Annotated in this window: 37 protein-coding genes; 17 read left to right on the top strand and 20 right to left on the bottom strand. The window is 63.6% G+C overall.

Annotation, left to right across the window (positions count from 1 at the left end):
• Positions 1-135 precede the first annotated feature (135 nt).
• Both AC1DSJ_RS27275 and AC1DSJ_RS27270 read left to right on the top strand, forming a co-directional pair.
• Entirely contained in the window at positions 136-3,117 is a 2,982-nt protein-coding gene (locus AC1DSJ_RS27275) for an autotransporter outer membrane beta-barrel domain-containing protein (RefSeq protein WP_441372192.1), read from the top strand.
• A gap of 214 nt (positions 3,118-3,331) precedes the next feature.
• Entirely contained in the window at positions 3,332-3,694 is a 363-nt protein-coding gene (locus tag AC1DSJ_RS27270) for a DUF1294 domain-containing protein (protein WP_175168899.1), read from the top strand.
• Positions 3,695-3,701: 7 nt separating this feature from the next.
• Here AC1DSJ_RS27270 and AC1DSJ_RS27265 read toward each other — a convergent pair whose 3' ends face one another.
• The 7 genes from AC1DSJ_RS27265 to AC1DSJ_RS27235 form a co-directional block, all read right to left on the bottom strand.
• On the bottom strand, positions 3,702-4,493 hold the full coding sequence (locus AC1DSJ_RS27265) for a bestrophin-like domain (protein ID WP_175168900.1): 792 nt from the start codon (positions 4,491-4,493) through the stop codon (positions 3,702-3,704).
• A gap of 33 nt (positions 4,494-4,526) precedes the next feature.
• Positions 4,527-6,143 (bottom strand): sensor domain-containing diguanylate cyclase, encoded by a 1,617-nt coding sequence (locus AC1DSJ_RS27260; RefSeq protein ID WP_441372191.1) that lies wholly within the window; start codon positions 6,141-6,143, stop codon positions 4,527-4,529.
• Positions 6,144-6,248: 105 nt separating this feature from the next.
• Complete coding sequence (gene ligD, locus AC1DSJ_RS27255) at positions 6,249-8,774, bottom strand: DNA ligase D (protein WP_441372190.1); 2,526 nt, start codon at positions 8,772-8,774, stop codon at positions 6,249-6,251.
• Position 8,775: 1 nt separating this feature from the next.
• Complete coding sequence (ku, locus tag AC1DSJ_RS27250; RefSeq protein WP_441372189.1) at positions 8,776-9,750, bottom strand: non-homologous end joining protein Ku; 975 nt, start codon at positions 9,748-9,750, stop codon at positions 8,776-8,778.
• 98 nt (positions 9,751-9,848) lie between these two features.
• Complete coding sequence (locus AC1DSJ_RS27245) at positions 9,849-11,066, bottom strand: PepSY-associated TM helix domain-containing protein (protein WP_441372188.1); 1,218 nt, start codon at positions 11,064-11,066, stop codon at positions 9,849-9,851.
• A 34-nt stretch (positions 11,067-11,100) separates the two neighbouring features.
• Positions 11,101-13,356: a TonB-dependent receptor family protein gene (locus tag AC1DSJ_RS27240; RefSeq protein WP_441372187.1), complete on the bottom strand. Its 2,256-nt coding sequence runs from the start codon at positions 13,354-13,356 to the stop codon at positions 11,101-11,103.
• A 292-nt stretch (positions 13,357-13,648) separates the two neighbouring features.
• Positions 13,649-14,098, bottom strand: a complete 450-nt coding sequence (locus tag AC1DSJ_RS27235) for a DUF6389 family protein (RefSeq protein ID WP_054422190.1) — start codon at positions 14,096-14,098, stop codon at positions 13,649-13,651.
• Positions 14,099-14,452: 354 nt separating this feature from the next.
• Between AC1DSJ_RS27235 and AC1DSJ_RS27230 the strand changes: the two genes are divergently transcribed.
• Together AC1DSJ_RS27230 and AC1DSJ_RS27225 are read left to right on the top strand one after the other, a co-directional pair.
• A complete protein-coding gene (locus AC1DSJ_RS27230; RefSeq protein WP_441372233.1) occupies positions 14,453-15,748 on the top strand; it encodes an APC family permease in 1,296 nt (431 codons plus the stop codon).
• Positions 15,749-15,766: 18 nt separating this feature from the next.
• The gene (locus AC1DSJ_RS27225) at positions 15,767-16,681 is read left to right on the top strand and encodes an SAM-dependent methyltransferase (RefSeq protein WP_476760424.1); all 915 of its coding nucleotides are present in this window, start codon (positions 15,767-15,769) and stop codon (positions 16,679-16,681) included.
• A 146-nt stretch (positions 16,682-16,827) separates the two neighbouring features.
• Here AC1DSJ_RS27225 and arsH read toward each other — a convergent pair whose 3' ends face one another.
• Together arsH and AC1DSJ_RS27215 are read right to left on the bottom strand one after the other, a co-directional pair.
• Entirely contained in the window at positions 16,828-17,586 is a 759-nt protein-coding gene (gene arsH, locus AC1DSJ_RS27220; RefSeq protein WP_441372185.1) for an arsenical resistance protein ArsH, read from the bottom strand.
• Between the two features lie 33 nt (positions 17,587-17,619).
• Positions 17,620-17,931, bottom strand: coding sequence for an ArsR/SmtB family transcription factor (locus AC1DSJ_RS27215; RefSeq protein WP_175168906.1), 312 nt, complete (start codon positions 17,929-17,931; stop codon positions 17,620-17,622).
• A gap of 166 nt (positions 17,932-18,097) precedes the next feature.
• Between AC1DSJ_RS27215 and AC1DSJ_RS27210 the strand changes: the two genes are divergently transcribed.
• Positions 18,098-18,595, top strand: a complete 498-nt coding sequence (locus AC1DSJ_RS27210) for an Rrf2 family transcriptional regulator (RefSeq protein WP_441372184.1) — start codon at positions 18,098-18,100, stop codon at positions 18,593-18,595.
• Positions 18,596-18,676: 81 nt separating this feature from the next.
• Here AC1DSJ_RS27210 and AC1DSJ_RS27205 read toward each other — a convergent pair whose 3' ends face one another.
• The 6 genes from AC1DSJ_RS27205 to AC1DSJ_RS27180 form a co-directional block, all read right to left on the bottom strand.
• Positions 18,677-19,984, bottom strand: a complete 1,308-nt coding sequence (locus tag AC1DSJ_RS27205; RefSeq protein ID WP_175168908.1) for a type II toxin-antitoxin system HipA family toxin — start codon at positions 19,982-19,984, stop codon at positions 18,677-18,679.
• A gap of 15 nt (positions 19,985-19,999) precedes the next feature.
• The gene (locus tag AC1DSJ_RS27200) at positions 20,000-20,344 is read right to left on the bottom strand and encodes a helix-turn-helix transcriptional regulator (RefSeq protein ID WP_054422185.1); all 345 of its coding nucleotides are present in this window, start codon (positions 20,342-20,344) and stop codon (positions 20,000-20,002) included.
• Positions 20,345-20,467: 123 nt separating this feature from the next.
• Positions 20,468-21,406 carry a S66 peptidase family protein gene (locus AC1DSJ_RS27195; protein ID WP_441372232.1) on the bottom strand — a complete coding sequence of 313 codons (939 nt, stop codon included), beginning with the start codon at positions 21,404-21,406 and terminating at the stop codon, positions 20,468-20,470.
• Positions 21,407-21,598: 192 nt separating this feature from the next.
• Positions 21,599-22,324: an RNA pseudouridine synthase gene (locus tag AC1DSJ_RS27190; protein ID WP_175168909.1), complete on the bottom strand. Its 726-nt coding sequence runs from the start codon at positions 22,322-22,324 to the stop codon at positions 21,599-21,601.
• A 143-nt stretch (positions 22,325-22,467) separates the two neighbouring features.
• Positions 22,468-23,604, bottom strand: coding sequence for an AI-2E family transporter YdiK (gene ydiK, locus AC1DSJ_RS27185; RefSeq protein ID WP_245636285.1), 1,137 nt, complete (start codon positions 23,602-23,604; stop codon positions 22,468-22,470).
• Positions 23,605-24,046: 442 nt separating this feature from the next.
• A complete protein-coding gene (locus AC1DSJ_RS27180) occupies positions 24,047-25,132 on the bottom strand; it encodes a DNA-binding protein (RefSeq protein WP_441372183.1) in 1,086 nt (361 codons plus the stop codon).
• A 241-nt stretch (positions 25,133-25,373) separates the two neighbouring features.
• Here AC1DSJ_RS27180 and AC1DSJ_RS27175 point away from each other — a divergent pair, with 241 nt between their 5' ends.
• The 3 genes from AC1DSJ_RS27175 (at position 25,374) to AC1DSJ_RS27165 (ending at position 29,631) form a co-directional block, all read left to right on the top strand.
• On the top strand, positions 25,374-26,453 hold the full coding sequence (locus tag AC1DSJ_RS27175) for a site-specific integrase (RefSeq protein WP_441372182.1): 1,080 nt from the start codon (positions 25,374-25,376) through the stop codon (positions 26,451-26,453).
• A 115-nt stretch (positions 26,454-26,568) separates the two neighbouring features.
• Positions 26,569-28,119 (top strand): sensor domain-containing diguanylate cyclase, encoded by a 1,551-nt coding sequence (locus AC1DSJ_RS27170; RefSeq protein WP_054422181.1) that lies wholly within the window; start codon positions 26,569-26,571, stop codon positions 28,117-28,119.
• 477 nt (positions 28,120-28,596) lie between these two features.
• Positions 28,597-29,631, top strand: a complete 1,035-nt coding sequence (locus tag AC1DSJ_RS27165) for a porin (protein ID WP_441372181.1) — start codon at positions 28,597-28,599, stop codon at positions 29,629-29,631.
• 166 nt (positions 29,632-29,797) lie between these two features.
• Here the strand turns inward: AC1DSJ_RS27165 and AC1DSJ_RS27160 are convergent, their stop codons facing one another.
• Positions 29,798-30,430 carry a fused MFS/spermidine synthase gene (locus AC1DSJ_RS27160; RefSeq protein WP_245636284.1) on the bottom strand — a complete coding sequence of 211 codons (633 nt, stop codon included), beginning with the start codon at positions 30,428-30,430 and terminating at the stop codon, positions 29,798-29,800.
• A 331-nt stretch (positions 30,431-30,761) separates the two neighbouring features.
• A complete protein-coding gene (locus AC1DSJ_RS27155) occupies positions 30,762-30,914 on the bottom strand; it encodes a hypothetical protein (protein WP_175168915.1) in 153 nt (50 codons plus the stop codon).
• A gap of 414 nt (positions 30,915-31,328) precedes the next feature.
• Between AC1DSJ_RS27155 and AC1DSJ_RS27150 the strand changes: the two genes are divergently transcribed.
• Together AC1DSJ_RS27150 and AC1DSJ_RS27145 are read left to right on the top strand one after the other, a co-directional pair.
• A complete protein-coding gene (locus AC1DSJ_RS27150) occupies positions 31,329-31,907 on the top strand; it encodes a TetR/AcrR family transcriptional regulator (RefSeq protein ID WP_441372180.1) in 579 nt (192 codons plus the stop codon).
• 25 nt (positions 31,908-31,932) lie between these two features.
• Positions 31,933-32,412, top strand: coding sequence for a nuclear transport factor 2 family protein (locus AC1DSJ_RS27145; RefSeq protein ID WP_175168917.1), 480 nt, complete (start codon positions 31,933-31,935; stop codon positions 32,410-32,412).
• 151 nt (positions 32,413-32,563) lie between these two features.
• Here AC1DSJ_RS27145 and AC1DSJ_RS27140 read toward each other — a convergent pair whose 3' ends face one another.
• Positions 32,564-33,049 carry a MarR family winged helix-turn-helix transcriptional regulator gene (locus AC1DSJ_RS27140; protein WP_476760423.1) on the bottom strand — a complete coding sequence of 162 codons (486 nt, stop codon included), beginning with the start codon at positions 33,047-33,049 and terminating at the stop codon, positions 32,564-32,566.
• 109 nt (positions 33,050-33,158) lie between these two features.
• On the opposite strand from AC1DSJ_RS27140, the gene AC1DSJ_RS27135 reads away from it, so the two are divergent.
• The 3 genes from AC1DSJ_RS27135 to AC1DSJ_RS27125 all read left to right on the top strand — a co-directional run bounded on the left by AC1DSJ_RS27135 (position 33,159) and on the right by AC1DSJ_RS27125 (position 36,560).
• Positions 33,159-34,376, top strand: coding sequence for an MFS transporter (locus AC1DSJ_RS27135; protein ID WP_441372178.1), 1,218 nt, complete (start codon positions 33,159-33,161; stop codon positions 34,374-34,376).
• Between the two features lie 180 nt (positions 34,377-34,556).
• The gene (locus tag AC1DSJ_RS27130; protein ID WP_054422175.1) at positions 34,557-35,027 is read left to right on the top strand and encodes a tripartite tricarboxylate transporter TctB family protein; all 471 of its coding nucleotides are present in this window, start codon (positions 34,557-34,559) and stop codon (positions 35,025-35,027) included.
• A gap of 3 nt (positions 35,028-35,030) precedes the next feature.
• Positions 35,031-36,560, top strand: a complete 1,530-nt coding sequence (locus AC1DSJ_RS27125; protein ID WP_054422174.1) for a tripartite tricarboxylate transporter permease — start codon at positions 35,031-35,033, stop codon at positions 36,558-36,560.
• A gap of 123 nt (positions 36,561-36,683) precedes the next feature.
• Here the strand turns inward: AC1DSJ_RS27125 and AC1DSJ_RS27120 are convergent, their stop codons facing one another.
• Entirely contained in the window at positions 36,684-37,004 is a 321-nt protein-coding gene (locus tag AC1DSJ_RS27120) for an Rdx family protein (protein ID WP_054422173.1), read from the bottom strand.
• A 167-nt stretch (positions 37,005-37,171) separates the two neighbouring features.
• Here AC1DSJ_RS27120 and AC1DSJ_RS27115 point away from each other — a divergent pair, with 167 nt between their 5' ends.
• Together AC1DSJ_RS27115 and AC1DSJ_RS27110 are read left to right on the top strand one after the other, a co-directional pair.
• Positions 37,172-38,368 (top strand): multidrug effflux MFS transporter, encoded by a 1,197-nt coding sequence (locus tag AC1DSJ_RS27115; RefSeq protein WP_441372177.1) that lies wholly within the window; start codon positions 37,172-37,174, stop codon positions 38,366-38,368.
• Between the two features lie 58 nt (positions 38,369-38,426).
• Positions 38,427-39,221: an enoyl-CoA hydratase gene (locus AC1DSJ_RS27110; protein ID WP_441372176.1), complete on the top strand. Its 795-nt coding sequence runs from the start codon at positions 38,427-38,429 to the stop codon at positions 39,219-39,221.
• Between the two features lie 27 nt (positions 39,222-39,248).
• On the opposite strand, the gene chrA is transcribed toward AC1DSJ_RS27110, so the two are convergent.
• Positions 39,249-40,505: a chromate efflux transporter gene (gene chrA / locus AC1DSJ_RS27105; RefSeq protein ID WP_441372175.1), complete on the bottom strand. Its 1,257-nt coding sequence runs from the start codon at positions 40,503-40,505 to the stop codon at positions 39,249-39,251.
• Between the two features lie 196 nt (positions 40,506-40,701).
• Between chrA and AC1DSJ_RS27100 the strand changes: the two genes are divergently transcribed.
• Both AC1DSJ_RS27100 and AC1DSJ_RS27095 read left to right on the top strand, forming a co-directional pair.
• Positions 40,702-42,027 (top strand): ATP-binding protein, encoded by a 1,326-nt coding sequence (locus AC1DSJ_RS27100; protein WP_441372174.1) that lies wholly within the window; start codon positions 40,702-40,704, stop codon positions 42,025-42,027.
• 98 nt (positions 42,028-42,125) lie between these two features.
• On the top strand, positions 42,126-42,605 hold the full coding sequence (locus AC1DSJ_RS27095) for a carboxymuconolactone decarboxylase family protein (protein ID WP_054422170.1): 480 nt from the start codon (positions 42,126-42,128) through the stop codon (positions 42,603-42,605).
• Positions 42,606-42,651: the final 46 nt, after the last annotated feature.

Genomic DNA, 42,651 nt, shown 5'->3' with positions numbered 1-42,651 from the left:
GGTATACATTGCGTCCTTTTTTTCGACGGCGCGTTCCATTTATTAGCCTATTTTGCCGTAACGTAATTATACGTTTACAGTAATTTAGTAATGCGTGGGCGCCGGATTAATAATCAGAAGACAAGGACTCACGTTTTGATAAATGGCACGAAGAAGTGGCTGACAGCAACGCTCGCTTTGAGTAGTACGTACTGCGGTGGCGTCATGGCCGCGGACCTGACCGTTACCTCGGGCAATACGCAGGTGTTCGATGGTTCGGTGAACTATCCCGGCGGCGTCGATGTGAACGGCGGCACGCTGGTGATTGGCGGCAATGGCGGCGGCGCTGGCGTTGCCGTCACGGGTAACGTCAATGCCGCGTCGAACGGCACCGTCGCAGGCTTTGGCCGGATCAATGGCGACTTGAACGTGTCGGGCAACTCGCGCGTTGCGCCGGGTTATTCCGTCGGCACGCCGACCGGTGTGTCCAACGGCAATCTGGTCGTGAACGGCAACCTGTCGATGAACAATGCCGAATTTGCATTTGAAACCGGTTACGCCGGACTGCCGATTACGCAACCCGGCACCGGCGACAACATCACCGTTGGCGGCAATGCAGCCATCAACAACACCACGCTGAACGTCACCGTCAACACGTTGGGCGTCAACGCGGGCTACTACCGAATTCTGTCTTACGGCGGCACGTTGAGCGGCAACGGCCTGACGTTGGGCACGGTAACGGGCGACTCGCAGCCCGGCGCCACCATCCAGTCGCTGACGGGTGACAAGCAGATCAACCTGATCCTGGGTCCCAGCACGACCAACTTGTGGAACGGCAATGGTGTGGCGTCCGCGACCCGTTCGGGCGGCGGCGATGGCACCTGGACGGCGGCCAGCACGAATTGGAACAGCCCCACCAACGCCACGGGCGCCCTCCCCGATGCCGGCTATGCCATTTTCACGGGCGCGGCCGGCACGGTCACCGTCGACGGCAGCGCCGGCCCGGTGCGCGTATCGGGCCTTCAGTTCGCCACTGACCGGTATCGCCTGCAAGGCGCGCCCATCACGCTGGTTGGCAGCGGTGGCAACCCGCCGGCCATTGTCGTGGGCGACGGCACGTATGCGTCCGGCCAGTTCGTCGACATCATCGACAACCCGCTGCAAGGCACGCAGGGCTTCGTCAAGACCGGCCCCGGCTCGGTCATCCTGACCGCCGACAGCAGCGGCCTGACCGGCCCCATCTTGATCGCCGACGGCGCGCTGGAGATCGACGGCAAGCTGAACGGCCCCATTGATATCGGCCGCGAAGTGGTGCTGGCAGGCGTTGGCCAAGTGGGCACCACCACGCTCTACCCCACCGCTGTCGTGTCGCCCGGCAACGATGGCTCGCCCATCGGCACGCTGACCGTCAACGGAAACATGACCTTTGGCGAAAACACGATCTATCGCGTGCATGCCGACCCGGCCAGCAGCGCCAGCGACCGCATCCACGTCACGGGCGTCGCCTACCTGGATGGCACGGTGGCGCATGTGGGCCCCGACGGCAATTACGCGCCGCGCACCACCTACAACATCCTGACGGCGGACGGCGGCGTGCAAGGCACGTTCAAGGGCGCATCCAGCTCGTATGCGTTCCTGACGCCCACGCTCAGCTACGACGCCAAGAATGCGTTCATGACGCTGACGCGCAACGACGTGCCGATCGGAAGCATCGGCGGCTCGGACAACGCGAACAATGCGGGGAATGCGTTGGATCAGCAAGATCCGCCCGCGACCGGCAACGGATCGTCGTCGGCTGGAAACGGCTCGGCGTCTACGGGGAATGGGTCGGCCTCCACGGGTAACGGCTCGACGGGTAACGGCTCGACGTCGACGGGTAACGGCTCTGCCACGACCGGGAACGGATCGACTTCGACGGGAACGGGGACGACCACCGGGACCACTGGCACGACTACTGGCACGACCACCGGAACGACCACTGGCACGACGGCGGGGACCACCCCTGCACCCACCACCGGATCTTCCGTCGTCGCAAGCGGCAGCGCAGCGGACAAAACTTCTGGCGCCAGCCAGGTGACCGCGGCCGTCCTGACCATGACCCCGGGCGAAGCGCGCTCGGCGCTGTCGATGCTGTCCGGCGAAGCCTACGCCAGCACGACGAGCGTCTTGCAAAGCCAGGGCGACATGGTGCGCACGTTGCCGTTGTCGCATTTCCGCGGCAACCTTGACGCCCCGGTGCTTGCTGGCCGGCCGACGGCCCAATTGGGTGCGCCCTCGGCTGACGCGCTGCCGCAAAGCGGTGCCTCGCCCGTCTGGGCGCAGGCGTTCGGCAATTGGAGCAAGTTCGGCGGTGATGGCAACGCGACAAGCGTCAGCCAATCGGCGGGCGGCATTTTCATTGGCGGTGATGGCGCGGTCGGCAACGGCTGGCGCCTGGGTGGCGCGCTGGGCTACATCGGCAGCCACAACTCGATGGCCGACGTGTCGTCACGCACGAATGTCGACAGCTACACCGCGGCGTTGTTCGGCGGGCGCAACTTCGAGGCTGGCGCGGGCCATATCCGCTTCATGGCAGGCGCGGCCTACACCTGGCACGAGATCGACGCGAAGCGCGATGTGGTGGCGGGCAGCCTGAATCAGCAGCTCAAGTCGTCGTACAACGCATCGTCGACGCAGTTGTTCACCGAACTCGGCTACAACGTGCCGCTGAACGATGTCACCAGCATCGAACCCTACGCCGGCCTGGCGTGGAACCAGCTGCGCACGCGTGACTTCAAGGAGTCCGGCGGAACGGCTGCGTTGCATGGGTCGAGCAGCACTGACGACGTCACCAGCACCACGCTGGGCCTGCGCGGCGCATGGCAGTTCGGTTCCGACGTGGCGCCGGGCCGTCTGACCGCATCGTTGGGCTGGCGCCATGCCATGGGTGATGTGAAACCCAAGCAGGAACTGGCGTTTGACGGCGGCAGCACGTTCTCGGTGACGGGTGTGCCCATCGCACGCGATGCCGCCGTGGTGGGTCTGGGCGCCGAAATGGCGATCACGCGCAACACGACGGCGGGCGTTTCCTACGACGCGCAGTTCGGCGGCGGCAACCGCCAGCAATCCGGCGTGTTGAAGCTGGCCGTGCGTTTCTAAGCAGACGCCAACAGGCAAGCAGGCGTAATGTTTGCGGCGCCTGCTTGCAAGCGTCGGGTTTGCGGCGTCTGCTTGCAAGCGCCAACATCGCGGCTCGCTGCAAGCTAGCGTCATCATCGCGGCGCGCTGCAAGCACGCGTCATCATTGCGGCGCCTGCCTTGGCCAGCCCTTCGAGGATAATGGCGGCTCTTCACATCAACTCGGACTTTCCGAATGCTGATTGCGCTGTTTGTCTTCGCTTACGGGCTGGCCGCTTACTTTTGGGGCGTGCCGCTGTGGGTCGGGCTGGCTTATGTGGCGCTTAGCCTGATCACGTTCGCCGTGTACGCCTATGACAAGTCCGCGGCCAGGGCCAAGCGCTGGCGGATATCGGAACGGACGCTGCATGCGTGGGCGCTGGTCGGCGGTTGGCCGGGCGCGTTGCTGGCGCAGCAACGACTCCGGCACAAGTCCGTGAAGCCCAGCTTCCGGGCGTGGTTCTGGGTCACGGTCGGGCTGAACGTGGCGGCGTTTGCGTGCTTGGCGTCGCCCATCGGCCGCACGTTGCTCGGCCGCCTGACGCCGCTGCTGGCTTGACTGCCCCCTACTTCGAAACTCCCTCTGCCGCGCTACCCATCGCCTGCCGTTGCGATAGCAGCAAGGCGTCGCTTTGGTCGATGCGTATCGCCCCGATACGCGGAAATTCGAAGTCAACAATGATGTACAGCGCCACCGCCATCACCAGCGCGTAGATCATCTGGTGCAGCAAGGTGTCGCGCTTGGCGCCGGCCAGGTTGATGCCGATCAGGCACGCGCACACCAAGGCGAGGAAGCCCAGGAACATATACGTGACGATGGGCGGATGCACTTTCTGCGCCACGGTTTGCGCCGTGGCCGAGTCGAACATGTCATTGACCGACGCGATGTATGACGCGGCAAACGGCGGCACGGCGTGCTTGCTGGCGGCGATGGAGCTTTTCCAGATCTCGTTCTGCAGGGCGCCCACCTTCGTGGCGATGGCGTCGCGGTGCTCCAGGTCGGCCACGTGCTTGTAGTAACTGACCCGTTCGTCCACGTAGCGGCGGAATTGGTCACGCAAGAGGGGCTGGTCGTCGGCATTGAGCAAATCAATGCGCAGCCACGCCGTGCCGATCGCGTTGACTTCGACAACCAGCAGGTTGCGCCGGTCGGCCATGCGTTGGGCCGCGCCCGAGAACGTGAAGGCGATCAGCAAGCCAAGCAATGCGAACACAGAGGCCTCGATGGCCGCCGACCCCGCCGTGCCTTTGTCATCGCCGGCGTGCCGGCGCCCCAGGTATCGCCCCACGCGGATCGCGCCAAGCAACAGAAAAAAGAAGACAACCGCCGCGCCAACCAGAACAAATGAATAGTTCAAAGTGCCACCTACGTTCAGCCTTCGTTGATCGGACTACCCTTCCCACAGCGTGACCCGGTTGCGGCCTGCTTCTTTCGAGGCATACAACGCCAGGTCAGCGCATTTGACAACAGCTTCGGGCGAATTTCCATGCTGTGGCCATAACGCCACGCCCACCGACACCGTGACGTGGCCCACGCCCTCCGGCATCGGCTTGGCGGCCACGCTTGCCCGGATGCGTTCGGCCGTGTGCATGGCCACGTCGGCCGTGGGCGCGTGAACAATCACCACGAATTCTTCGCCGCCGATGCGAAACGGCCGGTCTTGCTGGCGCACGCTGCTGATCAGCGTATTCGCCAATGAAATCAGCACCTTGTCACCCACCGGGTGGCCATGGACGTCGTTGACTTGCTTGAAATGGTCCAGGTCCAGCGCAATCACCGCAAAGGGCGAACCAGCCGCCACCAGTTCGTCAAAGCGCTGATCCAGGGCGCGGCGGTTCATCAACCCCGTCATGGGATCGGTCATTGTTTCTGTATTCAGCCGCCCCACTTCGCGCCGATGCTGGGCCAAGGTGGCGACCAGCGCCTGCCGCAGTTGGTCCGCTTCGTCGTACCAGGTCGTCAGCGTGCTGGCGCGCGGGTCTTGGGCATCTACGGCTTTGGAGCTGGCCAGGGCGCGCGTCAACCGCGTCAAGGGGTGTGCGATGGCGTACGCCAATGCGCAAACCAGGATCAAGGTCAGGACAATGGCGGGGATGGCAAGCCGCAACGATTCGGCCAGCAGCGATTTCACCGGGGACAAGGCCTCGTCAAGCGGCCGTTGCATGACGACGGCCCACTTGCCTTTGGTGATGGGCGCATACCCGGCAAGCATCGTGCTGCCCGTGGCTTCTTTGATTTGCGCGGAGCCTGGGCCAGAGGTCGGCGAGATGTCGGCCTTGATCAGGCTGAGCACCGACGGGTCCGGCCCGCTGGTCTGGTGGCTGTACAACACCTGGCCATCCACGTTCACCAAATAGACGTCTGTGCCGTCGGCATAGGCGTGCTCACCGATGAGCTTGTCCAGCCGGCTGCCGCGTTCCAGGATGACGACCGCCGCAACAAAGCCCGCGATAGCGCCTGCCGGGTTGACGATGGGTTCCACCAGCATCAGCGCGGCGCGTTGGTCTTCGCGCGTGCAGCAGGGCATGACCCAATCCGCCCGCCGGCGTTCTTTCATGCCCAATTCTTGAAGTGTTTTCACGCCGGACAACACCGCCGACGCCTGGCCCGAATGCGCGATGACCACGCCGCTGGCGTCCGCAAGCATGGCGGCGGAAACGCCCTGGGTCTGGGTGGCCAGACGCGACAATTCCGTCACTGCCGCCGCCCGTGCGTCCGATGAGACTGACGCGGCCGAAGAGGTGGCAGATTGTGTGGCCGAGGACGAGATTGAGGAGGCCGATAGGCGGCCCGCGCTGGCCGTCAGCTGCCGGTGTACCGAATCGATATACAGGTTGATGAATTCGGCCAGCTTTTCCGAATAGGCCAGATTGGATTCCAGCGAATTCTTGACCACTTGCGCCTTCTGCACCTGATAGCCGGCGTAGAGCGCGTTGAAAAAGCCGATGGCCACGCTGAAGATGGCCAAGGCGATCAGTACCGTCAACAGCCCTACTTTTCTTTTCATCGGGAAGCGTCCTACCCGCTAGCTGCCAGCGTGCAGAATACAGAATCGATGAAACAGGGTCTAGGCCGGTGGAGCGGGTGACTTGGGCGGGTTCACTTGGGCCCGTCACTTGGCCGGATCGAACGCCATCGCCGCCATCGCGCGCCCCACCGCCTGCGGCGCGTAGCCGTCCCACGGGGTGTTGCCCGCATCCAGCCGCGTATGGATATTGCTGATGGTCCAGTGCGCGCTGCTCTTCAAGTCCGCGAGTTCGTCCCAGGCGACGGGCACCGACACCCCCATGCCTGGCCGGGCGCGGGCCGACCAGGCGGCTACCGTTGTGGCGCCGAAGCCGTTGCGCAGATAGTCGACGAAGATCTTTCCGACCCGGTTTTTCGGCCCGCTCTTGGCGACGAATATCTGCGGCAAGGTCGCGGCCATATGCGCCACGATACGCTGCGAGAACGCCTTGATGGTGTCCCAATCCTGTTGCCGGCGCAGCGGCACGACCACATGCAAACCCTTGCCGCCGCTGGTTTTCAACCACCCTTCCAGGCCAATCTCTTGCAGCATCGTGCGCATGAGCTGCGCCCCCTGTTGCACCGCGGGCCAGTCCACGCCTTCGCCGGGGTCCAGGTCGAACAGCATGCGGTCGGGTTTGCTGATGGCGGTTTTCACCGCATTCCAGGTGTGGAATTCCACCACGTTCATCTGCACGGCCGACATGATGGCTTCGGCCGTAGGCACTTCCAACAGCGGAGGATGATCAGGGTCGAGTTCGGCCGGCAGGGATTTGACGCCGGGCATGGCCGCTTCCAAGTGCTTCTGGAAGAAGAACGGCGCGTTCAAGCCGCCTGGCGCGCGCAGGAATGACACGGGGCGGTCTTTCAGGTGCGGCAGCAGCAAGGGCGCAACCAGTCCGTAGTAGCGGGCCAGGTCCAGCTTGGTGATTCCGGCGGACGGGTCAATCACCCTTTCGGGATGCGTGAGCTTGGCGGGCTTGGTGCGTGGGGTGGCCGGCCGTTCCCGCTTGATCTGCCGTGCCGGTTTGTCGTCGCGCAGTCCCCGGAACACCGAGTGCCGGATATGGCCGTCGCTGGTCCATTCGCCAAACGACACCTCGGCGACGCGTTCCGGCTTCACCCAGTGCACGCCCTTCGCCTGTCCGCCTGACACGGGTTTGTCGTGGGTTTCAATGCGCGCCAGGTCCTTTTGCAGCGCGATCAGCTTCGCCCGGTCAAAGCCCGTGCCGACCTTGCCCGCATAGCGCAACGCGCCATCTTCATCGTGCACCGCCAGCAGCAGCGCCCCCAGCCCTTCGCGGGACCCTTGCGGCGCGGTGTAGCCCACGATCACAAATTCCTGGCGCTTGGCGCATTTGATCTTCAGCCAGTTGTCGCTGCGCCGCGACACATAGCGCGACGACAGGCGCTTGGCGATGATGCCTTCCATGCCCATCTTGCAGGCGGACGCCACCAGACTTGCGGGCGTCGCGTTGAAGGCCTCGCTGAAGCGCAGGTGGTCGTCGTGTGATGTTTCCATCAACTGCGCCAGCAACGCCCGGCGCACGTGCAGCGGTTCGTCCCGCAAGTCGCGCTGGCCAATGAACGGCAGGTCGAAAGCGTAGAAGATGATGTTTCCGGTGCGGTCGCCATCGAAGGCGTTTTGCAAGGCCTGGAAATTCGGCACGCCGTTCTCGTCCAGCACCACCGCCTCGCCGTCCACCCAGGCGCATTTGGCGGGCAGCTTGCCGAAGGCTTCGGCAATATGCGGCAGCTTCGCCGTCCAGTCATGCCCGTTGCGGGTATACAGCTTGACGTCGTCGCCATCGATGCGGACCAGCAAGCGGTAGCCGTCGAACTTCAATTCGTACAGCCAATCGTCGGACTCGGGCGGCGCGCCGTCGATCAAGGTGGCCAGTTGGGGTTTAAGCGACGCGGGCAAGGCAGCCGCGTGGCCGGGCAGCCTGCCCTCTTCTGCGGCGGGCTTGGACTTGGACTTGGAATCGGGCACGGCGTCAGGTTTGGAGTTCGGCTTCGCCCGGGCGTTGGCCTTGCCCGTCGTTTTGCCCTTCGCCGCCTTCGCCCCTTTGTCCCCCTTTGCCCTTAATGGCACGACGCTGTCGGGCATCTCATCCACCACGCTGAAGTCAGCCTCGGCGCGCGCGAAATCGTCGCGGTCTTTGATCAGCAGCCAGGGCGGCTGCTTGTCGCTTTCCTTGCCCTTCATTCGAACCAGCGCCCATCGGCCCTGCATTTTCTTGCCCTGCAAGTCGAACTTCAGGTGGCCTTCCCGATAGCCTTTGCGGGCATCACCCACGGAGACCCACACGCCTTCGTCCCAGATAATGACCTTGCCCGCGCCGTACTGCCCTTCGGGGATCTGCCCTTCGAACTGGTTGTAGGCGATGGGGTGATCTTCTACCTGCACCGCCATGCGCTTAACCGACGGGTCGTAGCTGGGCCCTTTAGGCACCGCCCAGCTTTTCATCGCCCCATCCAGTTCCAACCGAAAATCGTAGTGCAGCCGGCTGGCCCAGTGTTTCTGAATGACGAAGGCGCGCGCGCTTTCATTGGGTTGGCCGCCTTCCGCCGGTTCAGACGTCACCTGAAAATTGCGCTTGTTCCGATAGGTCTTGAGCGAATCGGCCATGTCACGCCGCCTTGCGAGACTTCGCCGCAGTTTTCTGGGCGGGGGCTTTCTTTGCGGCTGTCTTTAGTTCAGCTGTCTTATTTGCAGCTGTCTTATTTGCAGCTGTCTTTTTTGCGGCCGTTTTGCCAGAGGCCGCCTTCTTCGCCGCCGGCGCCTTCTTGGCGGCGGGCGCCGCCTTCTTGCCACCCCTCAAGCTGCGTTGCAGCAACTCGGTCAGGTCGATGACGTTGTCCGCATAGGCCGGCGATTCTTCTTGCGGTTCCAACACCGACTCGGTCTTGCCCGCTTTCACCTTTTTCTCAACCAGCCCCATCACGGCGGCCTTGAACTCATCCTTGTATTCCGTCGGGTCCCATTTGCCGGACATATCGTCCACCAGCATCTTGGCCATCTTCAGTTCGCTGGCGCTGGGGGTCATGCCTTTGGCGCCGGACTTGGGCAGCTCCAGATCATCCATCGATTTGACGTCGTCGCCCCAGCGCATCAGGTTCAGCACCAGCGCGTCGCCCGACGGAATCAGCGCGGCCAGGTGCTGCTTGGTCTGGATCACGACCTTGGCAATACCGATCTTGCCGGTCTTGGCGAGCGTGTCGCGCAGCAAGGCATACACCTTCTGCCCTTTATTGATGGGCGCGACGTAGTACGGCCGCTCCAGATACACGAACGGCACGTCCGCCATGTCCACGAACTGTTGTATTTCAATGGTTTGCGTGGTGCGCGGGTAGGCGTCGGCAATCTCTTCCGGGGAAATGATGACGTACTGGCCGCCTTCGTATTCCACGCCCTTGACGATGTTGTCGCGGTCGATTTCCTTGCCGGTGCGCTTGTTGATGCGCTTGTAGCCCACCGGGTCCATCGAGCGCTTGTCCAGCCAGTCGAAGTCCACGCCGGACTCGGTGGTCGCCGTGTGCAGGCCGACCGGTATGTGGACCAGGCCAAACGAAATGGCCCCTTTCCAGATGGTTCTTGTTGCCATGATCAGCTCCTCTTATTAGAGAGTGATCAGCAAATAGTATTCCTGCGCGGGGTCGGTGCGGGCGGCTAGGGGTCGGTCTGCGGGCGGTCTGCGGGCGGCTAGCCGGCGGTCTGCGGGCGCCCTGCCCGCTTGATGGCCCGCCGTCGCCACCACAGCCAGGCGCCACTGATGCCCAGCCCGCCCAGCGCCAGTCCACCGATTGCCACCGCCGTTTCCAGCGCGACCCCACCTAATTCACCCGTATGCAGCGGATAGATCACCGCCGTGGCGCGGGCGCCCGGGTCCAGCTCGTTCCAGCGATGTACCGCCAACACTTGCGCCGTGCGAGGGTCGATCCAGACCGAGGTCATGCCATTGGGATGCGGATCATCGGCCAGCATCATCCGGAATCGGGTGGGCGCGTTGGCATGAGGCGGCACGACGATATAGCCGATGGGCGGCGCGTCGGGGAATTGCGCAACGGCGCGGGCCGCCAGCTGATCCAGTGTCCAGGGGGAACCGCCGGCCGGTTCGCCGGCCAGGGGCGGCAGCTTGGGCGCCTTGACGGGGGTTGCGCCGCTTAGCCAGGTGACGGCCGCGCCCAGCGGACGCCAGGCCATGTAGGCGCCGGTTGCCACCGACACCGCAATGAGCAGGCTCAATGTGGCGCCACCAACGCGATGCAGATCAAACAGCGACCGCAGCAAGCCCCGGTTCAACGCAATATTCCAGCCCTTTGCCCAATGACGCGGCCACCACAGGATCAGGCCCGTGATCAGCAGGAAGAGATAGGCCAGCGCCACCCAAGCCAGAATGGCTTTGCCCGTGCCGTCCAGGTACAGCGCGCTGTGCAGCTTGAACAGCACGTTCGCCACGCCCTCGGCGTCACCGCGCCGGCCCTGCTCGGCTCCCGTGGCGGGGTCCACGTACAGCGTGCCGCGCCACGAACCGCGTACCCGCACTTGCAGCGTTTCGCCGGGGTTGCGGGCGGGCCGGAATACCAGGTTGGCGCCGTCGCCGAATTCTTTCCGGACGCGGCCCAACACGGTATCAAGGGCTACGGGGGCTTGCGCAGGCGCGATTGCAGATCGGACGTCGGACGAGGCTTCGGGCCGGACGTGGGACTGCGCTTCGGAGCGGATGTCGGACTGCGCTTCGGACCGGACGTCGGACTGCGCTTCGGGGCGGACTTCAAAGAGCTGCGGGTTCGCCCAGCGGTCCAGCGCCGGCGTCACCACAAGCGCCGCGCCGGACAAGCCGGAGAAGATCAGCACCCAGCCGGCGCTAAGCGCCAGCCAGCGGTGCACCCGCAGCCACACGCCGCGCAGGCCCTTCATAGGAAGGCCCCGTTTTCGATTGTGCGGGCGCGGTTCAGAATGCCACCGACGCTTGCAGGTAGACGGTGCGCGGCTGGCCCACGAACTTGCCGCCGTTGTTGTCGGTGGAGCGCGTGTAGTAGCGGCGGTCAAACAGGTTCTTGATGCCCACGGCCACCTTCATGTTGTTCATTTCCTTGCCAAAGTCGTAGCCCGCGCGCACCGCCACCGTCGCAAAGCCGGGGATGTCACCCAAGCGGCCGCTGGCGTCTTCCTCGGTAACGTAGCCCGCGCCCGCATCCGGGGAACCGGGCGAATGTTGCTTGGATTGCGCGAAGACGTCGGCGTTAAACGTCCAGCGCTGCACCGCGTAGCGCGCACCAATGGAGGCGACCTGGCGCGAATACAGCGGCAGGTCGCGCCCTTCGAAAGCGCCTGCCTTGGCGATGGCTTGCGTGTAGGTGTAGGTGGCGTAGACGGACAGGCCGCGCAAGGCGTCGCTCAGGTCGCCCAGGTCGTACCGCAAGGCGGATTCCAGGCCACGATGGCGCGTGGCGCCCAGGTCGGTCCACATGCCCTCGCCCACGATGGAGCGCGTCAGCTGCAATTCCTTGTCGAAATCGATATTGAACAAGGTGAATTCGCCGCTCCAGGCCTCACCGGCAAAGTGCGTGCCGATTTCATAGGTCTTGGCCGTTTCCGGGTGCAAGCCTTCGGTGGTAGACGCCAACTGGCTGTACTGCTGCGGCCCGAACGACTTGCCGGCGTTGGCGAACAGCGACCATTTTTCATCCACGCGGTACAGCACCGACAAGGTTGGCAGCGTCACGCGCGAGTCGATTGACGGCGACAAGGCGCTGGTGACCGCGCCCGTGGCGGTATTGAAGTTGGTGACGTTGTTGTACGTGCTGATGCTTTCAAAGCGCACGCCGGGGGTGATGGTCCATTTGCCGATGTCGATACGGTCGTCGATATAGAAGGCGTGGGCGGTGGTGCCGCCGTCGCTCGTCTGGTAGGTCGGCATCTTCAGGTCGAAAGCGTCGCCGCCGGCCGCCGGGTTGTAGTACGCCGTGCGCCCCGCCACTTCCGAGCTGCTTTCCTTCAGGTAGCGGTAGCCCACGCTGATTTCCTGCACGAACGAACCCGAATCAAACAGGCGCGAATAGCGCGGTTCAAACCCGAAATAGTGGTAGCTGCGGGGGGCTGAGGTCAGGCGGAACTGGTTGGCCGTGGCGCCGGTTCCGGCTTGTTCGATGTCGCTGCCGCGATACGAGTCCACGTAATACGTCAGCACTTCGAAGTTGTTCACGCCGTCGTTATGCGTGTACTTCAGCGACCCGTCCGTGCGGCGGCCRGTGAATTGGTCATACTGGCGGGTGGATTGGAACGGGTCTTCCGAGTATTGCGCGGTGGTCAGGCCGCCCGGCATCCGGCCTTTGCCTTCGAAGTGGTGCAACGAGACGGCCACGTTGTCGGTCGACGAGAAGCGATAAGCGCCTTTCAGGATCACGTCGTCGATGTCGGTGGAATCGTTGCTGGACCGATAGCCGTCGCCGTGCGTGCCCGAATACAGCAGCGCGCCGCCCAGGCCTTGGTCAGTGGTGCCGCCCAGGAACAGGCTGGGCGTGGTCTTGACGTTGCCGCCGTGGCTATAGATTTCGCTGCCTACGTTCAGGCTGGTCGTGAAGTCCGTCGGAATCTGGCGCGTCACAAAGTTGATGATGCCGCCCACGTTCTGCGGGCCGTAGCGCACGGAGCCCGCGCCGCGCACTACGTCTACCGACTCCAGGTTGCCCAGCGACACCGGCGCCAGCGACAACTGCGGCTGGCCGTAAGGCGCATAGGCCATCGGCACGCCGTCCATCAAGATGGTGGACCGGGGCGACAGGCGCGACGTCAGGCCACGCACGCCCACGTTCAGCGACACGTCACTGCCGCCGGTGCCGTTGCTGTCTTGCACCTGCACGCCCGGAATCTGGCGCAGCACGTCACGCACATTGCTGGACCCGCTTTCCACGATCTGCTGCTGCTCGACGACCGTGCGGGCGCCGGGATGCGACAACACCTTTTCTTCGGTGGGCGTGCCAAGCCAGTCGCCCGTTACGGTGACGGCGGCCAACTCCCCTGCTTCGCTGGCGGCGGCGGCTGTGGCCGGTACGGCACTAGATGCTGTAGCAGATGCTGTAGCAGGCCCCGGGGCCGTCTGCGCCTGAGCCAAACCGGACAGACCTGCCAAGGCGGCGGCAATCGCCGCGGCGCGGCGGTTCAGCGGGAACGATGCCCGCGCTTGCTTAAGGTTGGCCTTAGCCATCTTGCTCTTCTCCAGACGCCTGCTGAGACGTCACCACAGGTAGCGGTCATCCTCAGTGCGACAGGAGGCAGCAAGAGTCAATGACACGACAGCCGGACACCCAGCGTCCGACTCCGGGCGGGAGTATAAATAGGATCTATTTGCAAGTAAATAGGCGCCAAAATGGTTGCCACGTTAAGCGAAATTGGCGCCTGGCTTGGGTTTCCGCTGAATGCAGAGGAAGCTAACGGGGCAGTTTAGGCTCCAACGTCGGAGCAACCTCGTGGCACCTTTTGGGGCAACTGCAGGCGAATTACGGCTTCAATTCGCGCGGCAAGGTCTTGCCCGCGTCGTCATCGCCATAGACCAAACCGGGCAACGGCGACCTTCCCTTTCCCGCCTGTTCCCACAGCACCTCGATCCAGTCCGCTGCCGTATCTGCAATGGCGTCATGCACGGCAAAGCCGGTGCTGTCGGGGGCGAACTGCGGCACCGCCGGGCTAAGGCCCTTGCTGGTGTGGCGGACGTCGAACAAGGTTCGGTGGGCATCCACCGCCTTGTTCAGCACATACAAGTCGGGGCCGTCCAGGCTGATGACGACCGAGAACGTGCCCTCGCCGTCCTGGTCGGGGAATATGCCAAATTGAATTTCGCGGGCTTTTTCCGGCAAGGCGGCAATCAGCGCAGCCAGTTTTTCTTGGGCGCGGCCGGTGTGCTGGTCCAGCACGCGGCGCAGTGCGATTTGGTAGTCGTGTTGATTCATCGGGAAATTTTACGGGTGGAGATGGCTAAAAAATACTTCATAAAGCACTTTAACTACATCACTTTAGGTGTAGGGAGTTTTATGCGCTAAATCAAGATGTTGCATTGTATTTGTGAAGTCATTTATAGATGCCGCGCGCAATGATCGTTCGATAGGTTTGGACTTTCCCGGGAAAACCCGCAGAAACTTTTCTGCTTTCGTTCGGGTCGCTAATGATTCAGGTTAATGTCAGGCGCCTTCTCCGGCACGCGCCGCGCCTGTGTCCCGCCGCCTATCCGAGAGCCTCCGATGACTACCTCCTCCTCGCCCGCCGCCCACACCGAGGTGGAGGACCCGCGCGCCGGTTTGTCAGTCATGGACGCGATCGTGGTCTTGGTGGGCGTGGTGATCGGCATCGGCATTTTTGGCTTCCCGCCGCTGGTGGCGCAGCATGCCGGCTCAGAAGCCATGTACATCGGCTTGTGGTGCGCCGGCGGCCTGGTGATGTTGGTAGGCGCGCTGTGCTACGCCGAATTGGGCTCGGCGTACCCCGGCGCGGGCGGCGAATATCTGTATTTGACTCGGGCCTGGGGCTCACGCGTGGGGTTGATGTTCGCCTGGGCGCGGTGCACGGTCATCCAGACTGGCGCCATCGCCGTTGTCGCCTATATCTATGGCGATTACGCCCAGCGCTTGATGCCGTTGGGGGCGCACGGCCCGGCGCTGCATGCCGCGATTTCCGTGGTCGCCCTGACGGCGCTGAACGTGATCGGCACGAAACACTCCAAGCGGCTGCAATGGGTATTTACCGTGCTGACGCTGCTGGCGCTGGGCGCCGTGTTGATCGCCAGCCTGTCCACCACCACCGACAGCACAGCCTTGGACGCCGCGCCCGCCGCGCTTACCGGCAACCCCGCGGGCTTGATGGGCATGGGCATGGTGTTTGTGTTGCTGACCTACGGCGGCTGGAACGAAGCGGCCTACCTTAGCGGCGAACTGCGCAATCCGGGGCGCAACATGAGCCGCGTGCTGCTCATCGGCACGGTCGTTGTGACGGGTGCGTATGTCCTGACCAATCTGGCGTTGCTGGAGATTTTCGGCCTGCAAGGCCTGCGTGACACGCCGGCGCTGGGCGCAGACGTCATGCAATTGGCGGCCGGCCCCTATGCCGCGGCCTTGCTCAGTTTGATGATCTGCGCGACGGCATTAAGCACCATCAACGGCACCATCATCACCGGGGCGCGGGTGTATTACGCGCTGGGGCGCGACGTGCCGCGGCTGCGGGGATTGTCTGGCTGGAGCGCACGCAATGCGACCCCGGTTGCGGCGCTGTTGGCGCAAGGCGCGATCACGCTGGCGCTTGTGGCGCTGGGCGCCTTCAGCCAGAACAGCGTGCAGACCATGGTGGCGTATACCGCGCCCGTCTTCTGGATCTTCATGCTGCTGGTCGCGGCGTCCGTCTGGCGCTTGCGCCAGATAGACCCGGATCGCGCCCGGCCGTTTCGCGTGCCGTTGTATCCGCTGCCCCCGCTGCTGCTGGCCCTGACGTGCGCCGGGCTGGTCTACTCCAGCGCCGTGTATGCGGGCGCTGGCGCGTTGATCGGGCTGGCCGTGCTGGCGGCTGGCGTCCCCATGTTGCGATTGCTCAAGCGTGCCCGGCTGCCGGGCTAACCCAAGGAACCTTCCATCATGAAACCTTCGACTCTGCCTCCCTACTCCGCCCGCCCGCCCGTTGCCGGTGTCCAGCGCGCTACGCAGACGCGCACACGCATGATGATGGTGGCCACCGCCATGGCGCTGTCGCTGGCGTTCGTGGCCGCCGCCAACGCCCAGCCGGCGGCCAAGACAGAGGCTAGGACAGTCACTACGACAGACGCCAAAGCGTCCGGCGACTACGTGCCCGACGTGGGCCAGGATGGCAAAGACGTCATCTGGGTGCCCACGCCGCAAACGCTCGTGGACAAGATGCTGGACATGGCCAAAGTCACGCCGCAAGACCGGCTGATGGACCTGGGCTCGGGCGACGGCCGCACCGTCATCACCGCCGCGCAGCGCGGGCTGACCGCGCAAGGCATTGAATACAACCCGGATTTGGTTGAGCTGTCGCGCCGCAACGCGCAACGCGCGGGCGTGGCCGACCGGGCCACCTTCGTCGCGGCCGACCTGTTCCAGACGGATTTGTCGAAGGCCGACGTGATCACCATGTTCCTGCTGTCGACCATCAACGAGAAGCTGCGCCCCACCCTGCTTCAGTTGCCGCCCGGCACCCGCGTGGTGTCAAACACGTTCCGCATGGGCGATTGGGAGCCGGATGCGGCCGAGACCGTCACTAAGGAGTGCTCCACCTATTGCACGGCGCTGCTGTGGATCGTGCCGGCCAAGGTCGACGGAAAGTGGGAGGTTGATGGCCAGACGCTGCATCTGACGCAGCACTACCAGATGCTGTCGGGCAAGCTGGGTTCGGCGGATATCTCGGACGCGCGCCTGGACGRCAAAGCGATTTCGTTCGTGGCCAACGGCGTGCGCTACACGGGCGAGGTCAATGGCAAGACCATGAGCGGCAGCGCCGCCGGCAAGGGAAGCTGGACGGCCAAGCGGATTTAGGAAATGGCGCGGCGCTCGGCCGCGGAGGACGAGATGAAAGCTGGCGGTGAACGCAGGCGGCGGCTGTGTAAGAGGTGAAAGCTGGCGCTGAACGCAGGCAGCGGCTGTGTAAGAGGTGAACACAGGCGCTGAACGCAGGCGGCGGCTTAGATTGCCGCCTGGCGCACGCGCTTGGACAGCGCTTCGGCAGACTCTTTGCGTTCGCTATAGCGATCCACCAGATACGGCGAGACATCGCGCGTCAGCAGCGTGAACTTCACCAGCTCTTCCATGACGTCGACGATCCGGTCGTAATACGCCGACGGCTTCATCCGGCCGGCGTCGTCGAATTCCTGCCATGCCTTGGCCACCGACGACTGATTCGGAATTGTCAGCATGCGCATCCAGCGGCCCAGAATGCGCATCTGATTCACCGCATTGAACGATTGCGACCCGCCGCTGACCTGCATCACCGCCAGCGTCTTGCCCTGCGTGGGCCGCACCGCGCCAAGCGTGAGCGGAATCCAGTCAATCTGCGACTTCATCAGCCCGGTCATCGCGCCGTGGCGTTCCGGCGAACACCAGACCATGCCTTCGGCCCATTGCACGGCATCCCGCAGCGCCACCACTTTCGGGTGATCTTCTGGCGCGTCGTCCACCAGCGGCAAGCCAGCGGGATCGAAGATGCGCGCTTCCGCACCAAAGCGCTGGAGCAACCGGGCGGCCTCTTCGGTGGCGTAGCGGCTGAATGAGCGCTCGCGCAGCGAGCCATACAGCAAGAGGATGCGCGGCGCGTGGGTGGACCGTGGACGGTCGAGGGCGGCGCCGATGTTGCTATCCACAAGCTCGGCAAGCAGGTTTGGCAGATCGGACGGGGAATCAGTGGGGGAATCCGCTGGAGATACGGATGGGAAGGAAGACGGCATTTGCATTGATGACAGCTTTTAATTCAGGGAAATTCAAAGGGAAACGTCGGGGCCGCAAGGTGCGCCTTGGCAGCAATGTTCGGTCAGGTACGCCAGCAGACCGTTCATCTGCGGGTACGCGGCGCGGTAGATAAGGTTGCGGCCCTGCTGCTCGGCCGTGACCAAGGCCGCATGCGACAACTCTTTCAAATGGAATGACAGCGCATTACGCGCCACGCCAAGCTGGTCGGCCAGAACACTGGGCGTCAGGCCCTCGGGGCCGGCAACGACTAGCGCGCGGAACACACGCAGGCGCTGCACATGGGCCAAGGCGGCAAGAGCGGATACGGCTTGATCTTCAGTCATGCGTGGATAATACAACGATTATTGAATCAATGAAAAGCGCTTATTTCGCTTGAGGATGAGGGGTTGCTTGGACGCTGATGGGCGATGCATTGCGGGGGGGTGCCGCTAGTGTTCGATCGCCCCTTGCGTTTGACCCTGCCCCAGATCATGCAATAGCATGCGTTGCATGAGACGAGACAGCAAACTTTCCGGTGTCCTCCACGTGTTGCTACACATGGCCGAAGCGCCCGGCCCCATGACCTCCGAAGACCTGGGCCGGGTCATGCAGACCAACCCCGTCGTTATCCGCCGCATCATGGCGGGCTTGCGCGAACAAGGCATGGTCCGATCGGAAAAAGGCCACGGCGGCGGCTGGACCATCTCGTGCGACTTCAACGACGTCACGCTGCGCGACATCTACGAAGCRTTAGGGTCGCCAGAGATCTTCGCCATGGGCAACCGCAGCGAATCGCCCGGCTGCCTGGTGGAAGCCGCCGTGAACAAGGCGCTGGACGGCGCCTTCGAAGACGCGCAGGCGTTGCTGATGGAGCGGTTTGGCGGCGTGACGCTGGCCGCCCTTAGCCGGGATTTTCACGAAGGCATGGTCACGCAAGGACGCCGCATCGACTTCAACGCCATCCATGCGAACGACGGTGAAGACGCCGCAGCGGAGGCGTCGTCTTAGGGCGGGTTCCTGATCAGGGTGCAGATCAGCGCCCAGATCAGCGCCCAGAACAGCGTGCAGACCAGGTTCCAGGCCACTTTGTTAGCCTTGCACGCGCCACGCCGCCAGCGTCGTTTCCACCAGCTCGATCTCGCGCGGCGGCATACCGGCCGCCTCGTAGTACCGCCGGCGTTGCGTGACGACGTCGCGCACCGGGTCCAGGATGGAACGCGCAGCCGCTTCCGACCGCAGGCCGAAGCGCCGGTACTCCGTCAGGCAATTCTCGAACGTGCTGTCCCGGCCCGCCGCGCCAATATGCAGGTAATGCTTGGCGGACCCTTCCTGCGTCACCACATCGAATAGCGGCGACAAGCGGTACGTGTGCGCGCCGTCATCCTTCAGAAATCCCACGTTCTTCAGGTGATCATCGGTGTTGTGCACCGCCACGTTCAGGATCATGCGGGCGTACAGCTCTTTCAGATCCTGCACGGGGTTCGACGACACGCGGCGCACCACGTCCGCCAGACGCGCATAGGAATAGGTTGCCTTGCCGCGCGCGCCGTCCAGCTCGCGCTTGCCAATCTGTACCGATGGGCTGATCAGCGACGCGCCGCTCAGGAAATGGCGCCGGGCGACAACCGGGTCGGCGCCGCTGGCGGCAGGCAGGCGCTGGCGGTCAAAGCGATGCGTCAACAGCACCGCGCCCAGATGCGTTTCGGTCAAACGCACCTCAGGCACGGTCAATCCGATCTCGCGCGCCATCTGCAAATTGGCGAATTCCACGCGCTGCCGGTCGTAGGAGTCGCCCTTGCGCGGAAACTTGGCGATCCACATTTCGCCGTGTTCGTCGCGAACAATCGTCTTTGGCCGCGCCCCGCCGATATCCCAGGAACTGCCCAGAATGTCGCGGTACAAGCCTTTGGGTTTCACACCTTGGTCGATATCTGTCAGCAGATCGGCCAGCGATTCCACCTGGCTGACTTCAGGTAGCCGGTAGGTTTTGCGCATGTTCGGCGTGAGCAAGCGCGCGCTGAAGAACAGCGCGCCCACGCCCATGCCGCGCCCGCGCAGCAGGACTTCATCTTCGGTAACGCGCGCCCCCGCTTTGTCGACGCGCATGACGTTGCGCCCCCACGCGTCCGGCGCGGCGTCGAAGATGGCGCCCAGCGTTTCGTAGCGGCTTTCGGTGCGGAAGGTGGTCTTGGCGTCGATGAGCGGCAGATTCAACGGGTCCAGCGCAAAGGCGCGGGCGTCGTTGACGTAGGACTGCACGTAGGTGAATTCGGCGAAGAAGTGGTTTTCGTCGGTGTCGTCCAGCGTCAGCACGCCGGCCAAGACCGCTTCGCCGCGTATGTCTACATAGACGAAGAGTTCGCTTTCAACCGATTTGTGCTTGCGGGAACGTGCCATGGCCGGGCCCGGGCGTTACAGCTTGGCGGGGTCGGCGCGATGCGTTGGCAACGCCCCGCCACTGCCCCGGCTGGGCCGGCGCATCGCATCCAAGCGCTTGCCCACCCCGTCTTCTTCTGGGTCGGCCAGCGCAAACACCTGATCGCGAAAGCCGTATTGCAGCAACGCTTCGACGGCAAGCGCCAGCGATACGCCGCCGTCGCCACGTTCCAGCCGCGCGATGGTGGCGCGCGACACCCCCATCCGGCTGGCCAGCGTGGTTTCGGATTCGCCCCGGCGAAGGCGAGCCGTGCGCAGGTTGGCGCCCAGGCGGACCAGCGCCTCGGCGGCATCGAAGCTGGGTTCTATCTTCTTTTTCATGGGTCAATAATAGAACCGTGCTGCGCGAATTGCACGATTAATGACGCATTTTCAACAATTAAATGCATCATTAATAGATCATTAATGTGCACTATGCGCTATTAATGAGGCATAACGCGAAGGCTACACCACCACAGCCTGATCCAGGCGCAATGCCCCGCGCGCCGTGTCCAGCGTGACGCGCGCCCCCAGCGGCAAGGTCAGATTTGGGTCGCCGTGGCCACTGGGCCAGCCGGCCAGAATAGGAATTCCGCGCGCGCGGAACTGGTCCAGGATCAACGGATACAGCAGGCCTTGCGCCTGCGCATCGTCCATTTGCACGCCAAGCCGCGTGAAGTTGCCCACGAGCAGGCCTTTGACGCCATCGAATTTGCCGGCGGCGGCCAACTGGCCCAGCAGCCTGTCCACGCGCGGAATCGCTTCGTTGACGTCTTCGATGAACAGGATTGCGTCACGCGTGTCGATGTCGTTGCGGGTGCCGATCAGCGCGCCAATCAACGCCAAATTGCCCCCAATCAAGCGGCCGCTGGCCACGCCCGGCACAAGCTCAGTCGGCAGCGAGTTCATCGGGGGCGTGATCCATGCGCCCTTGCCCATCTGCCCGGTGACCATCGCGAACAAGGCGGATTCCGTGGGTTCGCGTTTGCCGGCCAAGAGGTCTTGCGCCAGCATCGGCCCGTGAAAGGTCACAAAGCCCGCATGGCGTTGCAGCGCCAGGTGCAGCGCGGTGATGTCGCTGTAGCCGATGAAGGGCTTGGGATGCCGCCGCAAAAGTCCGAAGTCCAGCTGATCCAGCAAGCGCCACGAGCCAAAGCCGCCTTGCAGACACCACACCGCGCCTATGTCGGGATCTTCGAATGCCGCATGCAGATCGGCCAAGCGGTCGGCGTCGCTGCCGGCCAGATACTCATACGGCACATCCTGCCGCGTGCGGCTGGCAGGCATGACTTGCGCCACGAACCCGCGCGACTCCAACCATTGGGCCGCATCATCGCTAGCATTAAGCGCCGCCGAAGCCGGCGCCACAATTGCCACTTTTGCACCCGGGCGCAGGGCCGGCACCGCAGCCGCTCCCTTGCCATTGGCGGGCGCAGGCGGCGTTGGCGGGGCTTGCCCCTTCACGGGGGCGCGACCGGGGCCAGCGCAACCGGCCAACGCCAGTGCCGACAGGCACAAGACGCCCGTCTGCTTCAAAAAGCGGCGACGGCTGTGATCGGAACGTTGCGTAGGCTCGCCAGGCAAGATCATGGGCGTTTAAAACCGTTCGTAGTCCAACCGATAGCGCCATTGGCCAACCGCCAGCCCCGCCAGCGGCAAGCGGCCAATGCGGATGCGGCGCAGCGCCTGCAACTGCAGGCCCGCCGTGTCGCACACAAATTCAATGAAGCCCGGCAACGGCGTTTTCAGTGCAAAGCGCAGGTGGGTTTCGTTCTGCCAGCTGACCTTCATTGGCGTCGCGGCGCGCCCATCAAACGCCAGCCCGCGCTGCAACCGCGCAAGATCGCCTTCGCTCAATTGCCCGCTGACCTGCGCGATGTATTCCTGCTCAACCAGCTTGCCCTCTTCCACCAGCTTGCGCGACACGGCGTATTCCTGCGTGTACACGACGAGGCCGCTTGCGGCGCGCTCAAGCGGCGTCACGAGCTTCAGCCCATTGAACATGCGCTTTAGATAGCGCTGGCTGGCGCGGTCGCCCGGCATCTGGTTCTTGGGAATGATCAGGTCGCGGGCGGAACCCGGTTCGTTGTCTGCGTAGGTGCCGGCGGGCTTGTGCACCAAAAACGTCACCGGCTTCATGTCTTCCAGCTTCGCACCGGGCAACAGGCTGATGGTTTGGCCCGGCGCCACGCGAAAGCCGGGCTCTTCGATGGTTTTGCCGTCCACGGCGACCCAGCCGCCTTCGATATAGCGTTCGGCGTCACCGCGCGAGCAGTTCTGTTCCGCGGCCAGCTGCTTGGCCAGGCGTACGCTTTCGCTCATCGGGCCCCCGCCTGGAATGCGGGCGCTGCCGGGGTGAAAAGGAATTCGGGCGCGCTGTCAGCCAGCGCAGTCGGGTGCATCGTCATGTATTGCCGGGGTGTTGCAAAAAAAGCGGGCGTTGCGCCCGCGGTGTCAGACGAATGTTACGCCTTTTCCACGGGCGTTCCCGGCAACGCCGGGTCGGCCACGGTGGGAATTGCGGTGAACTCTGCGGCGGTATCGTCAGGCGGCGGCACCTCGTTGATCCAGGCCGTCAACAGCGTGGACGTCACGGCCAGAATGACCGGCCCGATAAACAGGCCGACGATGCCAAAGGCGAACATGCCGCCCAGCACGCCCGACAAAATCAGCAGCATCGATAGATTCACGCCGCGTTTGATCAGCAGCGGGCGCAGCAGGTTGTCCAACATGGCGACCAGCACCGCCCAGATCAGCAGCAGCGTCGCGGCCAGTTTCATATCGTTCTGGAACAGCCAGATGACCCCGCCCAGCATCGGCAGGAACGGACCCAGCTGCGCCAGGCACAGCATCACCATCAAGGCAGTCAGGATGCCGGCAGACGGTACGCCGGCAATCCACAAGCCCACACCGCCCAGTGCGGACTGAACCACGGCGGTCACGACGATACCCAGCGCCACGGCCCGGACGGCGGCGCCCGCCAGCCGAATGGCCGCCACACCGCGCATACCCGCCAAACGGTTGGCGAAGCGCCTGACGAAGTCGGCCGCCATATCGCCTTGGGCGTACAAAATGCCGGAGATGACGATGGTGACCAGCATGTGAACCACAAACACGCCGACAATCGCGGCGTGCCCCAGCAGCCAGCGCGCCGCGGTGGTCAGATAAGGTTCCAGCCGTGCCAGCAACCCGCCCGCGCCGGCATCGGACAAGGTCTGCCATTCCTGCGCGATGCGCGGACCGGCAATGGGAACGCTGCGTATCCAGCTCGGYGGCGCAAGCAGCGCATAGTCCGGCAGGCTCTTGACGGCGGCCATGATTGCGCCGCTATGTTCCGCCAGCGTTGCAATGACTTGATAGAGCGGCAGCACGATCACGAACAGCAGGATCAGCAGCATGAACACAGTGGCCGCCCAGCGCCTGCCGCCGCAACGTTCCTGAATGGCCAGCATCACTGGCCAGGTCGCCACCACAATCGTGGTTGCCCAGATGAGGCCCGGCAGGAAGGGCTGCAACACGTACAGGCTGCCCACCATCAAGGCGGCCAGGATGACGATAAGAAGCAGGATGCGGGCTAGATCGACGTTCGGACGTGGGTTCACCCGGTGCTCCTGGCAAGGCATGACGCCCCGCGTGATGGCGCATCGCCAGGGTTGGGCGGCTGCCCAAGGCGCCATGGGATGCGATCTTTCGAATTTATCCGAATTTTGCTCAGACTTGTACTAGTTGCGCGCCGGGACAGGCACGCCGTTTGCTAAGGGCAGATGCCGCTGAACGCGAATTGATTGAGGATGGCGACGGCGCCGGGTTCTCCGGTGGCTGCCTTCCGGGCGGCGCATCTCTATGGAGGTATGCCATGAGGCTCCTGACCACTACCGGCTTATCGTCGGCCATTTTGCTGGCTTTTGCGCTGGCCGGCTGCACGGCACCCAGCTCGTACAGCTCCCCGCAACCACGCTCTAGCTCCAGCACTGACACACGGAATCACGCCAACTACCACGCCGAGAACTTCGGCGAACCTGACAACACGCCATTTCAGGGTACTTACCCGGGCCGTTGATCGGCATCCGCTTGAGCGGCGCGCGCGGCGGCGTTCTCATCCAGAGCGCTACGCGCCGCCGTATTCTGCTGCGCCAACGTCATCAGATGGCGCGTCAGCTCACCCACTTGCGCATCCTTTTGTTGTAGCTGAAGCAGCAGCGCGGCCGATTGCGCGTCGGACGCGGCCGCCCGGGCTTCCAGCGCCTGTTCCCGCTCGCGTGCGGACGCCAGCGCGTCACGCGCCACATCTTGACTGACCTCGTGGCGTGCCTGCGCCGCCTGGATTTCTGTTCTGAATTCGGCTCTGACCCGCTGCGTCTCCTGCTCTGCCGCGCGTTTGCCCTCTTGCGCCTGGGTTAGCGAGGTTTGCAGCTGGCTGATCTGCCGTTGGCTGGCGATTTGGGCCTCGTCGAACCGCAATTGCAGCTTTTTTGCGGCCCCGCGTTCGGCATCCAGCTCGTTCATCCAGCGTCGTTCGTGTGCGGTGTGCCGAGCCTCTACCGCCTCCAGCGCCTGGGCGTGCAGCCCGCGCATCTTCTCGGCTTCGGTCAGCAGCGTCTGAACGGCGCCGCGCGCGTCTTCCAATTGCAGCCGGCTTTGCTTGAGCTGTTCATCGCGTTGGCGCAACAGCTGTTCCGCCGCCTGAAGGCGATCTTCCGTGGCGGCCAGCTGTGCGGTAGCCAGCCGCAAGCTTTCCTGCAAATCCTGTTCACGATTCGCCAGCTGGAGCTCACGCTGCTGGAGTTGTTCGGCCTGCCCCGCCAGGCGCTCGCCCTCTTCCGCCAGTTCTTCCCAGCGCTGCCGATACGAATCGGCTTGTTCGGCGCGCGCTTCCGCCAAGGCGGCTTCCCAGAAGTGGGTGGCGGCCTGCGTGATGGGGTCGGGGATGGCCGGGGCGGCGGCAAATGCGCCGGGGTCTTTGATTCGGGCGCCCAGCGCGCGGAACCAGGTTTCCAGGTGCGGGCTGACGGTGTTGGGCGAGCCCCGGCCAATTTTTTGCCTGACCCGTTCGATGGTGGGGCGCGCGCCTTCCAGCAACAAGGCGTCGGCGGCCGTCCAGACGTCGTTTTCCGTAATTCCCGTGGCCATCGCCGTCACTCCCTCGTTTATCGTCGTTTGGGTACTGAATTAGTCACGATAATGGAACCTTATCGTGATCTATTTATTATTTGTGTTAGATATCATACAGCATACATAATAATATGTATGAAATAGGCACATCGCACGATTTCAGAACGAATTCCCTCGGAATTGCGGCCCCACCCCAGTTGCGCGGCAATTCCGTATAGTTCTGGCTTCGCCTGACCCACCCCTGAAGCCACCCCTCCCCATGCAGTTGAAATTGCTGGCCTCGCTGCCCTTGTTGGACCCGCATGCGCTGGATGTCCAGGCCGACGCCGCCGTGCGCAGCCTGATGCGCGAAGGCAGCTCGGCCAACACCGCCGCCAGCTACCGCGCCGCCGTCCGCTACTGGACAGCGTGGTTCGAGCTGCGCTACGGCCAGCGTTTTGCCCTGCCCTTGCCTGAGGCTGCCGTCATCCAGTTCGTGGTCGACCATGCGCAGCGCACGACGGACCACGGCCTGAAATGGGAGCTTCCGCTGGCGTTGGACCAGGAGCTGGTTCGCCTGAAAGCCAAAGGGCGGCTGGGCGCACCCAGTCTGAATACCTTGCTGCAACGGGTGTCTGTGCTGTCCAAGGCCCATGAATTGTTGGGGCATCCGAACCCTTGCCGGGCCGCGACCGTGCGCGAATTGCTGGCCAAGACGCGCCGCGCCTATGCGCGCCGCGGCGTGGCGCCGGCGAAGAAGGAAGCGCTGACCCGCGAACCTTTGCAGGCGATGCTGGCCACCTGCGACGACACCTTGCGCGGCATCCGAGACCGCGCGCTCTTGTTGTTTGCGTGGGCCAGCGGCGGCCGGCGCCGGTCAGAAGTGGTGCGCGCCACGGTCGAAAACACCGTCCGCACGGCTGAAGGCTTTCTCTATACGCTGGCGCAATCCAAGACCAATCAGTCGGGCGCGCGCCGCGCAGACGACCAGAAGCCGATCGTCGGCAGCGCCGCGCAGGCGCTGGACGCCTGGCTAGCCGCCAGCGGTATTCAACAGGGTCCGATCTTTCGCCGCGTGCGCCGGGGCGATGTGATCGGAGAGCCGCTGGCGGCAGCGGCCGTGCGCGACATCGTGCTGGAACGCTGCAAGCTTGCCGGGCTGGAAGGCGAATTTTCCGCGCACAGCCTGCGCTCGGGTTTCGTTACCGAAGCCGGCCGGCGCAATATTCCGCTGGGCGACACCATGGCCATGACGGGCCATGCCAGCGTCGCCACCGTCATGGGTTATTTCCGGGCGGGGGCTGCGGCCCAGTCTCCCGCTGCCCGCCTGATGGACGAAGCTGAGCCAGACGACCTATAGATGTGCGCCGCGCCTGCCGTAATACGATGACGCCTTTTCCTTCGCCCTCTTTGCGCCGCCCACATTTACGGTGCGCCCCTCGCCCGCCCAAGTCCTAGCCCTAGTCCGCCACCCCATGCGAATCAACCTACGCGGGCTTGTGCTTGCGCTTACCGTATTCAGCGCCATCGCGGCGACCGCGAATGCCCTATACGCCAGCTACCTGGTGCAGCGCGACCAGCTCATCACCAACACGCTGGAGGCCAACCGCGTCTATGCCGCCAAGCTTGCGGAAAGCACCACCCATTTCCTGAAGGCGGCGCAGCAGCAGCTTGCCTACAGCGCGCGCCACTTGGCCAGCCAGGTCGACGACCTGGATGGGTTGGCAGCCGAAGTCATGCGCCTGCAGGAGCAGGCCGACAACTTCAACTCGGTAGGCGTCGTCAGCGCAGACGGCATCATCCTGGCCACGACCCAGAGCTTCCGCAATTTTCTAGGCACGCGGGTAGATAGCGCCGGCAGCCGAGCGGCATTGAAAGCGCGCCAGCCGCTGATCAGCAAGCCTTATGTGTCGATTGCCGGCAACATGCTCATCAACCTGTCGCACCCGATCTTCTCGAACGACGGCCGGTATCTGGGCTATATCGCCGGCACGATCTATCTGCGCAACGACAGCGCGTTGCAGGAATTGCTGGGCAAGCACCACTATCAAGACGGCTCCTACTTGTTTGTGGTGGATGGCGACGGCCAGTTGATCTATCACATGGAGTCCGCCCGCATTGGTGAAAACGTGATGCGCAATCCGGTCGTAGCCGCCGTCACGCAAGGCCACGCCGGCGCGCAACGGGTGGTCAACACGAAGGGGGTGGACATGCTGGCGGGCTACGCGGCAGAGCCGCTAAGTGGCTGGGGCATCGTCGCGCAACGTCCGGCGGAAAAAACGTTGGAGCCGATTCATGACCTGATCTGGGCGCTGATCGGCTACGCGGCGCCGCTGGCGCTGGCGTTCTTATTGGCCATCTGGTGGTGCGCACGAATGATCTCGCTGCCCTTGTCGCAGCTGGCCACCAATGTGGAACACCAGGATGTGGCCGTTGCGATGCAGCGCGTGCAGTCCATCAAAGCCTGGTACTTCGAGGCGGAACGGTTAAAGCGCGCCGTGATCTGGAGCTTCACAAGCTTGCAGGACAAGATCGGCAAGCTGAACCTGGCCAGCATCACTGACCCCCTGACGGGCTTGCGCAACCGCCGCGGAACGCAGGATGCCGTCGAGCAGCTGCAAGCATCCGACACGCCCTTTGCGGTGGTGGCGCTGGACATTGATCACTTCAAGCGCGTGAACGACACCTATGGGCACACCACGGGCGACGAGGTTATTCGCGGCATGGCGCAACTGATGCGCGAATGCTCGCGGCCGTCCGACATCCTTAGCCGTAACGGCGGCGAAGAGTTCCTGATTCTGCTGCCGGGAGTGGGAACCAAAGAGGCCGCAACCGTCGCGGAGCGCCTGCGCAAACACCTGGCCGGCCGACGGCTGCATGGCGTGGATGGCATCACGGTGTCGGCAGGCGTGGCGCAATGGCCGTCATCCGGACCAGAGGTGAGCCAGGTATTCCAGGCGGCCGATGCGGCGCTCTACGCGGCCAAGGAGCAAGGGCGTAACCGGGTGGTCGTGCACGCGGGGTAGTCGCCGCAAGGTGGCGGCGGCCATCGGGTAAATCCGTCTGATTTTCTCGGCTTGGCCGCGCGGTCAGCGCTGCTAGCACCAACTATCGTAGTCGTCTGATTCTCTTCGCGACCTCGCTTCCCCATAATGCGCCATGTTCATTGCGATGTTAACTAGTGCTTGACCGGCGGCTAGGCAGCGGCGGCTAAGCGCTATTTCCAGGGAGCTTCGCTTGCCGTGTCCGCGCGCACTTTCATCCCGCACTTCATTCCGCACCTCACCCCACATTTCATCCCACATTTCATCCCGCACAGTGGCGTCATCGCGCCCCTATCGCTATCCCTGGCAACGTCGCCCGTGACGTTGGCCGGTGGCCGCCTGCCCGCCTCCTAGCCCCCTCCCCTAAATCGTTTCCACCATCCTCCGCGACCTGCCTTTTGGCCGGCCGCAGGGGGTTCTTTTGTCCCACGCAACACAACAACATCACATGGGGTTCTTATGACCGCAGCAAGGAAAAAGGCAGGTGCTCTGCTCACCGCTTTGGCCGCCGTGTCCGTTACCGGCATGGCGCAGGCGTCCACCACCAGTGTCACGCTGTACGGCATCGTTGATCTGGGTCTGGCGTTTGAGCGCAAACACGACAGCGCCAACCCCTCGTCGGAATCCCGCATCGACATGCGGGATGGCACACAATCCGGGTCGCGCTGGGGACTGCGCGGCGTTGAAGATCTGGGTGGTGGATACAGCGTGGTGTTCCGGCTGGAAAGCGGATTCCACGCCTCCAACGGCACGCAAGGCCAAGGCCGCTTATTCGGGCGTTGGGCGTATCTGGGTTTGGCCGGCCCCTTTGGTGAACTGCGCGCGGGCCGCCAGCAAGTGCTAAGCGATAGCTGGGGCGGCATTGCGTCGCCCTTCGGCACGTCGTGGGGCGGCGCGTCGTCGTCCGTCACATCGGGCTATAACGACGGCGACTTCGGACATTCAGGCCGCGTGAACAACGCCTTGATCTACCGCACGCCGGTGTGGAATGGGTGGCAGGCCGGGCTGGGGTACAGCTTTGAATCCCACGACAACACCCAGTTTGAAACCGCCGACCACGACCGCGTCTGGACAGCAGGCCTGCGCTATCGCAATGGGCCGTTTTCCACCGCGCTCACATACGAGCGCCTGAACCCCAACGCCAGCATCCCCGACAAGAAGCGCGCGTCCAACTTGCAGTTGGCCGGCTCGTATGATTTTGAATGGATGCAGTTGCATGGGGGGTATGGCAACCTGCGTAACCCGAACGTCGGGCCGTCTGCGGGATACAAGCGCGTCAATTCGTTCGTGGGTGGCGCCAGCTTCCCGCTAAGCGCCAACAGCAAGGTGCTAGGCACGTACCAGCGCGCCACCAGCTCAAAGATCAAGGGCTGGGGGCTGGGCTATCAATATGATTTGTCCAAGCGGACCAACCTCTACGCCCTGCTTGACCGCGTCGACCGTCGCGATTCGCACGTGCTCCAATCCGTGGTGGGCATGCGCCACCACTTCTAAGGAGGCGCAAACTTATTGGCCGTAACACCTGACGCCCCAATGGCAACTTGCCTTCGGGGCGTCGTATCGCGGTGGATATGCGCACGCAAATAAGCGCACACAACTACACGCACGCAACTACGCGCACCCAACTACGCGCACGCAACGCCTGCGCCGGCGCGGTGCGTCACACCAGCATGGGCCAATACGTGGGCGCCAGGCGCAACCACATTTCGGTGCTCATTGCATCTGGCTTGCGTTTAGGCAACGCCCTGCGGCGTTTGAGCGTTTCGCCATGGCAAGCAAACACGATGCTGTGCGCGCACGACGTATCGCTGACTTCAATGACCGAACCTGCAAAGCTCTGCTTGATCCGGCCTAGATACGTGCCGTAGTGTGAATTAGACGCATGGAAATTGCACACCATCATGCCTTCGGGCGCCAAAGCATTGCGGCAGGCGTCATAGAACGTGTCGGTGGTCAGTTGCCGTGGCAGGCCGTTGATGTCGTAGCCGTCAACCAGAATGGCGTCGTACTCGCCTTGGTGCTGGCGAACCAGTTCGGCGCCATCGCCTTGCAATACGGCAAAGCGGTGATCGTCCCGCGGCACCATGAACGAATCCCGCAATGCGATGACGTGCGGATTGATCTCGAACACATCGATACTGGCCGATGGCAGGTGCTGATAGCAGAACTTGGCAAGCGACCCGCCGCCCAAGCCAACCATCGCAATGCGCCGGGGCTCGGGGTTGAACAGCAGGAACGCCATCATGATCCGCGTGTATTCCAGATTGAGCGCCGACGGATCTTTCGTCCACATACGGCTCTGGATTTCGGCATGAGAAAACATCAATGACCGCGACGTGGTCGTGGCATAGATGAAAGGCCTAACCTGCTGATGACTTGACGTGTTTTCAGGCATTCCAAAGACTCACTGACAGGAATTGGGATGCGTGCGGACGTTGCCCGCGCCTTAGCCTGCTCCATCACGCGCGCAGGCGAAGTCACGCCAGCGCAATGGGCGCCGGCGCAAAGACTCGGTACGGGAAGGGAAAGTGCGGCTGACAAGCTGAAACGACGCGCACAAGGCGCGCCGTTTGGGGCAATTTAATCAGCGTGGATCAGGCCGCGAACGCGGACAGCGTTGAGAACTACTTGGAGGACCGTGACGTGTCAGTGTCGTCGGAGGAGTCGGAATCTGAAGCGACGGCGTCGATTTCGGAATCCGTGTTCGCGTCGGGGGCCTTCCAGTTAAGGGGCGGAATCTCGAAGCGCCACTTCTTACCAATAAGTTGATGCGACATGAGCGTTCTCCTATGCGAGGCGCATGGCCTCCCCCGCTAAAGCGCAGCACCGCCGGGTTCGGACGCGCCTGGAATGCCCTGTGAAGCTGCGGGGGGAGCATTCTGAAATGGCAGCGCCGTAATGAAAACGCCACGTACGTTTATGTTGTTGTTCGTACGCGGCGATTGATCTGGTCTTCTGGGTTTCCAGTGGGGGGCCCGGGTTTCCGGTCAAAATCAGCCCTGGAAAATTATTTTGTATTTTTCACCAGCAATTAAAAGATCTTAGCATATTTTTGACTGAAAAAGCAAGCAAAAGGCGGGTTTCAGAACAAATGACGCGTCGCACCGTACGCGTTTCAGCAAAATCGATTGACCAACGAGAACGATCATTCTACGATTTGCCATCAACAGAAGAACGATCATTCTCCCACCATGAATACCGCCACACCTGACACTGCTTCCGACGTCCAAACGCGGCTGCTACGCGCAACCGAAACCCTGATCTACCAAGGCGGCATTCATGCCACGGGCATGGATGCCATCGTGAAAGCCTCGGGTGTGGCGCGCAAGAGCGTGTACAAGCACTACCCCACGAAAGACGCGCTGGTGGCGGCTGCGTTGCAAGCGCGCGATGAGCGCTGGATGCAGTGGTTCATCGCCGCCACGACCCAAGCGGCAACGCCGCACGCCCGCTTGCTGTCCATCTTTGACGCCCTGCAAGAATGGTTTGCGTCTGACGGATTTCATGGCTGCGCCTTCCTCAACGCCGCCGGCGAAATTGGCGACGCCGAGCATCCCATCCGCAAGGTTTCTCGCCTGCACAAAGAACGCTTGCTGAGCCACGTGCTGTCTTTGGTGCAGGCCGCTGGCTTGCCCGAACCCGAAGAGACCGCCCGCCAATGGCTGGTGCTGATCGATGGCGCCATCGCCGTGGCGCTCGTCACGGGCGACTTGTCCATTACCCGTAGCGCGCAGCGCGCAGCCGAAGCGTTGCTACCGCGCGCCCGTTGAAGTTTTTCCCCTGGAGGCCTTAGCCATGACATCCCAAACTGAAGTCCGCCCGCCGTTGCCGCCCTTCACGCACCAGAGCGCGGTGCAGAAAGTTCGCTTGGCCGAAGACGGCTGGAACAGCCGCGACCCGGACAAGGTCGCGCTGGCCTATAGCCTGGACACGCATTGGCGCAACCGCGCCGAGTTCGTCAAGAACCGCGACCAAGCCCGCGACTTTCTGGCGCGCAAATGGGCCAAGGAATTGGATTACCGGTTGATCAAGGAGCTCTGGGCGTACACGGGCAACCGCATTGCCGTGCGCTATGCCTATGAATGGCATGACGATTCCGGCAACTGGTTCCGATCCTACGGCAACGAAAACTGGGAATTCGGCGAAGACGGCCTGATGATCAATCGCTACGCCTGCATCAATGACCTGCCCATCAAGGAAGCGGACCGCAAGTTCCGCTGGCCGCTGGGCCGGCGCCCGGATGACCACCCGGGCTTGTCGGAGCTGGGGCTGTAGCGAACCGGCTGGAAACGGGAGCAGAGCGCGCCGTCTTCGATCAGCTTGCTCAGCTCCCCCTGTTTGCGCACTATTCTGCGCCCTGTTCTGCGCTCTGTTCTGCGCCCTGTTCTGCGCCCTGTTCACCTGCTGTCCACGCCCTATTTGCGCCCTATTCGTAAGCGCTGAGCAATTTCCCAAGCAAGCGGCTTAATTGCTCTTGCTCCATCGCGCTCAAGGGCGATAGCACCTCTGCCTGGTTACGCAGATGCGCAACGACGGCTTCGTCGATCAGCTTCAAACCAGGCTTGGTCAGCATGACCAGCGTGGCGCGCCCGTCATCGGGGTTGGGCGTTCGTACGACCAGCCCGGCTTTCTCTAGGCGATCAATCCGATTGGTCATGCTGCCCGATGAAATCATCGCGTCTTCGTACAGCGCCGTCGGCGTCAGCGCATAAGGTTTGCCGCTGCGGCGCAGCGTGGCCAGCACATCGAATTCGCCCGGCTGCAACCCAAATTCTGCGAACAACGGGTTGATGCGGTCGCGGGTGATGACGAGCGCGCATTCGCCCAAGCGCCCCAGCACTCGCATTGTCGACACATCCAATTCGGGTCGTTCGCGGTTCCATTGTTCGACGGCTCGGCTTGCTCTATCCACGGTCATTCTCCATTTGTCTTGACGTCAAGATAAAATCCAAATATCTTGACGCCGAGATAGTTTACCGGAGCGCGCAGCATCAAGCGGCGCGGCCGGCTGTGGAGCAACCGTGTCTTTTTCTCGTCTGAACGCCTGGCGCATCGCCGCCATCATCCTCGTGGGGCTGAATCTTCGCCCTGTCCTGGCTTCCATTCCCCCTTTGCTGGACCAGCTGCAAGCCGCCACCCGCATGTCCGACACCGCGGCGGGTTTATTGACCGCATTGCCGGTGTTCGTCATGGGATTGGGCGCGTTAAGCGTGGCGCCGCTGCGCCGGCTGCTGGGCGAACAACATGGCGTAATCGCCGGGTTGGCGCTGATCACTGCGGCGACGGCGGGCCGCTTGTGGGCCGACCAGACCCTGCTGATGCTCGCCAGCGGCGTGGTGGCCGGGCTGGGCATTGCCGTCACGCAAGCGCTGCTGCCGATCTACATCAAGACCCGATTCCACGCGAGCAGCAGCGCCATCATGGGGATTTATTCCACCGCCATCATGGGCGGCGCGGCGGTCGCCAGCGTGGCCTCTCCCGTCATGGCGGCACACGCGGGCGGGCTGCAAGCGCTGGCCGTGTGGGCGATGCCGGCGGCGGTGGCGCTGGCGGCTTGGCTGCTGGTCAACCGCCGCGCGCAGCATCCCGCCGCCGCCCTGCACGCGGACGCTGGCCAATTCCAAACGTCGCGCGCTCGATGCTGGCTGCTTGCGGTGTTCTTCGGACTTGGCACTGGCGCCTATACGCTGGTGCTGGCCTGGCTGCCGCCCTACTACACCGCGCTGGGCTGGACGCCAGTCGCGTCGGGGCAATTGTTGGGCGCGGTGACGGCGGCGGAAATCGTGGCGGGGCTGCTGGTGTCGCTGGGTATCGGCCGCTTGCCGGATCGCCGGCCGGCGCTATTCCTGGCGATCGCGGCACTGCTCGTTGGGCTGCTCGGCTGGATCGTGTCGCCCGGAACGCTGGCGTGGCCCGCCGCCGTCCTCGCAGGCCTGGGCATCGGCGCGCTGTTTCCGTTGTCGCTCATCGTGGCGATGGACCATGCCGCAACCCCGCTTGAAGCGGGCCGGCTGGCGTCGTTCGTGCAAGGCGTGGGGTATTTGATCGCCGCCCTTTTTCCGTTTGCCGCTGGCGTGATCCGGCAGCATCTGGCGGACCTCACGCTGGCGTGGATATTGATGACGCTGATCTGCCTGGTGCTGTTCGCCTTGGCTGCGTGCTTTCGTCCGCAACCGGCCCTCCGCAACCAGCACTCCCCTTCCGGCCAACCGCAAAGCGCCCCTCACCAACACTCATGAAGCCCCCTAAAACCTAGGGATTTCCCGCGATTTAGCCAAAAAAAATAAGCCCCGCCGCAATTCTCCGCTTGCCTGAAAGGTGAACGGAAGTTTGGATTTTTAGACTCCCGCATTCATTGCAATGTCAGCTTTTTTTCAGACGTCAGTCAGACAAAAGCACAACAAGGGAGGACTAGACCAATGCAATCGAAACGCAGCGCCGTCCGGCGCGAGGCGTGGGCAGCAGGCACGATGATCGTGCTGGGCCTGGGCGCCATCGCGCAGGCATCCACATACACCTTAGGCAGTTTGGCGCGCATGGGGCCGGGCATGTTCCCGGCCATCCTGGGCGTGCTGCTGGTCTTGTTGGGCCTGATCATCGCCAAGATGGCGGCCTCGCCCGTTGCGGCCGAAGAAGACGCCGAAGAGATCCCGCCGCCCGAATGGCGCGGCTGGGGTTGCATCATCGGCGGCCTGCTCGCCTTCATTCTGGTCGGCAAGTTTGGCGGCCTGGTGCCCGCCACGTTTGTCCTGGTGTTCATCTCGGCCATGGGCGACCGCCAGCACACCTGGCGCAGCGCGGCCGCGTTGGCCGTGGGCGTGACGATCCTGGGCGTGGCCGTATTTTCGTGGGCGCTGCAATTGCAGTTTCCGCTCTTCCGCTGGGGCTGATCCATGGAAATTTTCAACAACCTGATGCATGGGTTCTCCGTCGCGTTCGCGCTGGACAACCTGATGTGGGCCGTGTTCGGCGTGTTCATGGGCAACCTGATCGGCGTGCTGCCGGGCATGGGTGTGCTGGCCGCCATTTCCATTCTGCTGCCGCTCACCTACACGATGACGCCGACGGCGGCGCTGGTGATGCTGTCCGGCATCTACTACGGCTCGCAGTATGGCGGCGGCATCACGTCGATCATGCTGAACCTGCCTGGCACCGCGTCGCATGCGGTGGCCTGCCTGGACGGCAATCCGCTGGCGCGCAACGGCAAGGCCGGTTCCGCGCTGTTCATGCTGATGTTCTCGTCGTTCTGCGGCGCATCGGTGGGCATCCTGGCGATGATCCTGTTCTCGCCCATGCTGGTGGACGTGGCCTTCAAGTTCGGCCCGGCCGAGTATTTCTCCATGATGATGCTGGGCCTGTTGGCGGGCGCCACCTTGGCGAAGGGTTCGGCGATCAAGGGCGTGGCGATGGTGGTGGTCGGCCTGCTGTTGGGGGTGGTCGGCACCGACGTCAACACCGGCACGATGCGCTTTCACTTCGGCATTCTGGAACTGTCCGACGGCTTGCAGATCGTAGCGCTGGCCATGGGGCTCTTCGGCGTGGCCGACTTCCTGAAGAACATCAACCGCATCGGCGGCGACACCAAGGTCACCACCGCCAAGATCAGCATGAAGTCGATGCGGCCCGAAGCCGGCGACATCAAGCAGTCTCGCGGTGCGCTGGTGCGCGGCACGGCCATCGGTTCGGCGTTCGGCATTCTGCCCGGCACCGGCCCGACGATCGCGTCGTTCATTTCGTACGCGGTGGAAAAGAAAGTGGCGCGTGAACCGCGTCGCTTTGGCCGCGGCGCCATCGAAGGCATCGCCGGTCCGGAAGCGGCGACCAGCGCGTCGACGCAGACGAGCTTCATCCCCACGATGAGCCTGGGCATTCCTGGCGATCCGGTGATGGCGCTGATGCTGGGCGCACTGATCATCCACGGTATCCAGCCGGGTCCGCAGATGATGATCGAACACGCCGACATGTTCTGGGGGCTGATCGCCAGCTTCTGGGTTGGCAACGTGCTGCTCTTGCTGCTGAACCTGCCGCTGATCGGCATGTGGGTGCGCCTGCTGACGGTGCCGTTCCGCTATCTGTTCCCCGCCGCGCTGTTCTTTGTCTGCGTGGGGGTCTACAGCACGAACAACAACCTGTTCGATGTGGCGATGGTGACGGTGTTTGGCGCGGCCGGCTATGCGTTGATTCGCATGCGGTTTGAACCTGCGCCATTGCTGCTAGGCTTTGTGCTCGGGCCCATGGTGGAAGAGAACTTCCGCCGTGCGCTGCTGCTGTCGCGCGGTGAACTGTCGATCTTCGTGACGCGTCCGATCAGCCTGGGCTTCATCCTGGCTTGCGTGGCGCTGATTGCGTTGCTGGTGGTGTCTGCGGTGCGTCAACGCAACAAGACGCGCGAAACGCTGCGCGAGTCGGAATCGGCGGCGTAATACCGCAAGGCGATCAACGTTCGCGTTGATCGCCTGTGCAAGCGCCTGTGCAAGCGCCTGTGCAAGCGCCTAAGCAAGCCGCCTGTGCAGCGCCTAAGCAAGCACTACGCAACCGCGTAAGCACTACTCGCCGGGCGCCGCTACGGGCCCGGCGGTGTGGCCGTCGATATGGCCCAGCGGCCGGCCCGGATCGAGCCGGTCGCGCACCCGCTGCTTGAGCACCTTGGCTTCAGGGAAGCCGCCGTCGCTCTTGCGGTCCCAGATCAGATCGCCGTTGTAGGTAATCTGAAACACGCCGCCCGTGCCGGGCTGCAACACCACTTCTCCCAAGTCGTTCGCAAACGTCGATAGCAGTTCTTGCGCCATCCAGCCGGCGCGCAGCAGCCACTGGCACTGCGTGCAGTAGAGGATGACGATGCGGGGACGAAAGGCGGGTGTGTTCATGGGGAAATATTCTACTGCGCACATTGCCGCGCTCACTACGGCGCACACAATCACACACAACAGAGCACAACGACGCACCCCAGCGCCCGGCGACCGCGCCGCAATGGACGGCCAGCGCATTCATGGATAATGTCGGGTTTTCCCGGGCCTTGCGCCCCGAGCCTGCAATGAAGTCTGCTGCAACCTCCCGAAGCCAACGCTGGCTGATCGGTCTCTTGATGGGGCTGGTCACGCTGACGCCGATGGGCATCGACATCTACCTCCCCTCGCTACCCGCCATGGCCGACGGCTTTGGCCAGCCGGTCAGCGCGCTGCAAGCCAGCATCACGCTGTTCATCTTCGCGGTGGGCCTGGGCCAGATGCTGATTGGCCCCTTGGCGGACCGCTATGGCCGGCGCCCCGTTGCGCTGGGCGGTGCAATGGCGTACCTGGCGGGGTCTGCGCTGGGTGCGGCGGCGTCATCGCTTGAGGTCTTCTACGTGGCGCGCGTCATCCAGGGGCTGGGCGCATGTTCGGCATCCTTGGTGGCGTTTGCCGCGGTGCGCGATCGCTTCAGCCCGGCGGTGGGTGCGCGCGTCTATAGCTATTTGAATGGCGCGCTGTGTTCCGTGCCGGCGCTGGCGCCCATGCTGGGCGGGGCGCTGGCGGTTCACGCCGGCTGGCGCAGCACGTTTGTATTCATGGTGCTGTTCGCGCTGGCCTTGGCCGTGCTGCTTGCCCGCCGCTTCGAAGAAACCCGCGCCGCGCCCACGCAACCGCGAGGCGCGCTGTACAGCCTGCGCCGCTATACGCCGATCGTCGCCAGCGGGCGCTTCCTGTATTTCGCGATGTTCGGCATGGCGGGCATGGCGATGATTCTGGTGTTCGTATCCGCTGCACCGGTGGTGCTGGTGCAGCAGTTGGGCTATTCCGAGCTGGGCTTTTCCGCCTGGTTTGGCGGCAACGCCGCCATCAATATCGCGGCCTTCTTCCTGGCGCCCACCTTCATTGCGCGATTTGGCCGCCACACGATGGTGCGCGTCGGCATGGTGGCGCTGCTGCTCGCCTCGGCAATGCACGCCGCCGCGTGGATGTGGGCGCCGCTATCGGCATGGCTCTTCATGCTGCCCGTGGCCGTGCTGACCGTCGGCTTTTCATTGGCGCTGGGATCGGGCTTGAGCCTGGCGCTGGAGCCGTTCGCGGAACGCGCCGGCACGGCAGCCGCCGTGTACGGGCTTTTCCAGATGAGCGGTTCCGCCGTTATTGCAACGGTGCTGCTGGACAGCGCCATGCCGCCCCAAGCCGCCATGGCGTTGATCGGCTTGATGATTGTGGCGCCGCTGCTGTGCGTGTCCGCGGGTATGGCGCGCAAGTTGGCGGGTTGATTCCGCGGGGCCAAGCCGCTTGCGCTAGTATCCAGAAAAAACCTTTCTGGAGACAACCATGGCCCTGGATTCCCCCACGCAAGAACCCCTGTTGCTGCGCACGTCCGAAGGGGGTGTCGTCACGCTGCGGTTGAACCGTCCGTCGCAATTCAATGCCTTGTCGGAAGGCATGTTGGCGGCGTTGCAAGACGAGATCGACGCCCTCTCCCGCGACGCTGACGTGCGTTGCGTGGTGCTGGAATCCGCGGGCAAGGCGTTTTGCGCAGGCCATGACTTGCGCGAAATGCGCAGCCAGCCCTCTTTGGACTACTACCGCGCGCTGTTTCGCCAGTGCGGCCGGGTGATGCAGGGGCTGCAAGCCCTGCCCGTTCCCGTCATCGCGAAGGTGCATGGCATCGCCACCGCGGCGGGCTGCCAGCTGGTGGCCAGCTGCGATCTGGCGGTGGCGGCCGACACCGCGAAATTTGCCGTATCCGGCATCAACGTAGGGCTGTTCTGCTCGACGCCGGCCGTGGCGCTCAGCCGCAATGTGTCGGCCAAGCGCGCATTTGAAATGCTGGTGACCGCCCGCTTCATCGACGCGGCGCAGGCGCTGGATTGGGGCTTGATCAACGATGCCGTGCCTGAATCCGAACTGGATGCCCGCGTGCGCGCGTTGACGGACGACATCCTGGCCAAGAGTCCCACCGCCATCCGTTACGGCAAGCGCATGTTCTATCAACAGCGGCAAATGGCGCTGGCGGACGCGTATGACTACGCGGGGGACGTGATGGCGCGCAACATGATGGAAGCGGACGCCTGCGAAGGCATTGACGCCTTTCTGCAAAAGCGCGCGCCGCGCTGGCAAGCGTAAATCAGCACGCGCTTGGCTCTGGCAGGCTTACATCAGCCATTGCAGCGCCCACCCGCCCGCCGCCGCCAGCAACACCACCCACACGGCGGACCAGCGGGCATAGACCAGCAAGGCGAACAGCAACAGGGCCAGGCCGAAGTCGGCCGGGTTCACGATGGCGCTGGTCCATAGCGGGTCGTACAGCGCCGCCAGCAAAATGCCCACGACGCTGGCGTTTACCCCGGCAACCATGTTGCGCACGCCGGGACGCCGGCGCAGGCTTTCCCAAAACGGCAAGGCGCCCGCCAGCAGCAAGGCGCCGGGCAGAAAGATGACGGCCAGAAGCAACAGGCCCCCGCCCCATCCGGATAGGGGTCCGGATGACATGGCCCCGAGAAAAGCGGCGAAGGCGAAGAGCGGCCCCGGCATGGCTTGCGCCGCGCCATAGCCCGCCAGGAAATCCGCATTCGAAACCATGCCACCGGAGACCGAGGCCGTCTCCAGCAGCGGTAACACCACATGGCCGCCACCGAACACCAGCGCGCCCGCGCGGTAGAACCCGGCGATCTGCGCGGCAAGCGGTGCGTCCGACATCGCCGCCCAGACCGGAAGCCCGACCAGCAACGCCACAAACAACCCCAGCGCGGTGTAGCCCGCTCGGCGCGACACCGCTTGGGCGCGATTGGCCAGAATGGGCCGAGGCGGCACTTGCAGCAATGCGCCACCCACGACGAGTCCCAAGGCAATAGCGCCTAGCTGGCCCCACGTGGTGGGCAGCGTGATCGCGATCAGCGCAGCGGCCACCGCCAGCCCGGCGCGCGGGCGGTCCGGGCACAAGCTGCGGCCCATGCCCCAGACGGCTTGGGCAACAATGGCCACCGCGGCCACCTTCAGCCCATGAATCACGGGCGACGCCGACAACCAGCCAAAGTGCGCCAGGCCAAGCGCAAAGCCGATCAGCGCCAACGCCGAAGGCAAGGTGAACGCCAGCCATGCCGCCGCCATGCCCGCCCAACCGGCCCGCCGCAGACCGATCGCCATGCCGACCTGGCTGCTGGCTGGACCCGGCAGAAACTGGCACAACGCCACCAGATCCGAAAACGCGTAGTCGTCCATCCAGTGGCGGCGGTCAACGAATTCGGTGCGGAAGTAAGCCAGGTGCGCCACCGGCCCGCCAAACGACGTCAGGCCCAGGCGAAGAAAGATCAGAAAGACTTCCAGGCAAGACCCCCGGCCAGGCTCCGCACGTTCGTGGGTGGCGGGTTTGCTGGCGACGTGTTCGTCATGAGATGGGGGGTGYGGCATGGGACTCAAGCTTCGTAGACAGTCGGGGCGCCGGATTTCAGATCCAGGTTCAAGCTTATAGCCGGGCCGCGCCCGGGTTTCAATCGGGCGCCAAGGGGATTCACTGCACGAATTTTCACAATTGCCCCACAAACATCGGCAGATTGCCCGGTGGCCCGCCGCTAGCATGCGCGATTGTTTCCCGGCCAGCCCGCGCATGCTCAAGTTCGCGATCCGCGTTTTTATTGTGGCCACCATCGCCTTCGTGGCGGCGTCCCAGTTGGTGAATATCAGCTTTGGCTACTTCCTGGAAGCCATCAGCGCCGATTTGTCCTACAGCACGGTGCGGGGACAGATGTACGCGCTGCACAAAGACCTTGACCCCGTCGCGCCCGCCGAACGCGCCGGCTTCATCCAGGACGCCCTCCAGCCGCACTACGGTCTGAAGCTGACCTTGCTGCATCCGGACGCCGTCACCATCACGCAGGCGGAACAGCAACAGCTGGACCGCACCGGCCTGATCATGCGTGACGACTACAACACCTATCTGACGCGCCTGCCCGGCGAACCCGTGCAGTGGCTGGACGTGCGCCTGCCCGGCGAGCCGGCCATGGAACGCTGGATCAACTGGTCAGCCTGGGCGGCGGTGAGCATGGTGCTGACCGTGATTCTGCTGCTGGCGTGGGCGATGCCCATCTGGCGCGACCTGGATGCGCTGCGCAACGCCACGTTGCGCATGGGCCAAGGTGACCTGGATGTGCGCGTGCGGCTGTCGCGCATTTCCGGTATCCGGCATGTGGGCGAGAGTTTCAATCTGATGGCCAAGCGCATCTCGGCGCTGATCGACAGCCAGCGCAGCCTGACCAACGCGGTGTCGCACGAGTTGCGCACGCCGCTTGCGCGATTGTCATTCGAGGTCGACATGCTGGGCCAGGACAACTACCCGCCCCGCCGCAGCCAGATTCTGCAAGATATGCGCGCCGACATTTCAGAACTGGAAGCCATGGTGGCCGAGCTGCTCGTCTACGCGCGGCTGGAACGGCCCACTGACGAAACCGTCACCCTGCAAACCGTTGACGTCTGTGACTGGCTGGGCGAGGCGCTGGCGCTGGTGGCCCATCAAGCCGACGCTCGCGGCATCCGTTGCGACGTGCGCGCGGGCTACCCTGCCCACGTGACGCTGCACCCACGCTATATGAGCCGCGCATTGCTGAACCTGGTGCAGAACGCCGTGCGCTACGCCAGCGCGCGTGTGGAAATCGAACTGACCGAGACGCCAGACGGCGGATACGAATTGTGGGTGGACGACGATGGCTGCGGCGTCCCCGAAGCCGACCGCGAACGCGTGTTCGAGCCCTTTGTGCGCCTGGACGAAAGCCGTGACCGGGGCACGGGCGGCGCGGGCCTGGGCCTGGCCATCGTCAAGCGGGTGGCGGCCAACCATGGCGGCACCATCGGCATCCTGAACAGCCCGTTGGGCGGTGCGCGCTTTGCGTTGCGCTGGCCGGCAGCTGGCGCCGTCATGGTCCAGCATGGCCTATAACAAAACACCCTTTATGGCACTTCTTCCCTGGTCCAATCTGCCGCATCCTACGGGCTCGTGATCCCCCTTCGATAACAGCTCTTCAGAAAGGTAGGCCTATGAGCCAGCGGTTGAATTACTTCCAGGTGTCGGCGGAACTGTCCAAGAAATATATGGACTACAGCGCGGCAGTGAAAAAATCCCCCGTGGTGCAGGAGTTCGGCGATTTGGTCGATATCCGCGCGTCGCAGATCAACGGCTGCGGCTTTTGCCTGGACATGCATGTGAAGCAGGCGAAGATGCACGGTGAACGCGAACTGCGGCTGCACCACATTGCCATCTGGCGCGAATCGACGTTGTTTTCGCCCCGCGAGCGCGCCGCGCTGGCCTGGACCGAAGCGCTGACCACCTTGTCGCCGCAAGGGGTATCGAACGAGGTCTACGAACAGGTGCGCGAGCATCTGTCCGAAGCAGAAATCTCGGACCTGAGCTTTTTGGTCATCGGCATCAACGGCTGGAACCGCTTGAACGTGGCATTTCGCACCGTGCCAGGCTCAGCGGATGCCGCCTTCGGACTGGACAAGGCCGGGCTGAACTAGGCCGGGCTGAACTAGGCTCAGATTCCGAAGCCGGCCCAGCGCTAAG

The organism is Achromobacter sp. 01N37 (assembly GCF_056399725.1).
The sequence above is the reverse complement of the archived record's forward strand: the minus strand, read 5'-3'. Positions and strand labels throughout refer to the sequence as shown.

Coding starts and splice junctions, on each gene's coding strand:
- AC1DSJ_RS27270 (WP_175168899.1), top strand. CDS start 3,332: ATGCTGATTGCGCTGTTTGTCTTCGCTTACGGGCTGGCCGCTTACTTT.
- AC1DSJ_RS27260 (WP_441372191.1), bottom strand. CDS start 6,143: ATGAAAAGAAAAGTAGGGCTGTTGACGGTACTGATCGCCTTGGCCATC.
- ligD (WP_441372190.1), bottom strand. CDS start 8,774: ATGGCCGATTCGCTCAAGACCTATCGGAACAAGCGCAATTTTCAGGTG.
- ku (WP_441372189.1), bottom strand. CDS start 9,750: ATGGCAACAAGAACCATCTGGAAAGGGGCCATTTCGTTTGGCCTGGTC.
- AC1DSJ_RS27245 (WP_441372188.1), bottom strand. CDS start 11,066: ATGAAGGGCCTGCGCGGCGTGTGGCTGCGGGTGCACCGCTGGCTGGCG.
- AC1DSJ_RS27235 (WP_054422190.1), bottom strand. CDS start 14,098: ATGAATCAACACGACTACCAAATCGCACTGCGCCGCGTGCTGGACCAG.
- AC1DSJ_RS27230 (WP_441372233.1), top strand. CDS start 14,453: ATGGACGCGATCGTGGTCTTGGTGGGCGTGGTGATCGGCATCGGCATT.
- arsH (WP_441372185.1), bottom strand. CDS start 17,586: ATGCCGTCTTCCTTCCCATCCGTATCTCCAGCGGATTCCCCCACTGAT.
- AC1DSJ_RS27215 (WP_175168906.1), bottom strand. CDS start 17,931: ATGACTGAAGATCAAGCCGTATCCGCTCTTGCCGCCTTGGCCCATGTG.
- AC1DSJ_RS27205 (WP_175168908.1), bottom strand. CDS start 19,984: ATGGCACGTTCCCGCAAGCACAAATCGGTTGAAAGCGAACTCTTCGTC.
- AC1DSJ_RS27200 (WP_054422185.1), bottom strand. CDS start 20,344: ATGAAAAAGAAGATAGAACCCAGCTTCGATGCCGCCGAGGCGCTGGTC.
- AC1DSJ_RS27190 (WP_175168909.1), bottom strand. CDS start 22,324: ATGAGCGAAAGCGTACGCCTGGCCAAGCAGCTGGCCGCGGAACAGAAC.
- AC1DSJ_RS27180 (WP_441372183.1), bottom strand. CDS start 25,132: ATGGCCACGGGAATTACGGAAAACGACGTCTGGACGGCCGCCGACGCC.
- AC1DSJ_RS27175 (WP_441372182.1), top strand. CDS start 25,374: ATGCAGTTGAAATTGCTGGCCTCGCTGCCCTTGTTGGACCCGCATGCG.
- AC1DSJ_RS27170 (WP_054422181.1), top strand. CDS start 26,569: ATGCGAATCAACCTACGCGGGCTTGTGCTTGCGCTTACCGTATTCAGC.
- AC1DSJ_RS27165 (WP_441372181.1), top strand. CDS start 28,597: ATGACCGCAGCAAGGAAAAAGGCAGGTGCTCTGCTCACCGCTTTGGCC.
- AC1DSJ_RS27160 (WP_245636284.1), bottom strand. CDS start 30,430: ATGTGGACGAAAGATCCGTCGGCGCTCAATCTGGAATACACGCGGATC.
- AC1DSJ_RS27155 (WP_175168915.1), bottom strand. CDS start 30,914: ATGTCGCATCAACTTATTGGTAAGAAGTGGCGCTTCGAGATTCCGCCC.
- AC1DSJ_RS27150 (WP_441372180.1), top strand. CDS start 31,329: ATGAATACCGCCACACCTGACACTGCTTCCGACGTCCAAACGCGGCTG.
- AC1DSJ_RS27145 (WP_175168917.1), top strand. CDS start 31,933: ATGACATCCCAAACTGAAGTCCGCCCGCCGTTGCCGCCCTTCACGCAC.
- AC1DSJ_RS27130 (WP_054422175.1), top strand. CDS start 34,557: ATGCAATCGAAACGCAGCGCCGTCCGGCGCGAGGCGTGGGCAGCAGGC.
- AC1DSJ_RS27125 (WP_054422174.1), top strand. CDS start 35,031: ATGGAAATTTTCAACAACCTGATGCATGGGTTCTCCGTCGCGTTCGCG.
- AC1DSJ_RS27120 (WP_054422173.1), bottom strand. CDS start 37,004: ATGAACACACCCGCCTTTCGTCCCCGCATCGTCATCCTCTACTGCACG.
- AC1DSJ_RS27115 (WP_441372177.1), top strand. CDS start 37,172: ATGAAGTCTGCTGCAACCTCCCGAAGCCAACGCTGGCTGATCGGTCTC.
- AC1DSJ_RS27110 (WP_441372176.1), top strand. CDS start 38,427: ATGGCCCTGGATTCCCCCACGCAAGAACCCCTGTTGCTGCGCACGTCC.
- AC1DSJ_RS27100 (WP_441372174.1), top strand. CDS start 40,702: ATGCTCAAGTTCGCGATCCGCGTTTTTATTGTGGCCACCATCGCCTTC.
- AC1DSJ_RS27095 (WP_054422170.1), top strand. CDS start 42,126: ATGAGCCAGCGGTTGAATTACTTCCAGGTGTCGGCGGAACTGTCCAAG.